Consider the following 46,092-nt stretch of genomic DNA (forward strand, 5'->3'; position numbering starts at 1 on the left):
TTAGGCACACAGCCAGCGTTCATCCTGAGCCAGGATCAAACTCTTAAAATTTGATTTTGGTTTTATTATATTTTTAAAAAATTAAAATTGACGTTATGGTATTCGTATCCAGTTTTCAAAGAACTACATATTAGGCACAAAAAAGTGCACTTTTATAAGTATACATTATTTTAAAGTTTTTATTATGAAAATTTTTTAATTTTTTACATTAAATAAGAACGTTTTTAAAATAAGTACCATATCATTATACATGATTAAGTTAAAAAAAATAAAATAAATTTAGCAAAATTTTTTTATATATTTTTGCTAAAAGCAAATATTACAAAAAGTTCAAGATTTAAAATAAAAAAACCTCCTTATATTTTTAAAAAATACGGAAGTTCTATAACTTATTATTATATCTTACAATATATATTTTAATTATCTACAATCTGGATATTTAGCTACATTATTGATTCAATTTTTACCTTATATTTAGGAGCGGCCTCAACCTCTACAATATCGCCGACCTTATGATTAAGAATTGCTTTGGCTAACGGAGAAGAATTAGATATTTTCCCACTAAATGGATCTGCATCTAGTGCGCCAACAATGATAATAGTTAAAACAGCATTATTTTTTAAATTTAAAGCCTTAACTGTTGAACCAATTTTAACAATATGAGAACCGGTTGTGTCTTCAACAATAATATGGGCGTTTTCTAAAATATGTTGAATTTCTAGAATTTCGTTTTCAATGGCGGCTTGCTTATCACGGGCCGAATCATATTCAGCATTCTCTGATAAATCACCTTGATTTCTAGCTTCCTTGATTTCTTCAATGACTAACGGTCTAGCTTCTTCTTGCAAATATGCTAATCTTTTTTCATATTGTTCAAGGCTCTCCTTTGTTAAATATATTTTTTTATCTTCCATCTTCTTTTTCTCCTCTTTCAACAATGTCTTTTATGTTATTTTTAGCTAAAAGTATAACACTTTTATTTTTGAATTTTAAAGTTTCATAACGCAAACCAAGATTTGCTGATATCTTCTTTAACAAATCTAAATTAATGTTTTTATTATTTTCAATAATCATTATTCCTTTTGGGTTTAAAAAGTTTATTTTAGAACTTATGGTTGATTCCAATAATTGATCTTTATTATTTAAAATTATTATTAATTCATTGTCATTTGGAAGCTTAGCAACACTTTGAATATTTTCAAATTTTAGATCCGGAAATTCATATAAAATTTTTTCATTAATACCTAAATCTATTGTTCCATTAAAAAATACTTTCTTATTAGCTAAATTTGATACTGATAAAGCAAGATAATTATCATCATCTTCTATATAAATATTATGGTAATCATTTAAATAAATGGTATTAACAACAAAACATACAAAAAAATCACTTAAATCATTATTATAAAACTTCTTAATACCGCTTAGAACCACACCATAATTAGGATTAATTTTAATAAGTTTTTCTTTTTCGCGTTCCTCATTAGGGGATAAATATTTTTTAATAGCCTTCTTCTTATAATAAAGACTAAGAACAAGAGCGACAATGGCAATTAATAAAGCTATAGCAATAGAAATAATTAATCCCGTTCTTACATTGGGAGGTATTTTGCTTGTCCCGTTAGAAATAGATGATATATATATTAATTTGCGCATAAATTATCTACCGTCTCAGCTTCAAACAAAATGTGTTCAATAGATTCGCCATTTTCATCTACTAATTCAAATTCATTAGCAAACTCTTCTAATAAATCACTTAAGATTGAAACAATCCCTTCATCTTCCACCTCTTCTAAAATATGAGATTTTGTTTGTCTAAATAGAAAAATACCTTTTTTATTAGTTAAAAATATGTATTTTTCACCATTTTCTTCAATCGAAAACAAAACTCACATTTTAACATTGTTTTCCAAAATGATTTCTCTTTCTTGTGAGAAGATAAATAATTTTTGTCGTATGTTTTTATTGTTATTTTTATTGATTTCTTCCATAAATCTAACCTTTTTTTAAATAATCCTCTAATATGATTTGGGCAGCTAATGAATCTTTTTTATTTTTTCTTTTTTTGCCGTTATATCCGGCATTATATAAAATATTTTCAGCAAATATTGTACTTTCTCTCTCGTCTTGTAAAATAACATTTATTTCAACATTGTCTTGAAGTCTTTGCTTAAATTTTTCCACCATGATTGTTCTTGGACTTCTTGAAAAATCCATTCTTGTTGGATAACCTAAGATAATTGTATCAATTTCATTCTTATATTGACTTTCATATAGTCAATATTTTACTCTCCTAATAACGTCGATAAAATGTCATTCCTCAAAATAGAGTGTTTCTAATCCAGAAGCAATTATATTATTAATATCGCTGATAGCAAAACCGCATGTTTTTGAGCCTAAATCCATAGCTAGTTTACGCATTTATTAATTCCTTAATTTCATCCATAATTATTTTAATCTGTTTAGTTGAATTAATTGATCCTTGCGATACTATTTGGTTACCGCCACCTTTACCATTAAAGTTAGAAATTATCCTTTTAAAAATCTTTGTTGAGTCATATTGTTTTGAAGCAACAATTAGAAAATAATTATCATCTTTAATTCTAGAAAGACCTATTATCAATGCATCAGCATTTGCTTCACGAATTTGCACAGCAATTTTTCTTAGTAAGCTTGCATCATTTTCATTAATTATGAATAACTTAACATTATTGCCAATTATTTCAGGATTATAAGCATTTAAATTTACTGATTCGTTATTCTTTTCTTTTAATAATTTCTTATAATCTTCTCTTAATTTACTTTCGACTTCATCATAATAATCCAACATTTTTTCTTTCTGCGATGAAAGGCTAGGAATATCTACCAAATAAGATAAATTATAATTAGATTCTAATGCTCTATTATTCTTTACCAAGGAAGACAATAATTTTTGCTTTTCTAAAATTTCATTATGTAAATGTTTATTAACATACTCTTCAGAGGTAATAACCTTCAAACGATAAATTCCAGTTCCCTTTGAATCAACAGAAACAATTTTAAAGTTCTCGATTATGCCAGAATTTTCAACGTGTGTCCCACCGCATAAATCCTTAGTAATATTTTCAAATTCAACAACTCTGACATTATTAGCATCATAATATTCAGATTCATCAATTGTCATATATGCCCCTATTTCTTGTGCTTTTTTGACTGAAGTAATAATATAATTTCTCTTAGCCTGCATTGCAATATATTCATGCATAATATGCTCAATTTTTTTAATTTCATCCTTAGTTGGCCGATGATCTAATCCGAAGTCAAATGTAAAATATTCAGGATGAATGTTTGAACCAAGTTGTTCAATAATATCATTTGTGTAAGTTCTTCTTAAAGCATGGAACATAATATGTGTTGAACTATGATTTCTAGCATAATTAATTCTTTTTTCTTTGTCCACATAACATTCAATAGGTAAATTCTTATCAATCTTTCCTTTAACATAATGAACATGATTTTGGTATTTATCTTTAAATACATCAATTATTTCAATTTTATTATTTCCTTGCATCATATAGCCAAAGTCATGATTTTGTCCACCACTAGTTGCATAAAAAGGAGTATTGTCAAGAATAACATATGAAAAATCATCATCGCTATCTACCTTATCAATTTCCTGCTCTTCATTTAGCAAATAGATAATTTTTGATCTAGACTCAAGAAATTCATAACCAATAAATTCAGAAATTTTTTTGTCAACCAGTGAAAGCGAATTAATAACCTTTTGCATCGCAGCCTTTAAGCTGCCTTTTGAACGTTCTTGATGTTCCTTTTGAAAATCATAAAATTCTTGCAAATTAATTTCGATATTCTTTTCTTTTAATATTTCAGCCGTTAATTCAATAGGGAAGCCATAAGTATCAAACATTTTAAAGGCAATTTTAGCATCAATAAAACCTTTTTTATTTAGTTCGTGTTCAAGAAGTTTTTCGCCATCTTTAATGGTTTTAGCAAATAAATTTTCCTCGTCAGAAATTACTCTTGAAACAGTTTTAACATCGATTTCATATATCAATGAGTCCTTAACAACTTGAACTAATTTATATAAAAAGGTTTTTTGTTGTATTCCTAATGATAAACCAGCGCGGTAAGCTCTTCTTATTAAACGTCTAATAATGTATCCTCTACCAACATTTGAAGGGCTAACGCCATCATTAATAGCATTCACACTTGCTCTAATATGATCCGCAATAATCTTAAATCAAGTATTAATTTTTAACTGTTCTGGCTCTTTTGTAAAATAGTTATTTATATCGTAGTGATATTTTGTTCATTCTTCTACTTTTCTAATAATAGGCAAAAATAGGTCAGTATCAAAATTAGTAGGCGCATCCTGAATAATAGAGGTTATTCTTTCTAACCCTGCACCAGTATCAATATTTTTAGTAGCTAATTCAGAGTAGTTATTTTCGCCATCATTATTGAATTGCGAAAATACAATATTTCATATTTCAATATATCTGTCATTCTCAATATCTTCTTTTAACAATTCAATGCCGCGCTTATCATATTTTTCGCCCCGGTCATAAAAAATTTCAGTATCAGGTCCACAAGGTCCTTGACCAACATCTCAAAAATTAGTATCTCTTGTTCCACTTATAAGATGGTCCTTGTTTATACCTAATTCAATTCATCTATTATATGTATCCAAATCTTCTTCATAGTATGTTATATATATTTTTTCTTTTTCGAGTTTCAATACATTAAAAATAAACTCATATCCAAATGCAATAGCTTCTTTTTTAAAATAATCACCAATAGAAAAATTTCCTAGCATTTCAAAAAAGGTGTGATGTCTTGCGGTTATACCAACATTTTCAATATCATTAGTACGAATTGATTTTTGCGAATTTGTTATTCTCTTTGCGGGCGGAACTTTTTTACCGCTAAAATAATCTTTTAATGTTGCCACACCCGAATTAATTCATAATAATGAAGGGTCATTTTGAGGTATTAAAGATTTAGATTCTACAACAAGATGTTGTTTTGAAGCAAAAAAATCAAGTCACATTTGTCTAATTTGTTTTGATGAAAGCATTTTTTTCTCCTTGTTTTATATCATTATTTGATTTATAAAAAATTCTTTTGTTTTTGTTTATAAAAAATTCTATCAATGATTGCTGCCCCTACAACTTTTTGACCATCATAAATTACAACTTGTTGTCCTGGGGTTATAGCTTCTGTTTCATTGTACATGACCGCAATTTCATTATTGTCTAAAAGTTGAATCTTACATTTGATATCTTCTTGACGATATCTAAATTTGGCCGACAGGTTTTCCTGATTATATGTTTTAGCAATTAAATTTCAATCTTTGGCAATAATCTTATCGGATAACAAATATTCTTTATGGTCCTCATTAGCAACATAAATAATTCTTTTTTTAATATTATGTCCAACAACAAAATAAGGTTTCTTAAATCCACCGAGATTTAAACCCTTGCGTTGACCAATTGTATAATACATTGCGCCGTTATGCTTCCCAACCTTATTGCTTGTGGCAATATCAATTATGTCACCTGGTTGAGCAGGAATATAATTTTCAAGAAATTTTGTGAATCTTCTTTCGCCAATAAAACAAATGCCTGTTGAATCTTTTTTAAAGGCAGTTTTTAAGTTTAGCTTCTTAGCGATTGTTCTTACTTCATTTTTTATTATATTAGCTAGAGGAAAAATAACCTTTTTTAGTTGTTCATTGTTTAATTGAGCCAAGAAATACGATTGATCCTTAGTCTGGTCAAAGGCCCGAAATAATTCCCCATCATTAGTGTATGCATAATGACCCATAGCAATATAATCGGCTTTTAATTCATTAAATGCATAATCCGAAAAAGCCTTAAACTTTATAAATTTATTACAAAAAATATCAGGATTTGGTGTACGGCCAATTTCATATTCATTAATTAGGTATTTAAAAACATTGTCTCAATATTCCTTAACAAAATCCACACGGTGTAGCTTAATATTTAGCTGATTTGCAACATCCTTTGCATCTTGATAATCTTGTTCTTGTGGACAAATATTTTGTGAAATGTCTTCATTACCTAAGAAATCATTGTTTAAAAATGAATCTCAATTTCGCATAAACAAACCTTCAACTTCATATCCTTGTTTTAAAAGTAGGTATGCGCACACACTAGAATCAACTCCGCCACTCATTCCTAAAATTACTTTTTTGCTCATTTTGCTCCAATAAAATATATTAAATTATAAAGTTTTTAACGAAATAAAAATTTATTTTATACGAAACTAGTATTATAAAAAATAAAAAGAGTCTCTATATAGACTCTTAATCAACAAACGATGTATCAAACACACCCGATATATTATGAATATTTGAAGTAGTTATTCACGCAGACTTATCTACTTTCTTAACTTGTTCCATAATAATATCTTTTTCTAAAAATAAAGCAACAGTTTCAATTTTGCCAAATTCCTCATGGCTAAATCCACCAACGCCATTGAAGATATTAAATGAGTGAGCATAACCAATCTTTTTAAATTGTTCAGCAACAATTTCCGGATATCTTGTATATATCTCAATTTTAACTTTCTTATATTTAGGATAAAACTTATTAACAAGTGTTGAAAATACTAATAAATATGAAATAGTACCTAAAATTCTTACTAAGAATAAGCCCGAATTTCAAACATGCCCTGTAATATTGCCGCTAAATTCTAATGAACCAATGATAATCGTTGATGAAGATGAAAAACAAATTGCTACCATTAAGAATACATTACCAACTGGTTTTTTATTTTTATATGCAATAAAGTTAGAAATAACTGATGTTCCTCCAATAGAACCTTTTTGTCTTCATGCAACTATAGAAGCAAATCCTTCTGAAGCACCACCCATAATGGCATAGACAAGAACCGGCCAATTTTGGCCATCATAAACACCATAAATTTTAGTATCTTTTAATAATAAAGGTATTGAACCTAAGAGTGATACTTTTCCTATTTTAAATTGTTCAACTAATGCAGAATCAGTAATATTTTTAACTATCAAATTCAAGTCTTTTGGAGCATATTGATTTTGAAAATAAGTAATAACTTCCTTAGCGCCTTTATCAAATTCAATTGTTAAATTTTCGCCTTGAAGAACTTTTAATATTTCTTTACTTTGTCCGTTGTTATATAGTTTTGAAACTACTCTCGTATCAATTCCGAAAGGAGCTCAATAGAAATTATTCTCGCCAACCGGATTATAGAATGAAATTTTTTGATTAATAAAGTTAACAATTGGATTTGATCCACGACCGTCATATTCTATATATATTAATTGAACAATAACCTGAAATAGCATTCAATAGTATGTTAAAACCATAAACATTCTCGGATTCATTCTTCAGAAAACAAACATTAATGGTAAATTAACTAATACATAAAATAAACCATAGAATTGTGCAGTAGCAGGAGCAGTAAAAGTAATAATTTGAGAAAGTGATGATGTGCCCGAAGCAATAGTTGCTGCCTTTCTAAGAAAAACAGTAATTGCTATATTGTATAAAAAAGCACTCAATAACATTCAAATAACTTTTTTAGGATATTTTTTTCATATATTAAAAATGGTTACTTGTTGTGGGTTTAAGATAGCCATTTTTTCATCATATAGAGCTTTTTTTTGCTCAACGGAGAGTTTCGTTTTTTGAATTTTTTTATCTAAGTTTTTTTGTTTTTTATCCATGATTTAATCCTCCTTTTCTTTGAAAATTTGATGTTTGTTGTTGCCGTGTTCCTTTAAGACATAGACAAATTTATTAAAGTCAGGATAAAACCCTAATTGAATAGTTTTAGTTGATCCGTGACGGTTTTTGGCAACAATAACGTTTGTTGTCGAAAACATTTCCTTTTGTTCGTTATTAGCATTTTGATCATTTTTTTTGTTTCGATAATAGTCATCGCGATGTAAAAAGATAACTCTATCGGCATCTTGCTCAATACCTCCAGATTCTCTTAAATCAGAAATTATAGGGGTTTTGTCTTCACGTTTTTCAACGCTACGGCTTAATTGACTTAAGGCAATAATAGGGCATGCTAGTTCGCGACCAAGTTGCTTTAATGAACGTGAAATCTTGGCCACTTCAAGTTGTCTATTTTCTTGCGACCTTTTTGAATTGTCTCCAATAAGTTGTAGGTAATCTATAATAACAAGATCAACCTTAGCATTTCGGGCGTATCTTTTTGATAAGGTAATAATATCCGAAATATTTAAAGTAGCAAGATCATTTAATACAATATTTCACTCGAACATGTTTTCGACAGTATGAGATAAATTTCTTTGATCATCAATACTTAATTCTTTGGTTTTAAGTTTGTAAATAGGGACAGTTGAATCTATAGAAATCATCCGCTGGACTAATTGTGGATTGGACATTTCAAGGCTAAAAAATAAAACGTTTTTCCCTTGTTTAGCTACATTATTAGCAATATTCAAAGCAAAGGCCGTTTTACCCATAGCCGGTCTAGCACCAATAATAGTTAAATCCCCACTATTTAAACCAAGCAAGCATTCATCTAATTCTGGAAAACCAAGTTGCAATCCTATTCCAATATCACTATCCTCTTTGCGCAAAATTTGTTGCATTATATTGTTTGCAACATCGCCAATTTTTTCAAATGAGGAATTAATTTCTGATATATCAATATTGATCAAGGATAATTGAATATGTGATAAAAGGTCCGACACATTAAAGGTTTTATTATCAATGGTATTTTTAATATCAACTATTAATTCATTAAGTTTATCGATTTTATATTGATCGATTATGTTTTTTACATATATTTCAATTTCACTCAAGAAACCAGCATTTTGAACCAAATAGCCAATATATTCAGGAGTATTCATATAAAATGAACCAACTAAATCAAACTGCTTTTTTTGCTCTAAGTAAACCAATAAATTAGAAAGGTCAAAATGCTCAGTAGAGTTATGCACTTCAACAATAGCAGAATATAATATTTGATGACTCTTAAAGTGAAACATTTCTGGCCTTATTAAAACAGCAATTTTCAAATATGTTTCAGGTTCAGATAAAATTAATCCCAATAAGGAGGCTTCATTATTAGCAATAGCAGTTTCTCTTGGGTTTAATGTTTGCATGCTCATTTTGCTCCCTTCATTTTATTGTTTTTTTATGTTATAAAATTATTTTTCTTCGAATATTTGAATTAATAAAATTGCATTAACTTCCGGGTGAAGCTTTACATTAATATAATGTTTTCCGAAAGTGTTATAAGAATCTTTATTTAAGGCATGAGCACTAATTTTAATATTATGTTTTATTAATTCTTTTTCAATAGCCTTGTTGGTTATTGAACCGTGGACAATATTTCCGTTCGATTTTAAAAAAAAGTTTAAAGTTATTTTTTCAATTTGCTCTTTTAAAACAATCGCTTTTTCAACTTCCCTTGCATGATCTTCGGCAATGTTTTGCTTAACTCTTTCTAAATTAGCTAGAGTTTGCTTATTCACTGGTTGAGCATAACCATTCTTTATTAAGAAATTTTTTGCAAACCCATCATTGATTTCAACAATTTCATTTGCTTTATATTTATCATATTGTTTAATTATTATTACTTTCATTTTTTACACTCACTATCGCTTGTATTAAGTTATCAACAAAAAGTTCGATATTTTCATCACTTTCAGCTGCTGCCGTGCCATAATGTCCTCCACCGTTAACTGCTTCTGCAATTAATTGAACATTAGTATCAATTCCTCTGGCTGACATCTTACATTTTTTAGTCCCAGCTAATTTGCCAATAACAAAGGCTGCTTTTCTTCCATTAACTCTTAGGATTTCATCGGCAGCAATTGAAATTACATCAGGGGAAACAAAAATGTTCTTATAAGCAATGAAATATCCAGGTTTAACCTCCTGCAAGTTTTCAAGAAGTTCTAAAACTTGTTTGAAGGTTTCTATATCTAATTTTAAAGTATTAACTGAAATTTGGATCTTAGCGCCTCATATCTCTAATAAGGCAGCTGCTGAAAAAGTCTTGGAACTTGTTTGTTTTTGAAAATTATTAGTGTCAAGATAAATGCCATTTAACAAATATTGTGCTGTGATCTCATCCATCTTGTCACCATTATTTGAAATAGCAATTATTTCACTAACAATTTCTGAGGCTGATGATGCTGATGAGTCAATATAAGTATTTTCTCTAAAAGCATATAATGGGTTTGCCCCGATTCGATGATGATCAATAATGATTATATTATCCTTTTCAATACCTTTAAATGCGTTGGGATTTTCAATTCTTGTTTCATCAGCAACATCACAAATTACTACAAGTGTTTTTTTATCATTTAATAATGTCGCTTCCTTTGGCGATATAAAGATTTGCTTGTCTAATGGACTCATATGATCATAAACGCGTTGCGTGGTTTCATCGAATGTCTTGTTTTGAATAAATGTTTCTTTTTCATAAGCTCTTGCTAATTTATGAATACCCCACGCAGAACCCAGCGCGTCAAGATCGGCGTTCTTATGACCATAAATTATAACTTTGTTAATATTCTTAGACTTTAATTTTGCAATCAAAACCTTAGAAATATAGCTAACATTAGTGCGAGACATATTGATGTTTATTTCTGAGCTAGTTCCATAATATCTTGGATGTTCATTTTTTGTTAAAACAGTTATTTGGTCTCCACCACGGGTTTTGGATTGTAATAATGCCTCTTTGGCTAATTTGTCAAGCGTTTCCAACTTGAATAAACCATATGAAAACCCACCAGACAATGTCAAGGATATACCTTTATGCAGACTCTTATTTTTAAGTTGATTAAATGCCTCAAAGTTGGTTTTTTCTAGTTGCTCAAGAGTTTCTTGATTAGTTAAAACAAAGAAACGCCCATTCTCATATTGCCGGTAAATAATATTATAACTTTTAGAAATATCATCAAACAAGGACCCAAAACTTGAATATATAGCATAAAGATCTTCTTGTGATAAGGATACTTGGTATAAATTCATATTGTCAATATGAAATTCGCCAAAAACAACACGTTGCATCTTATAATCATTTAATAAAGCTGTTTGAATAGTTATATCTTTAATCTGAACAATATTTTTTTCAAAAATAACCTGAACATCGTACTCATAGTCATCTTTTTTAAAAACAAAGTTATTATTATTCCCATCTCATTCTTCAATATTAAAAACAGTTTTTATATTTTTTCCGACTATTGATTTACCAAATTTGTTAATAACAAAGTTTGAAGCTCATATAATCCTTCCATTATTTAAAAAAATAATAGTGCCAATCCCTTGATCACTTATTTCGTTTTGAATGAACTGATTTAGGGTTTGATTTGCAATTGATGATTCTTTTAAATATCTTCTTATGATGAAAAATATAAAAACTCCAAGGCCCAATACCAAAAGCGAATAAATAACAATAATAGGGACTCTTCAATTATTAGGTAAATGGAATAATCCTACAAACAAAAGAATCATTGGTACTATAAATAAAGTAAATACTTGAATTATTAAAATGAGTAATCTTTTTTTGTCTTCTTTGTTTTTCATATGTAAAATTATACAAAAATTGATATAAAAATGGACCAATGCGCACTAAATTAAACCTAGATTATTTAATTTTTAGTAATTTCATTTTTTTGGAAAGCAACATATTTAAATACTAAAAATCAAAATGTTTGATAATATCTTGCAACCCTACTTTTTTTTCTGATGAGACTATAAAAATATTTACTTCTTTTTTAAATGTTAGCGCTTGGGTTTTTACTCTATGCCTTTGTGATTGATTAGCCTTATCAATTTTAGTAATAATAATATTAAATGGTATTTTTAAATTATTAATATACTCAATCATTTCCAAATCTATCGGCATAAACCCTATCTTGGCGTCAATTAAGAAACAAACTATCTTATCATTTGGGCTGTTGCGAAAATAATAATCTATTATTCCGCTAACTTTTTGCTGTTCTTTTTTAGACATGCTAGCATAACCATAACCAGGCAAATCAACCACAATCTTTTTATTATTAGTTTCAAAATAATTTATTAATCTTGTACGTCCTGGACTTGAAGAAGTTTTTGCTAATTTATTATTAGCTAGAGCATTAATTAACGAAGACTTTCCTACATTTGAGCGTCCTCAAAAAACAATCTCATAACTGGTAAAATCTAATCAATTTTCCTGTGAAGTTGAACTTTTTATAAATTTTCACATATTATTTTTTTACCTTTTCATAAGCTAGTCTAGCAATCATCATTGCATTATCGGTTGTATACTCCATTAATGGTAGATAAACATTGTTGTGAAGGGTTAACACCATTTCTCTAATTCCTTTATTAGCGCTTACTCCTCCTGCTAAAGTAATACATTTTGGTCCATACTTTTTAATTGCCTTTTCTAAATTAATTTTAAGGTAGGCAATTATCGTATTTTGGAATTCACAAGCAATCTTATTAATATTAATTTCTTCGTTTCTATTTATTAGACTATTAAAATGATTTATAACGGCTGTTTTGATTCCACTAAATGAAAAATCTAATTCATTTAATGTATGTGGAATTGAAAATTTATTTTTATATTTTTCTTTATTATTAATTCAAATATTATCAATAATCGGTCCACCCGGAAAACCTAATGATAGTTTTCTAGCAATCTTATCATAAACCTCACCAACGGCATCGTCCAAAGTTTCACCGACTATCTCAAAACTATTAGAATCAGTATATAACATCAATTGCGAATGTCCACCTGAAACCAATAAGCATAAGGCAGGAAATTCTAATTCTTTCGATATAAAAGCTGAATAAAAATGGCCTTCTAAGTGATTTAACCCAATTGCTGGTATTTGATATATTCTGGACATTGTTTGTGCAACAATAAAACCTATTTGCAGCGATCCTACCAATCCCGGTTCCTTAGTATAAGCAATATAATCAATATTCTTACAAATCTCCTTGTTATTAACAACGATATTTTTAAATTCCTCAATTAATAATGCAATATTTCTAACATGCAATCTCGAAGCAATTTCTGGAATGGTTCCACCGTATTTTTTATGAATTTCTGTTTGAGATATAGTTTTCATTCAAACAGGCTTATTATCTTCCAAAATAGCAAAAGAGGTATCATCATGAGAGCTCTCGATAGCAAAAATTTTCATTAAACACCTCCAATTTGAGGATCAGAAGCATAAATTAATTCTTCTTTTAAGATGTCATTTGATTCTCTAAATAAATCAACATATTTACTAAAATTTTTAAAGAAATTTTGGTAATTAAAATCTATTACTGAATTTATACTATCAACTAAATTTATAGTTATTCCTAAATTAGTTTTAATTACTTCATATGCCTTATACCTATTAGCTTTTATATAAATAACATCCAAATTTAGTTGTTTAAAAAACAAATCATATGTTGGCGCAATAAAAACTTTTATATCATTTTTTGCGATTACATTTTGAAGAAGTTTATTAGTAGATGCAAAAACAAAGGCTAAACGTGTCCCGGTAAAACTTCCAGGTCCATTTGTTATGTAAAGATTATCTAGATAATTCAACTTTGTATTATTTCTTCCTAATAACTCATCTATTGATTCAAAGAATTTATCAGTTTTTTTAATTAGTTTTTCAATTAATATATGGTCAATTACATTACCATTTTCAGTTAAAGCTATGCAAAAATCTGGCAAAGAAGTTTCAATGAATAAGCCTTGATAACAAGTTTGCTTAGTTATTTTAAATAAATGAAAAATTTGACCATCCCTTTCATGAAGACTGACCTCAATATTAAAATAATATTTAAAATTATGTATAATGTTTTTTGACCATTCAATAACAACAATTTTATCTTCAAAATATTCTTCATATGGGAATAAATCACCAACTAATTTATACGCATCAATATGTACCATTTTATCATAGCATATTATAGTATTAAATGTTGGGGAAACCACAGCCTTAGATTCACCTAATTTTTTGGCTATTTGCCCAGTTAATGTTGTCTTCCCTGCGCCTAATTCCCCGTCTAATAATATAGCTTCTATTTTTTTAAATGACAGAAGATAATTAACTAATTCATCTAGCTTTTCGCCTTCCTTAAACCAAAATTCCTTCATTTTTTTAAAATAATCTCCTTATATAAAAACAAAAAAGAAGATTCAAATATTTTATGATTCTTCTTTTTTAAAATAATTTAGCACTGGCTTTTTTGTCAACTTCAGCTTTTTTCGTTTTAATGTCATCAAGAATTTTATTTAGTTCTTGTATTAATTTGGCTTTAGCATTATCATTAAATAAAACTGAATTTATTTTCTTAATTTCTTCTTCTTTTGCGCTGTATTGTTTAACTAACTCAATTTTCAATTCATCATATTTTTTATCTGACAACTGTTCATGTGCATATTGCTTTAATGTATTTAAAAAAATAAATACATCTCTTTGGTTATTACTATATTTTTCAGCTGTTGTTTTATTATCATTAAGAATTTTATTTGTATTTTCAATAAAATCACTAAGTGCCTTCTGATAATCTATATTTTTATTGCTATTATTTTTTAATATATTTTCAGCATCAATAATTTCTTTTCTTAATTTGTCCTCATAATCATCAGCAAATTCAATATTAGATAATTGTTGCTTAGCAAGAGAAACTTCTCTTTCTAATTCTGCTTTATAGTTAGTACATGAAATGGCAATTAATGGGAGAGTCAAAGCAGAAATCGAACCAATACTAATTAACGTTTTTGTTATTTTATTCATAATTCTCCTCTAAAATAAATACCATAAATAACTAAGAGCAAATCTCAAGGTCATTATGTGAGAATTCCGTTGGCACTTTTCTTCCAAATTGTTCAATATTTACAAATGCTTTTTGTTCAATGTCATCATTTCTAATAATTTCGCCAACTTCGCCCTTGAATATACCGCTCTTAATTTTAACAATAATCCCCTCTTTGAATGCTGTTTCAATATCTCCCGCTTCAAATTTCTCAATGAGAATCCTTTCTTTTTCAACCATTTTTTCAAAGGTGTTTTCACTGATTGGCGTTGGTTTTGCACCTTTTCCAGAAGATCCAATCAAACCAGTAACGTATTGTGTATTACGAACTAAATACCAGGATTCATCAGTCATTATCATATTAAGAAAAATATAACCTTTATAAATATTTACATACTTAATGTTGTATTCCTCACCCCTGCTTTTCTTTTGCAATTCTTTGCTAGACAAATGGGGCATCTTAAAAATTCTGATATCCTTAAAGAAATCTTCCATTTTTTGAGAACTAATCTTATTTTTCAATGCTTCAACAACATTATCTTCCTTGCCTGAAACAGTTGATATCATATATCACTTACAATCTGAATACATTTTTTCTCCTTAAAAAATATTATGTTCTAATACCCACTACATTTCATAAACCGGTAAAAATTAAAGTTATAACAAAGCAAAATATAGCCATGATTAACACAAAGGCAATAGTAATTCCAAACCATTTTCAAGACTTGAAATTACTTGGCCACGCAACTCTCTTAATTTCCCTTACTAAATTTCTAAAAGTGTAAAGTTTCGTTGCCTTAGCTTCATCCTTTTTTCTTTCCTTTAAAAGAGCTTTCTCTCTTCTTACTCTATCTTTAATCTCTTTTTTTTCTTCAGGACTCATCTTTGTTTTTTCTGGCATACCTTATTTTTCCTCTTTATGAATTGTTTGAATATTGCAATATTTACAAAATTTCTTAATCTCTAGTCTTTTTTCATTACTTTTATTAACAGAATAATTTTTATGCAAGCATTCCTGACAAGATAGTGACACTTTCTTTTGCTTTCTCATATAAGGAAAATTATATTATTTTTTTACGTTTTTTTCAAATAAAACTAGACTTAGACATATTGTGGACAATAAATAAGATATATAAAATATAATTTTACTTACTATGGTACACAATTATTTGTATTTTTTGTTAAATGTAGTTTGGATAATACCTATTATTATCGCCTTCATTATTCGATCTTTAAAAAAGGAATTTAAAATCAAGAAACTTCAAAAAAAGATTGAATACATAAACCAAAATTTAAAAAAAATTAAAAAAATTAATAATCAATTTCATGAATTTACAGATAAAAACAATAAATGCACATACCAAGAGAAAATAACTGCTAATGTAATAAATATTATTGAATTTTCACTATCAAAGATAACTTTTTTTCTTAATGAATTGCATATGATTAATAGCATAAGAAACATACAAGAAAAAAAATCGAAAAGCCCTGAATTTAAAAAAATTTTTAATAAAGCAATTGTCGAATGAAAAACAATAAAAGAAACAATAAAAGAAAATAAAGATTTTATTTTTCTTGAAAGTCAAAATATCTCAAAATTTCTCATCTTTTCAAATAATTTAAAATCCGTCTTCTTAAATATAAATAAATGTATTGATAACAATAAAAACAACCTTTTCTTTCAAGATTTTTCAATTGAATTTAATAAAAAATACAATGAAATAAAAAATATTGTCGAATATAGTAGTAAGCTTCAACTATATAAAGGTTGGAATAATCATTTTTTAACTAATTCAAAAAATATCAAAAAAATATTAAATGATTTTTTATTCTTTATAAAAAATGGTTTAACACTATACTCATATATTGAAAATAATATTGAAATTCCATTTAAATTTATTGAGGACCTTGTCATCAAATATTCATCTTTTCACCAATTTTTTTTTAATTGGCAAATGCTAAATTCTTTCATTGATGAAACTAGAAGTGTGATTGAAAAAATTAAAATTAAAATTCATAAAACTAATTTTTTTGATTGAATTGTAACATTCAAAACAAAACTTGAAAGCCTTTCAAAAAAAATAATTTACAAATATATTGAAATCAAAAAAGAAATAGATAGTTTTGAAATATTAAAATCAAATTCTGAGCTTATAAGCAAAATAATTGATCTTTTTGATATACAAAATTGAAAAAATCTTAAATCAGACCGTCAAAACGCAAAATATAAATTATTGATAAATAATTTTTATAAATTTTATTACCAAAATCTGGCGTATTTTAAATCAAAAAATAAAAAAAATTCAAGCAATATTTCATATTTTGAAAGATTAAATAATCTAAATAATATTCTAAAAAAAATGTGTAAAATCCCGTTTTTTCAAAGACAATTTAAAAATAATTGAAACAAAAAAGATAAGACCGCTTTCAAGGATAAAATAACCAATATGTTAATTGAGACATTTGGACTACATGACTTTAAAATACCATTAAATGAGGAAATAATTTATTATAAAAATAAATTTGAATCACTGCTAGAAAAACAAAATATAAATGACGAATATGAACTAAACTTAATAAATCAAGTCATTCAAAAAAAAATTATTGTGATTAACATAAAATATTTGGTTGCAAGGCATCTAATCGATAATTTTAACTTGCTAACAAAAAATAAATTTCAAGAAAAAAATATTGAATTAATTAACTTAATATATCAGAATAAATATGATGAAATAATTAATAAATCGCTAAAATTAATTAATAAGTCAAAGGAGAAATAAAATGTGTGCTAATCAAGAAACGGAAATATTAATTAGATACGGAGAATTAACACTAAAAGGTGAAAATAAAAAGGATTTCATTAATCAATTAAGAAAAAATATTGAACTATATATACCTAAAAATGAGTTAAGAATGGAATACGACAGAGCTTTTTGTAAGTATTCAGAGCAAAATTTAAAATCCCTAAAATTTATTTTTGGAATTTCATCTTATTCAATAGTTCATAAGACATCAACCAATATTGAAGATATTGAAAAAAAAGTATTTGAACTAGCCTCGAAAAAATCATTCAACTCTTTTGCTATAAATGCCAGAAGACATAATAAAAATTATCATTTAACTTCATCGGAAATCAATATGCACTTTGGCGGTTTTATATTAAATAATTTTAAAAATAAAGTTGTAAACCTTAGCAATCCTGATTTATCCATATATATTGAAATAAGAGACAAATTTACATATATTTTTAGCGACTACATTTATGCCCTTGGCGGAATGCCAGTGTGTTCATCAGGACGTGTTTTACATTTAATAAGTGGTGGAATCGATTCTCCCGTTGCTGCACATTTATTGCAAAAAAGGGGATTAAAGATTGAATTTTTAAACTTCATTACACCCCCTCATACCGATGAAAAAACGACTATGAAAATCGAACAAATTATCAAAACATTAACCAAATTTCAAGGATCTTCTACTCTTTTTCAAATTAATTACACAAAATTAATGAATTATATAGGTCTTGTATCAAATCAAAAATATAAAATAACACTAATGCGCCGCAGTTTCTATCGTATTGCACAAAAAATAGCCAAAAAATATAATATAAAAGCAATTTCGAATGGTGAAAATTTAGCACAAGTTGCTTCGCAAACATTAGAATCAATCCACGCAATATCAGAGGTTTGTGATTTGCCTATTTTTAGACCATTATTAAGCTTCGATAAAAATGAAACAATAACAATTGCCAAAGCCATTAACACAATGGAAATATCGATCCAAAAAGCTTGCGAAACATGCGAACTTTTTGCCCCAAGATTCCCGGTCACAAAACCCACAAGAGAGGAAGCAAAAAGATTAGAAGAAGAACTTGAAAATCTTGAGAAACTTGAGAATGAAATAATTAACGAAGTTGAAATAAAAACATTTAATTTAAGAAATGACAAATAAAAATAATTTTTTTTGTAAACTAAAAAAATATCCAAAACTTAAAAGAAATTACATTTTCTTTCTTGCTTTATGCATTTGTGTAATTATTATTCCTATCATTCTCATTACAGCATGAATTGTTTATCTTATTTTAAATAATGGAACACATTTTCTAATACAATCAAATAATTTTATAGTTTTAATTAGCATCACTAGCATACTATTTATTAGCTGACTTACCTGTTTTTTCTTAATTAGATATATCATTAAAATCACATTTGCAAAAATATATAAAATAACTAAAAATAAAATAATTAACAAAATTGCTATTATCTTTTTGGGTGAAAAAATTATGAATGCAGATATTCATATGATTAACCAAGAACTGGAAGAAAACAATAAAAACCAACGTCTATAAAACACTCATTTGTGTCTTTATATTTTTTAATTTTTATTTAAATATTCAAAAAATATATAATTAATTATCATGAGTACAACTAATTACGAAGCAAAAGATTTAAAAGTTTTAAAGGGTTTAGAGGCAGTTATTAAAAGACCTGGAATGTATGTTGGTTCTACTGATTCAAACGGATTACATCATCTAATTTGGGAAATTTTTGATAATGCTATTGATGAAGCATTAGCCGGATATGCTAATAATATTAAGGTAATATTAAAAAGTGATGGGTCTGTTATTGTTGAAGACAACGGAAGAGGTGTTCCAATCAATAAACATGAGACAGGAAAAAGTGGTGTTGAACTAGTATTTACCGAATTACATGCTGGCGGTAAATTCGGCGATGGGGCATACAAAACTAGTGGAGGACTTCACGGCGTTGGGTCCTCAGTAGTAAATGCCCTTAGTTCTAAGGTTGAAGTTAGCGTTTATCGTGACAAAAAAGAATACTTCACATCTTTTGAACAAGAAAAAATTACAAGTAAAACAACAATTATAGGACCAACTACAAAACGTGGAACTAAGGTTCAATTTTGACCTAATTATTCAATATTTAAAAAAGCGAAATTTTCATCTGAAACAGTTAAAGAAAAATTAAGAGAGGCCAGTTTCTTAATATCAAATTTGAAAATCAACTATATCAATGAAAATACTAACGAAAATGTTGTTTTTCAAACCAATGAAGGAATTAAAGAATATATTAACTTTGTTGGCGAGGGCCGAAAATTTATCAGTAGAATTTTCTTTGCGTCAGGAAAATCAAAAAACAATATTGAGGTTGAAATATCGTTAGCGTATACTGAAAACTATAGTGAATCAATATATTCCTTTGTCAATAATGTTAAAACTAGGGATGGAGGAACTCATGAAACAGCATTTAAATCTGCATTAACCAAAACAATTAATGAATGGTATGCAAAAAATTCAAGTTCTAAAACAAAAATTAATTTTGATGGATTAGATGTTAGAGAGGGAATAATTGCTGTAGTATCACTAAAAATTCCTGAAAGTATTCTTGAATTTGTTGGACAAACTAAGGATAAATTAGGAACGCCTGAAGCAAGGGAATCTGTTGAAGATTTCTTTAGTGAAAAATTTACATTTTTTTTAAATGAAAACAAGCAAGAAGCTGACAAAATCATCGAGAAAATTAAGCGAACATATGACGGAAGAATTGCGGCAAGAAATGCTAGAAATGAAGCTAGAAAGGTAAAAAATAAACTCGATTCAAAAAAAATTCTTTCAAACAAATTAACTCCTGCACAAACAAAGAACAAAACAATCAAAGAGCTTTTTTTAGTCGAAGGTGATTCAGCCGGAGGGTCGGCTAAAATGGGCAGAAATCGAATGACTCAAGCCATTCTTCCCTTACGTGGGGTTGTAATGAATACTGATAAGGCCAAATTAGTTGATGTCCTTGCAAATGAAGAACTTGCAACAATTATTAACACGATTGGAGCTGGAATTGGTAGCGAATTCGATGCCAAGAATTCACAATATGGAAAAATTATTATTATGACTGATGCGGATGTTGATGGAGCCCATATCCAAATGCTTTTATTAACATTTTTCTGAAGATATATGAAAAAACTAATTGAATTAGGAATGGTATATATCGCTTTGCCCCCATTATATAAAATAACAATTAAAAACTCAAATAACAAATATTTCTATGCCTGAGACGAAGAACAACTAAGAGAAATAACGTCGCAATATACAAACTACGAAATCCAAAGATATAAAGGACTTGGAGAAATGAATGCTGACCAACTTTGAGAAACAACGATGAATCCTGCAACTCGTTCAATCATTAAGGTAGGCATCGATCAGCAAGCATTAGTAGAAAGGTATATAACTACCTTTATGAGCGATGATTCGGAGGCGAGAAAAAATTGAATCAATAATAACATCGACTTTTCAAGTATTGATGAATTTGAAATTAATAAAAAATAAATGAGGCACGACTTATGGACAAGAAAAATAAAAATAATTATGACCAAGTAATTGAAAATATTATTGATAAGAATATGGTCGACATTATGAGCGATAGTTTTGCCCGTTTTTCAAAATATGTTATTCAACAGCGTGCAATACCCGATGCCAGAGATGGCTTAAAACCAGTACAACGTCGTATCCTTTATTCAATGTGAAATCTAAAACTTAGAAACAAGGAGGCATTCAAAAAATCGGCACGGATTGTTGGGGATGTTTTAGGTAAATACCACCCACACGGCGATAGTTCTGTTTATGGAGCAATGGTAAGAATGGCGCAGGAATGAAAAAGCAATTATCCGCTTGTGCAAATGCATGGAAATAAGGGTTCCATTGATGATGACCCTGCTGCTGCTATGCGTTACACAGAATCAAGATTAGAAAAAATAACAGAACTAATGCTAAAAGATTTGGAGCGCAAAGTAGTACCAATGATTCCAAACTTTGATGATTCAGAATATGAACCTGTTGTCTTACCGACCCTTTTTCCTAATTTGCTAGTAAATGGAGCAATGGGGATTGCATCAGGCTTTGCAACACAAATTCCTCCTCATAATTTAGGGGAACTAATTGATGCCTTAATTGCTATGATTAAAAACCCAAATATCACCACTAGCGAATTAATGAATTATGTTAAAGGCCCTGACTTTCCGACCGGAGGCATAATTAACGGGACCAAAGGAATCCACGATGCTTTTATGACCGGAAGAGGAAAAATTGCACTATCCTCAAAATATAATTATGTTTATGACAAAAAAGAAAACATTATTGGCATAGAAATTACTGAAATTCCCTTTGGTGTAGTTAAGTCGAAAATGGTTTTTGAAATTGATACAATCATTTCTTCAAAAGTAATTTCTGGAATTAAAGAAATTAGAGATCAATCTGATCGCAATGGATTGTCAATATACATTGAACTTGAAGAAAATGCAAATGCCGAGGCAATCATGATCTATCTAATGAACAAAACTAAACTAAGAGTTAATTATGATTACAATATGCTTGCTATATATAAAAATGCACCTAGCCTATTATCGCTTTACAAAGCATTATATGCATTTCTTGAGCATTCAAAACAAATAAATACCAATGGAATAAAATACGATCTTCAAAGATATAAATTACGCCATGAAATCATTGAAGGTTTTATTAGAGTAGCAGAAATTTCTGATGAAGTTATCAAATTAATCAAGGAAAGTGATAATTCCAAAAAAGGTGTAATTCTTTCACTAATAAAGGCATTTAATTTTAGTGAAATTCAGGCAACCGCCATAGCTGAGCTAAGACTATATAAACTCTCAAGAATGGATCAAATTGAATTTCAGCAAGAAAAAACTAACCTTGAAGCTTTAATTACACAATGTAAAACCTTACTTAGTGATAACTACGAATTTAATATTTTTTTAATAAAACAACTAACTGAAATAAAAATTGAATATGCACAGGATAGAAAAACCATAATTAAAGAAGAAGGCATAAATAAAGATATTGATCATAAACTTCTTGCTAAAAATGAAAATTTTTATTTCTTCATTTCTCAAGAAGGCTATATCAAAAAAATTAGTACAAAAATTTATAATGCTAACGACTTTGCTACATATAAACTAAAAGAAGGAGATGCAATTAAATATTATGATGAAATTAATTCTCTTTCAAAATTGATTTTCTTTACTAACAAGGGGAATTTTTTCATCATTGAAGCACATATTTTAAAAGATAATTCATGAAAAGAATTGGGTGTGCATATATCTTCATTAGTGAATCTTGATAGCAATGAAAAAATTATTCGAGTAATGGAAATAACATCATATGAATCATATGCTAACATTATACTAATAACAAAATATGGTTTTGCTAAAAAAGTAAAGATATCTAGCTTTAATTCAAAAGTATTAAACAAGAAGAGAATTTGTATAAATTTTAAAAATAATGATGATGAATTAATCGATGCAAAAATTGGCAATGATGAAAAGGATATTTTTATACTGCTTAATAATGGTTCATATTTCTTATTAAATGAAAATGTTTTTTCAACTGATCTAGCCCTCAAAGCGCAAGGCATAAAACTATTGCCTAAATTACAAACAAATGAAGAAATTTTTGTGTCTACTTTTACAACTTGTTTACCTTTAAATGTAGTAACAATGATAACTGAAGGCGGAATGTATAAACAATGAAATATGAGGGACATAAAATATACAGGGCGCACAAACCGTGGGACCAAATTATTCAACTGTTTAAAAAATATCAATTGCATTCCAAAATGTCTAGAAGTAAATACTAAAAACCTTGAATTACTAATAACAAATGAAAATAATGAAACACAAAAACTTGATTTTAAGTGCAGTCAAAGTGATAAAATTAAGATCGAAAAATTAAATAAATTTAGCAATGAATTAAATAATTCAGGTTACTTAATTCAGCATATAAAAATAAACAAACTTATTGAAGATGATAGTAAACAAAAAGAAATTCTAAAACTGAAATTTCAAGATAATTTAACAAAAAATAGCAGCATCGAAGAAACAACTGAAACAACACTATTTAAAAAAAATTATTACACTAATTCATTAAAGATTAATAACCAAATCTTTGATGAAGAAGATCAAATTAACCTTTTTGATGCGGCCAATGACTTCAAAGAACTTAATCATAAAATATCAAATAAGGAACATTTAAAGAAATCATTATCGCTTGAAGAAAAAATAAAAGCAATGGATGATATTGATTTTGATTTGATCGAGCAAAAAGTTGAGCAAATTAAGAAAAAATAGTTATAATATTAACTATCCTTCTAAAGTAATAAAATTAGCAAATATTGAAAGGAAATGCGATGAGAAAAGACGTTAGATTAGCAAATAAGGTTAAAGCTGAAAAAAGAGCTCACAAATTAGCTAAAGAAAGAGCCCGCGACCTAAGAAGAGAAGCAAGAAAAGCTGAAGCAAAATCACAATAATAATATATTTTGTAACCTTTTAAGCACACTGTGGTGTGTTTTTTTAATTTTAAGAACATTGCTATTAATATAAAATAACACAACTTCTATGTCGTGAGTATTAACCTTCTTTTAAGGCATATTAGAGTATTATAAAAACGCTAAAAATTAAATAGTATTATAATTAAAATGTTAACCAATTTATTCTAAGGAAATTATTAATATGAAAAAAACTTATTCAAAAAACATAATGATTTATTTAACAACGCTAACGTTACCAACAACATTTTTGATTTTGTCCTCATGTTCAACGCAAACACAAACTTCTGAAAATGAAAAAAAATATCTAAATAAAAAAGAAGAACTTCTAAAAAACATCCTTAAAATAAAAGATAATGAAAAATTAAATAAACTATGAAACAAGCTAGAGATTATAGAAAGCAAGGAAAACTCTAAAAACTTTGATTCATTAATTAAGGAAATTGAAATATTAAATAATGAAACTCTAAGGGAAATAAGTCCTTCAGCAAATCCAAATGATAAAAAATCAGAAACAGGAAGCGAGAATAATCCTATTACTCCCGATAAGAAAGAGAAAGATAATAGACAACAAGAACAAGATAATAACACCTTGGCAAGAAATGGTGCTGCCCCAACCACAAATAATGGATTTCACATCCAATATGATAACTCGAATAAATTTTATGAATCACTAAATGGATTAAGTGGACAAGAATTAAGAGACAAACTTTTTATGATTCAACTACAAAACCGAGACAAAACGGGTGTCGGTAGAGCTGCTTATGCAAAGTTGCACAATACTTATGTTGATGCATTTGTTGATAAGTATTATGAAAAAGATGGCACAGTTTTAGATCTATATACGGAAATAATTGGAGGAAAAGACAAATACAACTTTGAATTTGGCAAATATCGTGACATCGGAAATAAAGAGGGGCAAGGTATGAATCGTGAACATATCATTGCACAATCCTGATTTGCAAAACAAGGGCCAATGAGAAATGATGCCCACCATGTTTGACCGTCAGATAAAAAAGTCAATGCTATCCATGGTAATTTACCATATGGAGAAACTCAAAATGGAAAAATAGTTTCAAGCAATGGTTCAAAGTTAGGAATTGGAAAAGAAGATGGAGAGCAGGTTTTTGAAGTAATAGATGAATTTAAAGGTGATATAGCAAGAGTTTTCTTCTATTTTGTGTTAACCTATAGAGACAAAAATATTACAAACAACCACTCCGCACAAAGAGTATTTTTTGAAGAAAATGGCATAAATCAAATAAAACAAAAATATTTAGAAACTTATTTAAAATGAAATAAATTAGATGGAATTTCACAATTTGATATCGATAGAAACAATGGTGTTTATAAACATCAAAGAAATCGTAACCCATTTACTGACTATCCTGAATTAATAAAGGTCTATTTTGAACATGACGATAATTACGTCTTTCAAAACAAAGGAATTGCTATAAAATTAGTTAAAAATTAATCTTATTTTAAGGATTTAAAATGAAAAAATATATTCAATTTAAGCAAGAAAAAGAAGCGTTTGATAAAATGATCAAAAACATTGCAAGCTTATGCGAAATCCCTTCCATCAGTATAGAGCAAGAAGGAAAATACCCATTTGGTATAAACGCTGATAATGCCTTAAACTATGCCTTAAAATTAGCTGATTCTTTTGGCTTTGAAACATATAAAGATCCACACAATCGATATGGATATGCACAAATTGGTAATGGGGCAAAAATTCTAGGTATTTTAGCTCACTTGGATGTTGTTCCTGCTGGCGATGAAAAGCAATGAAAAACTAGCGCCTTTGTTCCAGTAATCACTGATAATGAAATAATTTGTAGAGGTAGTCTTGATGATAAGGGTCCTGCAATCATTAACATGTATGCAATGAAATATCTCAAAGACAATGGTCTAGTCAATGATGAATGGTCTATTCGAATTATCTTTGGGATTTCCGAAGAGACAACTATGAAATCAATGAAATTTTATCTTGCAGACTTTGGCCATCCATATGTTTCATATACTCCTGACGGAGAATGGCCACTTATTTTTGCCGAAAAACTTATATATCAAGTTAGTTTTATTTTTAATAAAATTGATAATCTTGAAATAAATGCTGGAAATGTTGTAAATCAAATACCAGACAAAACTGAATATATATACAACGGAGAACTACACAGTGTACTAGGGAAGGGTGGTCATGGTTCAACGCCAGAAAAAGGTGATAATGCTATTATCAAGTCAATCCTAGAACTAAAAGAAAAACATCCCCAATTGTTAAGATATAATCTAATAAAATTTATTAGTGAAAATTTAGAAACTCGTGATTTTAGATTAAAAAATATTTTTCCAGACTATGATGATTTCTCGGGTAGCCTTAGTGCTAATCTTGGTATTATCAAAACAACCTCTGACAAACATATCATAACTTTTGATTTGCGAGTCCCGGCAACCCATTCTGTTGAAGAGGTTACAAATTCTATAAAAAAATACCTTTCATGCAATTTTTCAGATGTACATTTTGAAGTAGTTGGAACTAAAAATTCTATGTTTATGTCACCAGAAAGCAAATTAATAAAATTACTAATGCAAACATATAATGAAGCAATGAATACCAAAGAGCTACCATTAGCAATTGGTGGAGGGACCTACGCACGTATAGTTAATAATTGTGTAGCTTTTGGTTCAACAAAATATATGCATTTAATGCATGGACCAAACGAATGCTTCACATTCAAAGAAATAAAAAAATCGCTCGAAATTTACATTAATGCTCTAAATAGAATACAAGATGAAATATAATGAAAATAAGAATAGAAAAAATCATTTCTTGATATCTTAACATTTCAAGAAATGAATGCAAAAAAATAATAAAAGCTAAAAGGGTTCTAATAAATAATAAATCAATCCTTAAGCCAATTTGTGTTGATATTAATAATGATACAATTATGATTGATGGTAAGCTAGTTGAATATAAAGAAAAACAATATTTTGTTTTCAACAAACCATCAGGATACATAACGGCAAATTTTGATAAAAAAAGTAAAACAATTTTCGAAATTATTGACCTTGATCCCAATAAATTTTTTTCATATGGTAGACTTGACAAAGACACAGAGGGATTATTAATAATAAGTAATGATGGTTTTTTAGGCCACCAAATTATGAACTCAAAATTCGAAATACCTAAAACATATTATTTCCAGACTAATAAACCTTTTGATGACAAAATAAAAAATCACTATCCCAAACCAATTATCATTGCAAATAATTATCATGTAGAAAGATATGAGTTTATCTTTATAGACTCTAAATCTGCCTATATAACTATTTATGAAGGTAAATTTCATCAAGTTAAGGAAATGCTAAATTTTTTTGGTTATAAAATAACCTACCTAAAAAGAGTATCAATAGGCACACTAAAATTAGATAATAATTTGAATTTGGGCGAAATCAGAGAAATACGTCAAGATGAAATTAGCAAAATTTTAGAGAATTGTAAAACTTTTAAAAAATAAAATTAGGTTTTTTCAAAAGATATAACAAAGATTATTGCTTTAACAAAAAAATCTGGATTTAAACCAGATTTTTTAATTTAGCTCCATGAAAAATGGCTTTATTAGTTAGCAAACAAATAGGTGCTAGTCTTCCCTAAATGATGAATTATACATTTTTTCATATAAACCTTTTTTAGCTAATAATTCCTTATGAGTACCCGATTCAACAATTTCGCCATTATTAACAACCAAAATTTTATCTGCGCTCAAAATAGTCGAAAGTCTATGAGCAATAATAAACGAGGTTTTACCCTTCATTAATTTCATCATTGCTTTTTGAATTATTTTTTCGGTTCTCGTATCAATATTAGAAGTTGCCTCATCAAGAATTAAAATATTTCGATTAGCAATGATTGCTCGTGTTATAGCAATTAATTGTCTTTCACCTTGCGATAAATTAGCACCACCTTCTTCAATAATTTCTTCATATCCATTTCCTAATCGCATTATAAACTCATCTGCGTGCGAAATTTTTGCAGCTTCCTTTATTTCATCATCAGTAGCATTTGGATTAGCATAACGAAGATTTTGCATAATTGTGGTTTTAAATAAAAATGTATCTTGCAAAACAATCGATATTTGTTGTCTTCAACTTTGTTCTTTAATATCGCGCGAATTATTTCCATCAATTTCAATGTTACCAGATAGCGGTAAATAAAACTTACTTAAAAGATTTATAATCGTAGTTTTACCAGCGCCAGTAGGGCCGACAATAGCAAATACTTGTCCTTTTTTTGCCATAAATGAAGCATTTTTTAATTGAAGATTATTAACATCATTTGTATAGGAAAAATCAACATTCATAAATGAAACATTTCCTTTTGTATAATTAATTGACCTCAATTTGGTTTCATCAACAAGTGGTTTGAATGTAGCCAAATTCATTACTCTAACTGCTGAAACTAGCGCCATTTGAATAGACGAAAGATTCTCAAAAACACGAACAATACTATTAGCCATAACTCTTATGTATAAAACAAATGTAATAATAACCCCAGGCGTAAAATTAGAATTAGAGCCTGTGCCAATATTTGCAACCGTAAATGCAGAAGCAATTACAACGATAATTAATTGCAATATATTAATAACGGCATTGCCAAGAGGTCACATTAAACCAATATATAGATTAGCCTTAAGAGATGAACTATATAATTTATTATTTTTAATAATAAATTCGTCTTCAATTTGTTTAGTAAAATCAAGTGATCTAATTAAATGATGTGCAGCAAGATTTTCTTCAATGAACCCATTTAATGAAGCAACACGTGATTGTTGCTTTCTAAATTGTGGATTAGCCTTCTTTAAAACAATAAAAACAAAGCAAAGCATTAAAGGCATTAAAAATAGAGTAATTAGAGTTAAATAAGCAGAATAGTAAAACATAAATCCGAAGGATGAAATGATTGTTGTAAAAGTTATAATAATAGTATTAAGGCTTCCAGTCATACCATTATTTATATTATCAATATCACTAGTTAGTATAGACATTAATTCGCCAGTCTTAACTGAGTCAAAAAATGAAACAGGCATTTTCATAATTGCCTTATAAGCATCTTCTCGCATAATTAAACATGACAAAATTGAGGCTCTAACTGATAAAACATTTGAAATTAACGAAAAAATTTGCTGAAAAACAAATATTAATATAAGTAAAACAAAATGTCACACAAAGCTTGAAATATTAAAATTATCAACATATTCTGGTACTAAAGATTTTATTTCGCCAACAAGAAATGAAGAAGATAAAAAATTATCAATAAAATATCCTAAAAAGAAAGTACCGGTAGTTAAACATAAGGCCGAAAAAACTGAAAAGACAATTATCCAAAAAAGATTTCCTTTTCTATAATTCAAATACCAAATTAATCTTTTGAAGGCGTCTCTTTTTATTTTTCTTCTTTGCTTTTGAATATTCTTTTTTTGGGTTTTTGTTAAACTTTGTTGCTTATCATCCACCTTAAGAGGATCCAAATTATACATCTAAACCTCCTAACTGTGTTTTTGCTATTTCTAGGTATAGCTTCGAAGTTTTTAATAACTCTTTATGCGTCCCGATATCGCTTATCAAACCATTTTCCATTACCAGTATTCGGTCAGCATCAATAATTGATGATATTTTTTGTGTAATAATAATAGTTACAATTTTTCTTGAAGAAAAATGCATATCAATATTATCCTTAACCATTTTCTCAGTTTTAGTATCAAGAGCAGATGTTGCATCATCTAATATCAAAATCTTTGGTTGCTTTAAAAGGCCTTGAGCTATTGAAATTCTCTGTTTTTGTCCTCCTGACAAATTTGATCCATTTTTAAGAACCTCATGCTCAAATCCATCATTGTATGCATTTATAAAATCATAAGCAAATGCTAATTTTGCAAAATATTCTAAATCTTCTTGTGTAGCTTTGTTATTTGCCATTAATAAATTAGACTTAATAGTTCCAGAAAGCAAAATTGGTTTTTGATAAACAAATGAAATATTTTTTCGCAAAGAAGTTGTATCAATTTCATTAATATCATTGCCATCAATGCTAATGCTTCCGTGGATAGTTTTAAATTCATGGCTAAGTAATCTAGCAAGCGTTGTCTTGCCTGATCCGGTCGGCCCTATTATTCCGATTTTTTCACCTGGATTTATTTTTAAATTAATATCTTTTATAACAAAATTTTCGGATTCTTCATGATACTTAAATGAAACATTTTTTAATTCAATTTCACCTTTAGTAATAACTTTATTAGATTTTATAAAATCTATATCTGCTTCTTTTTTTAAGATTTCAATAACTCTTTTTGATGAAACATTTCCACGAGAAATTAAAAATACCGCAAATGAAGACATAACTACCCCAATAGTAATAAACATTACATAATTTATAAATGTTGTAGCATTAGATATCTTTGTTTTATATAAGGATAATACATCGCTAAAATCCTTAAAAACTTTCAGATCAGTTATCACACCATAAGAACCTTGGTTAATTCTTGATCTAATAATAAAGCCAGTGGCTAATAATATACATGAAGTCACAATATTTGCAAACAAATTAATAAATGAAAAAGTAATATGATAAATAATTCAAGATTTTTTAGCTACGTTCGACCAGTTTTTATTACTATTTTGAAACTTATCTAATTGAACATTTTCAAGATTATATGATTTAATAACTCTTACACCTAAAATACTTTCTCTTGCTTCATTATTAATTTCATCATATGCTTTTTGTTCCTTTGGAAATAATCTCATAGAAGACATTCCTGCTATTGCCATAATAACAAATAATGCAGGAACAAAAGCACCTAATGTAATCGAAAGATTCAGATCAGTTAGCAAAGCAAAAACTAACCCAAAAATTAAATTGCAAGGGCCGATAATGCTTAATCTTAAACCAGAGGAAATTCCAATTTGTATCCTAGATATATCGATAGTAAACCTTGTTAAAATTTTTGAATGACTAAAAAACTCAATATCTTTTTCCGAAAGAATTGTTAAATGCTGTCATAATGACTTTCGAATATGTTTTGCAGCACCTGTCGAAATATATGAAGCAAGCATAGACCCTAATAAGGTTACTATTGTTCCAATTAATAACACAAGAGCAAAATATGAGGTAAACCACTTTATAGAATAAGAGAGTGTTCCTTCAATTGTAAACAACCTAAGAATATTGATTTTAGAATAATCTAATATACTTGTTTGGTCCTTATGCAATTGTAAAAATGAATTTTGTGCGATTAAATTGGATAAATTTCCAATGAAAATCGGCACAAATAAAAAACAGATAACTTGAAGTAATGTTAGCAAAATGGTTATAATTGATAAAATTTTATACTTATGGTCCATGTATCTAAATAATCGAAGCAACATTAACTCCTTTAATTAAAATTTAATATCTTTATTAATTATATATTAATTAATCATGATTGCTTATTGTTTCAAAATCATTGCAATACCTAGAAAAAAAGTAGCTTTATAAGGCTACTTTAAAACTATAAATTTATTGCTTCATTTGCAATGAATTGTTCTTCCTCGGCACGAATTACATAAATAGGAATAGCGCTTGATGCATCAGAAATAATCTTATAATCACTAAATTCTCGGCATTGATTCTTCTTATTATCTAGTGAAAGATTAACAATATTTATTTTTTTTATAACTTCACTTCTTATATAATCGTCATTTTCGCCAACGCCTGCAGTAAATACTATAGCATCAACTTTTTCTGTAATTCTATTTAAATAGGTAATTAAATAATCGGCAATTCTTTGAGTATATAAATCGAGAGCAAATTGCGCATCTGAATTAGTTATCTTGGCCTTTTGAATATCCCTTAGATCAGATGAAATACCAGAAACGCCCAACATACCAGACTGCTCATTGAATAATTTAAATAGTTCTTCAACACTAATATCCTTGTGCTTTAGAATGAATGGGATAATTGATGGATCAAAATCTCCTGATCTAGTCCCCATCATAATACCAGCAAGCGGTGTAAAACCCATACTCGTATCAATTGACTGACTATTTTGCACAGCGCATAAACTTGCACCATTTCCGATATGCAAACTAACTATGTTAACGTCTTTTTTATTTAAAATTTCTTGGCACTTTAAAGTAATATAATTGTGATTTAATCCATGAAATCCATACTTTCTAATATTTAATTCCTTTGCTAAATCCTTATTTATAGGATATGAATACGAGATCCTAGGCATGGTTTGATGAAATGTAGTATCAAAATGCATTGACATTTTTGCAGAAGGTAATAAAGTTTTGAATGCTTCAATTGCTTCAATTGCGCCAGGGTTGTGAACTGGTGCCAAATCTATTGATTGCTTTAAAATTTCGATTTTCTCTTCATCGATAAGGGTTGTTTTTTGCAATTTTGGACCACCATTCACAATACGAAATGCAACTTTTTCAATATCATTAAAATCCTTTATGATATTGAATTCTTTTCACTGTTTTACCAATTGTTTGACAGCCTCTAAAAACGTAGGAAGAGGTATTTCAAAATCTTTATTAATTTCCTTATATTTCAATGTAAGAATACCTTGTTTCAACTTAATGCGTTGAGCAATTCCCTTAGCCTCAACAACCAATTTCTCATTAAACAATGTTCATTTAATAGAACTAGATCCTGCATTTATAACTAATATTTTTTTCATAAAATATACTCCTAAATATGTTTTTTAAATTATATTATAAAGACTAGATATAAAACTATATTATTTATAATTATTTAGCTCTAATTATTTTTTTAAAGATTTTAAGTATAGATTTCAGAAGCTTAAAAAAGTTTAACTAACTGAAAAGCTAGTTAAACTTTTTTTAATAACAATTTGTAAAATATATGATTATTTAATAATTTCTAACAATCGATGAATTTAAGAATTTATACCCAAAATTATTAAACGATAGCAGATAAAAATCATTAAAGGTTTGATAATTTTTGACTTGTTTTAAAATATAAAATTCATATATAGTTGTCGAAATAGCTAGCGAAAAAACATTAGAAATAATTATAATTAGCATTCTTGATATTGCTGATAATGGGATGTTTTTTTCTTCATGATGTCTATTATAAAAGATAATAACGGAAGCAATCAAAATACTCATTATAGCCAATGGAATCAAAATATCAAACATAAGTATTCTCAAAATTGCAATCTTTTTTTGCTTTATAAAGTCAGGAGTCATAAATGAATGCATAGCAAAGTCTGTTTCTATTTCTTTTTCCAAGTTCTTAAAATGAGGCGATTCATGTGAATATCCCAATATTTCAGCGGTAATCAAAATAATATCATTTTTAGTCAATTCTTGTTCTTTCTTGGAATACAAGGCAAAGGGAATTCTAGGGTCCTTTAAAAAAACAAATTTTGATTTATTAGCCATTGACTTTAGATAACAGTAATATGAATAATAATCCTTTATCTTAGCTCTTTTAATTAAATCAAGAAAAATAAAAGCTAGCAATATTGATAATATTCCCGAAATTAAACCAGCAATAATGCTAACAGTAATATCGTTAAATATTTTAAAAGTGCTATCACTTGAATATTTATTTTCAAATATGGTAACCATATAAATAATTAAGGCTCATACAATGATAATGACAGCAATGGTTAATATCGAATATCAACTTGAATGTAAATCAAGCCGTTTTAACTTTCTTAATTCTTGTTTTCTGTTATTCATTAAACCACCTTTGGTATTTTATTATTTATTAAGATAAATTATAATAAAAAAATACTTATATTTGTATTATAAGTATTCTGTATCTACATTTGTGAAAGGTAAATTATTTATATGGTGCTCCAGACTGGACTTGAACCAGCACGGCTCTTAACCGGTTGATTTTGAGTCAACTGCGTCTGCCATTCCGCCACTGGAGCATAAAAGCATTAATAATTATAAATTATATTTTTAAAATAATGTTAAAAATAAAAAATCATAATTATTTCTTTTTAATTTTAAAATGTAAAATTAACTAATTGATAAATAAAAAGTTTTTATTTTTATGATTGGGAATATAATAATTATTGCTATGGATTTAAAAGAAATTTTTATGTTGCAAATTGACCTGGATAAGGCTTTTTCTGAAACCATTTCAAAAAAGGATTTTCGTTTTTTTGATACAAAAATTGTTATTGCTCTATTAGTTGAATTGGGAGAATTTGCCAACGAAGTTAAGGCCTTCAAATATTGAAAAAAAAATAAAGTTATAGATCGCGAAAAGATGCTAGAGGAGTTTGCTGATGGAATTCATTTTATAACTAGTATTGCATATCCAAAAGGTATAAGTCCAATTATCAAACCCTACATTAAGCACAAAAATTTTACACTTCAATTGGCATATACATACAAACTTTTTACCGAACTTTTAAATACCAAAGACAAAAATAAGGTCTTAAAGGCATATGAGGCTTATTTAGGTTTAGGCTTATTGGTTGATATTCAAGAAGAGGATATTGTTAATTCATATCTTGCTAAAAATAAAAAGAATTATCAAAGAATCAAAAATAGATATTAATAAAGGAAAGTGACAATTAAAAAATATAGTTAGTTTTACATAACTAGCCATATTTTTTTTACAAAAAATACTCAAATTACATCACATTGTTAACCTAAATATAAATTTATAAAATGATTCTAACTTAATTAATTCATTTATTTTTGAATCACAAAAACAATATTTAAATATTCCTAAAATTTAGGCTAAATTATATTAAGCTAACTTAGACATGCAACAAAAAAGTTCTTTAACTTCTGTATTTAATTAATTAGTTCTCAAGCGTAATGCTAAAGATAAAAAATAAGGTGTTAAAGTCCTCCAAAATGCGTTTATCTAAAAATAATAAACCTAAGTTTATAAAAGAACTCAAAGAATTGATCATAGATTGTCTTTCTAGTTTTAAATTAGCATAAAAAAACTACCACATAATTTGGTAGTTAATCTTAATTATTATTTAGCCATTTGTTCGGCAACTTCTGCGGCAAAGTCAACTGTTTTCTTTTCTATTCCTTCCCCAACCTCATATCTCTTAGCACTAACTAAAGTCAAGTGAGAATCATTTAGATATTGTCCAACAGTTTTAGTATCTTCCATTACGAAGGGTTGATATAATAAAACACCTTTTTCGTTTAATTGTTTTCTTAGTAAACCTTCCTTAATAGATTGTTGAATCTTTTCAGGCTTATTTGCTAGAGCAGGTGATGCATCCAACATATCATGAATACCCTTTAACTCAACTGGACACAAACATTGTTCTGTTAAATAAGATGGGTTAAGGGCAGCGATATGCATCGATACATTTCTTAATGCTTCAGCATTCATACCCTTACCCATAATAATCGTTGCCACTCTATTATTAGCATGAGTATAGCCGGCCACAATTTCGCCTTCCTTAGCAACATATTTTAGCGCTCTTCTTAATGTTATTTTTTCACCAATTTTTGCTGTTAATAAACTGGTTTGATCCTCGATTGAAACACCATCAATTTTAATTGCCTGTAATTCTTCATCACTGGTAAAATCATTTACCAACAATGATTCACCGATTTTATTTGCTAATTCAATAAATAATTCATTTTTAGAAACAAAATCTGTTTCAGAATTAAGTTCAAATATAACTGCAACGTTATCTTTAACAACAGCTCTAACGATACCTTCGGCTGCGATTCTTCCAGCTTTTTTAGCAGCCTTTAAAATTCCCCTTTCTTGTAATCAGTCGATTGATTTTTCAACATCATTGTCATTAGCCTCAAGCGCTTTTTTAACATCTAAAAATCCTAAATTCGTTCTTTCTCTTAATTCTTTAATTTTATTTAAATCGATTGACATATATACCCTTTCTTATACTTTGAGATAATTTATTTTTCCTCAGGTGTTTTCGAAGATTCTACTGGTTTATTAAATCTTCTTTCTCTCATTTCTCTCATTTCGCTTGTTCTAGGATCTTCTGGTAAAACAATTTCCTCATTAGTTTTATAAGCAAATAATTGAGAACCACCTCTAGCAGAAGCGATAGCATCAGCTAAAATTGTAATAATTAAAGTTAATGATTTTGCCGAGTCATCGTTTGCTGGAATAACAAAATCTACTAAATCTGGATTTGAATTTGTATCATGAATTGCAAAAACTTTTAAACCTTTTCTCTTTGCTTCTCTAATAGCAATTTCATCTTCAACAGGTGAAGCAACAATCATAACTTGTGGCATCTGCGCTTTGTTAGCTAGTTTTCTAATACCACCAAGGTTCTTTTGCAACTTAGCAATCTTCTTATCATTTAGAAGACCTTCTTTTTTAGTATATCCTTGATATCCATTTTTTTGCAAAGCTTCTAATCTGTCAAGTTCCTTAACGCTCTTAAAAATTGTTTGCGAATTTGTTAAAGTTCCGCCCAATCAACGTTCAGTAACATAAACTGAATTAGTTCTTGCTGCTGCTGCTTCAATAGCAGATTTAGCTTGTTTTTTAGTACCAACTCAAATAAATGAGATTGGTTTTTGAGCCATTTTATTTAATAGTTTGTATGCATATTCTAAAGTTTTTTGAGTTTTAGCAATATCGATAATATGTATACCCGATCTTTTTCCATATATGTATTGTTTCATCTTTGGATTTCAACGGCTTACTCTATGACCAAAATATGTTCCTGCTTCTAATAATTTTTCTCTTGAAACAATAACGGGTTCGCTAGATACTGCAGTTTTTTGTTCAACTGGCTTTTGCTCAACTTGTTTTTGTTCTGTTGTCATTTTTTTAATCTCCTTTTTAAGATATAAATAAAAATAAGTTTGTTTTTTCTCCCTATTGTTTCTAACAATCAACACCAAAAAAGGCACATGCGATTGAATTCACAATAGTGTTTGATAAATTAATTTTGTTTTTTCATAATCTATCGATACTTTTATAAAAAGTACTTTCAAATTTTAACACAATTTTAGTAAAAAAATAATAAGTTAGAAGACTGAAATTTATATGGTGGACTAATTATGTGAATGATTCAGTACATACCAAAGGATTGACAAATATAAAAAAATAGAAATTTAAATTTGAATTTGATCAACAATAAGGCGTTTTGTTATGATAATTCAAAATTTTTTTGTATAAAAATACATTTCTTTTTTAGCTTAATAGAAGTAAAAATTAGGTATAATAAAAACACTTTTACATAAGATAAAAATTTAATATTGAGGTTTTTTATGCAAAAAAGCAAAAAGAAGAAGATTTTAATAGCAAGTATTTCCACTGTTTCAATGCTAGGTATTATAGGGACTGCTGTGGGAATAGGATATGCTACTTTTTTAAAAAACAACAAACAGCAGCAAGAAACACAAGACTTAATCACGGCTGCTAAAAATTTAGTTGCAAACATAGTGAATGAGGATAGCAAAAGAGATTTTTTAAAACAAATTAATGATCCTAAATTTAGACAATATTCGCCTAAAAATTATGCTACTCTACAAATTATTTTAAAAAACATAAAAAAGCAGATAGAAGAAGATAGAGCATTTGTTTTATCAAAAATTAATCAATTAAAAAACAACGAAATAAAAAACAATCTTCTCAATCGTTTTCAAAATAACAATAATGCTGCAAACCTAAAAAATATTTTAGAAGAAACTAACAGACAATTAATATTGCAAGAAAAAGCAAAAAGTTTGGAATTAGCTAAAATAGAACTAAATGCCTTGATAAAAGATTTAAGTAAGGATAAAAAAGAAAAATTTATCATCCAAATAAGTGAAGCTAAAACACTAGAAGAAATAAATCTAATTAAAAAAAATATTATTGATTTCCTATCAAAAATAAGTACTGAAGATCAACTATTAGAAAATAAAATAAATGCCCTAATCGAAAAAATTAATGCATCTGATATTTCAAACAATGATAAAGAAGAACTAGCAAATAAAGCTAAATTAGCTACGAACAATAATATCGAAGAAATTTCAAAATTGCTAGATTTAGAAATAAACAAAGCAACTCTAAAACAAGAAGTGTTAATTTTGCTTAATAAACTTTCTAAAACAAAGCAAAAATACAAAGAATTAAAACAAAAATTTAGTAATAAAGACGCAAACGTCGACGATTTTAATAATATTAAAAATCAAGTTAATAGTTACTTAAATAAGCTAAAATCTGATGTAAAAATATTGCTTGATTCCTTTCAAGATGATAATTTAAAAAAGCAATTAAAAACCGAATTAAGTAGTGCTGATAATGAAGAAAAAATATTAGATATTAAAGCAAAAATTCTTGCTCATCAAATGAAACCAGATGTGCAAAAATTATTAGAATTAATTTCAAGACTTTCTAGTAAAAATCCATTAAAAAAAGAGTTGTCAGACCAACTAAACCAACAAAATATTAATGCAAAAGAAATTGACAACATCATTAAAAAGTTAGATAATGAAATTCAAAAAATTTTAGACAAAACTGCTAAAAACATAGAAAAGCTTGATGGATCACCTAAATATAATGAATACCAAAATGAAATTAAAAAAGGTAATATAACTGAAGATGAGCTAGAACAAATTAGTAATGATGCCAATAGTATCTTTGATGAATATAACCAAGAAGCAATTGCGTATGTAAATGCTCTTAACATTGAAATAATAATCAAAAACAAATTATCAACCTTAATTAAAACTTCTAAAAATATAAAAAATACTGATTTTTATAAATCAAAAGCAAAACTATATAATGATATATCTTCAATTCATGACATTAATAAACAAGAAAAACTAAAAAATGAACTAGAAAAAATTTCTTTCACAAATAATGATTATCGTGATCTTTTTGGCGAGTTATCACAAAAAATTGATAATGAAATAAACAAGCAAAATAATAATTCAAATGAAGCACCACAAATACCATCTCCAAACGTGCCAGATATAACTCCATCACCAGGCATAGATGTACCTGCTCCTAACTATGAAAAAATAAATGATAGTCAAGCATTACTTGCCGAAGCTCAAAAACAAATATCAACAGTAAATGAATTCTTTGAAAAAACAGATAATGATCCTGAATTGGTCGATGAACGCCATAAGCTTGCAATAGCATATACAAACTTAATAAAATATCGCGACCGCCAAAGAGATTACAATAATAACATCGATGAATTAAATGATGCCCTAAAAGAATTTAAAACACAATTATATAATCTAAGCCAAAAATTTAAGAAGGTTATTAGAAACCATGAGCTTCAAAAACTTAATACCGATATAAACTCAACAACTAATAATTCTAAAACCGATTCACCAAAGCACAGTCTAGGATTTGATTTAATATTCAATAAATCTACACAAAAATTCAATGATGCCAATGCTATTGTCACCCAAACACCTTATTACAAAAAGAAACTTCAAGAATTTAAAAACTATCTAAAAACAGCGAATAACAACACCGGTTTAGATTTATCAAATAATCGCCTAGATCTTGGTTTTTTAAACTATCTTAAGGAAGTTGGTATATATGGAGAATATGGTGATAATGATGAACAAAAATGACGTCAATTCTTTAATGGGTACAATAAAGAACATATGATGAAAGCTTTGTTCCTTGACACTTTTGATACCATACCCAACAATTCTGTCGAAATTAAGCAAGATGAGAATATTGCTAATAAAATTAAGGGAATTATAAGAAACAACCCTTTTGGCTATCTTCCATCTAATCTAAGTCAGTTTCTTTATTATATCGACTTAGATACAATCAAAAAAATGATAGACTTTAATCAAGAAATTGAAGAAATAAAAGCTAAACATAATGATTTAACTGGCGAAATAACATTATTATTTAAAACTAAATCTACACAATTTAGACATCTGACACTTAACACAAGCAATTCATTACTAAGAAAAAATGATGATTTTTATCAATACATCTATGATAGGTCATTCTCACTAAATTATAAAGGTATTTATACAGTACGACCACCCTTTGGTGGAAGTCCTTCGCAACGCTATACAAGTACTTCTGGGACAGCATGAATTGTAGACAGAATTGATAATAAAATAACAACCAATAAAAATGGTGGCGAAGAATACGAATTTTTAGTTGCAACCAATGCCCACGTCGCATCATTAACTCATATCTTTGACAAAAGTATTGTGTACAACAAAAATACAGATAAAAAAAATATTAATAACTTTGTTGGAAAACTAGACCCTAATTTTAATTTCAATAAGCATAACTATGAAACCACAACCAATGGTGAAATTATTAATGATTATCAAAAATACTTTAAAAAATCGCTAAACACACATCAGGGTACTGATACAAAAAGTCAGTATTTAGATTGGATATACTACACTCCAAGATTTAGCTCGAAAGGATTAAGAGCAAATCGGGCTGTCACAAATTTCTTTGATGAACTCACAGATGTCAATAACCGCCTTGGGACAGTTAAAAATGGCGGAGCTGATTTTGCAATTCTTAAACTAAGATTCACTAAAAATAATATAAGGGATCTATTTCCTACCCTATACGAAATTTTAGACACACCAGCCGAAAAAGATTGATATATTGGTTTTGGTAATGAAACAAATAAACAAAAGAATCACGAGAGCCCTATCCAAACTCATTTTGTGCTCGGTTTTCCAGATGTCAATGGAACAATTAAATTAAATGCTGCCAGATCACAAGGTGGCTATATTGAAACAAAAAACCGTGTTGTTGATAATGATAAAAATAACAAAGATAACTTTAATAGCTTATGGGTAAGATATAACGAAAAAGAAAACAAAGATTGAAATAGTATAGACAATAAATGAATGAACTATGAAAAACCATTTGGAAAAGCATCTGAACACGGAATGCCTAAAAATATTCTCCAACAGATGACAACACTATATCTTAACAATGAAAAGAACGAATCACTTGATAGCGGTTCAAGCGGTTCGATGGTAATAGATTCAAGATTTAATTTAATTGGAATTAATTTTATTCATATTGTCGAAAGTGACAATTCTGAAAACAGGGGTAACCAAATTATCCTGTTTAGAGGCGAAAGTGAATATGATCCAAAAGAATTTTCAGGTGATATAAAGCATGATTTCATAACAAAACTTGAAGTAGATAAGCTTAAAACTATTAAGCTAAACCCTAAAATTTAAATCAAAAAAATATCCCCAGCTTATTGCTGAGGATTTTTAATATATAAAATTCAATAATTTTAGATAGTTACTATCACATAACATCTTTACGTGATAAAGGCATTGACATGCAACGTGCATTACCCATACCTAATGATAATTGGTTACCATGGAATGGAAGAACCTTGATTCCAGCAGCTTCTAAGGCAGCGTTTGTCTTTTCGTTACGTGAATAACCAATAACAACACCTGGTCTAATTGCTAGATAGTTTGTACCATCAAAGTGAGTTTCTCTTTCAATTTCCATTTGTGAAGCACCTTCACCAGCAATTGGAATTAAGATAGGTTTTTTGTTAATAATTGATTCTAATAATTGTTCTAGTGGTAAACCATTTTCCATTGGTTGTGGTTCTTCTCCACCATTTACTAAATCATAGTCTCAGAATTTAAATACATCATTAGCAATAGGCGAGTATAGGAATTTATCCTTGTCCAACATTGTTAGTCATGTGTCTAAGTGCATCAAGTTTGTTCATTTAGGAACATTGATTGCAACAATACGTTTGAATTCACATTCTTTATTAGCAACAATATTCTTAGCTAACAAGGTTATTGTTTGTAAATCGGTTCTTTCTGAAACACCAACTACTAAGGTTTCGTTGTTGTAGATAAATACGTCTCCACCTTCGATTGATAATTTTAGAGATGGGTCGTAGTATCATGGTGTGTTTACAAGTTTAGGGTGATTTGAAAATACAAACCTTGAGAATAATGTTTCACGTTGTCTAACTTTGTAACGCATGTAGTGAATTGTTACACCATTACCAACTGATGCAAATGGGTCACGGGTAAAGTATAGGTTTGGCATTGGGTCAACGATTAATTCATGATCTGCTTCAATACCTAAATCATACTTGGTGATTCCAGCCATCATAATTTCAACTAATTCTCTTGATGACATTTTTGATTTTAAGAAGTTTCTTACAACCATTTTGTGTTCTTCTGAAAGAACAGGTTCTGAGTCTTCTAAAAATTCTTCAATTAATTTGTCTTTAGCTTCTTGTGATGCTAAATCATATGTTTCTGCAACTAGGTCAGTTAGTTCAACAACATTGATGTCGTTAGCTTTTAATTCTGATACAAATTGTTTGTGTTCTTTTCTTGCATCATGACTTTCTAAGATAGCTGAGAATAATAATTCATCTAGTCTAGCTGGTGTAATGTAGTCAATTTCACGCCCTGGTTCGTGAACTAAAACCGATTCTAATTCTCCGATTTCTGAATAAACGTGAATTCCTTTAAATTTACTGTCAAATACAGACATTTGTTTCCCTTTCAAATAAGTGATGTTATTTAGCGTATAAAAAAGTGCAAATAAATGCTCTATTTATACAATATTAATTATACTACACTTTTATTTTTTGGGTTTTTATACTAATTTAAACTAAAAAATAAAAAATAATAAAATAAAATAAGAGATTTGAGACTTGACAATGCCGGAATTTTTAAGTTTTTAGACCTTATTATTAGTTGAAAAAATAGAGTTTTTTTAACATTTCATATTTTTAAAATTCCTAATAAATTTAAATAATAAGTATTTATAATTATAATATATTTAATACAAGGTAAAATATATACTTATTGTAAATAAAGAGGTTATATGACAGAAGAAAAAGAATATAAAACATTACTTGATATTACTGAAGAAATTCTAAATGAAAAACAAAATTTAGATTTCTATAATTTATTTAATTCAATACAAAAAATTCTATTAGAAAGATGAAGAAGTGAAAGTATTGATACTAGTACTGATGAAGAAATTTTACTAAAAAAACGCGGGGAATTATACCGTTTACTAACTGTAGATGGAAGATTCTTTCACAATGCCGATGGAACATGAACAACAATTAGACCTGACTATAAAAACTAAACTTATTTTGTTTGGTTTTTTATTTTGTTTATGATAGTTAATGCAAAAGAATTATTAAAAAAAGCATATAAAAACAAAAATGTTGTGTTCCATATTAATATTAACAATTTAGAATGAACTAAGCAAGTTTTACTTGCTGCTAACAATGCAAATAAACCGATTATTTTGGGAGTGAGTTCATCTGCTGCTGAATATTTTGGCGGTTACAATGTTTGCTATAGTGTCGTGAATTCTTTAATACAGGATTTAAAAATAACAATTCCCGTTTGTCTTCATTTAGATCACGGAACATATAACGATTGTATTAAAGCAATCGATGCAAATTTTTCATCTATAATGTTTGACGGAAGTAAATTACCATTTCTTGAAAATCTCAATATAACAAAAAAACTTTATAAAATATGCCAGAAAAAAAATATTTCACTTGAGTGTGAAATTGGAAGAATAGGAGGAACGGAGGATGGCATCGTCAGTGACATTGTATATACAAAAATTGAAGAAGCGATTGAGTTTAAAAATGTGGGTATTGATATGCTTGCTATTGGTATTGGCAATATTCATGGTGAATATCCAAAAAATTGAAAAGGTATAAACTTCGAATTACTAAATCAACTAAATCAAGCTCTTCAAATGCCGCTTGTCTTACATGGCGGTTCGGGAATTAGTGATGCAGATATCAAAAAATGCATTCAAAATGGTATTGCAAAAATTAATATAAATACCGAATTACAAATAGAGAATGCAAAGGCACTTGAACACTTTCTTAAAAACAATAATATAATGGAAAACAAAAACTATAATCCGAGAAAACTTTATAAAAATAGTAATATGGCTATTTACAATAAAGCATTGGAGATATTAACCAAATACTAATGAAAAAAAATATAAAAAGATTTTTATTATCAAGTCTAATAGCTCCTAGCCTTCCGATAGTTAGCTATATGCTAGTTCAATGCACAATAGAAAAAAATAACGATACACAGAAACTATTAAGAAAAATAACCGAATATAAAAATACAATTAGTAAAAATGTCATAGATTTAAAGTTATGTAATGAGATTGCAGACATTACAAACGAGGATTCAAAAAGCTATTCAAGAAAAAAAGACCAAACCTTTTTAAAGCAACTAATAATTATTCTAGAAGACATAAAAAAATTTCCCATAAATAATCAAGCATTACCAATAAATATTGATAAATTAGCGAATAAATTAAAAGTAATAAATGAAATTTGAATTTCTATCTTCAATAAGCATAGCCTATTAAATAAGAAAGAACACAGCCAAATAACTACAACGTTTTTAAAAATTAGATCTTTGCTTTCCTTTAAGAAGGTTATTGATACAGAAATCTTTGACTCAATAATTAAAAAATTCATTATTTTAGCTAAAAAAATAAGAAAAACTTATACAAAAAAACTTTCACAATGAAGCGAACAAGAAATATCGTTATTAAAATTCTTATTTAAAGATTTCCAAATTAATGATAATAAAATAAATAATGGTGACCTTGATGAAATTTTTAATAACGATTCCAAAATAGATAGCAACGAGAATAGCCAAGATAAAAAAGATATAAGTGCAGAAGATAGCAAAGACAAAGAAATATACCTAACTAGTAAATCTATTTATGTTAATAACAAAGAATACCTTCTATCTAATGATTTTAGAGAAAACAATGCCACCGAAGTATCTGCTTTTAAGATAAATGATGGTGATACTGCTGAATTAAAAAACATAAAAAATAATAAAACTTTTAGATTTAGGTTTTCTGGTATCGATACACCAGAAACATGAAAAAAAGTAGGGCAAAAATTTGAACCAACAGTTGGATTACAATTTAAATATGGTAAGATTGCAAAAAACTTTACAACAAGAAATCTTCTTGAAGCAAGAAAAATTTGAGTAATTCCCCAAACAACAATTAGTGACCAAAATAAGGATGAAAATAAGAAATTCTTTGATGCTTATGGTCGAATTGTCGCAATAATTTTAGTTTATAAAAACGACGGTTCAATAATTTGCATCAATAAAGAACTCATAAAAAACGGCTTTAGCAAAGTTTCTTATATATCTCTTGATAAAAGAAGCAAATATTACACAAAAAATGAAAACTTTTATTTTTGATTAAAGAATAATGAAAAGGAAGCAAGATACCAAAAATTGGGAATATGGTCAGATAATATTAAGGAAATTTAGTTCTTGTAAATTTAAAGGTGCATATTAGCGTCAGCTATAATTATTTTACTATATTTTCAATTAGTTTTTAAAAAATTAAAATTTTGACATTAACATTTTTTTCTTTTGCGTATGAAATTAAATGTGTGTGAATCGCGAGCGCACACACATACTTTAAAGTACAGGGGGAGAGGCGCACAAAAAACCTTAAACAGGTGTGCTTTTTCTCCCCCTTGCATTAATAGATATATTAATGCACTGTTCTTTTTTATAAAAAAAAATTGTTTAAAAAAATATATTTTTTATTAATTTTTGTTAAAAATTATTTACAAACAACTATTTTTTAAGTAATTATTATATATATTTGTATATATATAATTTTCGAACACTATAAATTGGATAACAAAAAGGACTAAAAAATAAATATTAAATTATGGTGCATTTATAACCAATTTTAAAGTTATTTAAATTATTCAAAATTTTTAGTAAACATACATCAAAACTATATATTGTTCATACGTTTTTAATTGGCTTTTTTATTAAATGTGATATAAAAGCTTCTGCATTGTTATTAATAAAAAAGTCAATATTTTTATCATCAATTTCTGTTAGCCCATAAAAATTATTATTTATATATTTGCACAAAGAAAATAACAAGTTGGAACGAT

The 46,092-nt window shown here is 27.9% G+C and carries 39 protein-coding genes and 1 tRNA gene; 14 read left to right on the forward strand and 26 right to left on the reverse strand.

The genetic code is table 4. The annotated features are described in order from the left end of the window. Positions 1–443 precede the first annotated feature (443 nt). The 17 genes from greA to rpmG form a co-directional block, all read right to left on the reverse strand. Positions 444–914 carry a transcription elongation factor GreA gene (gene greA / locus ACWXVO_RS01425; RefSeq protein WP_438340667.1) on the reverse strand — a complete coding sequence of 157 codons (471 nt, stop codon included), beginning with the start codon at positions 912–914 and terminating at the stop codon, positions 444–446. Beyond that, positions 904–1,656 carry a BC85_0335 family putative methyltransferase gene (locus ACWXVO_RS01430; protein ID WP_456002108.1) on the reverse strand — a complete coding sequence of 251 codons (753 nt, stop codon included), beginning with the start codon at positions 1,654–1,656 and terminating at the stop codon, positions 904–906. The genes greA and ACWXVO_RS01430 overlap by 11 nt, the downstream gene beginning before the upstream one ends. Further along, the gene (locus ACWXVO_RS01435) at positions 1,644–1,991 is read right to left on the reverse strand and encodes a hypothetical protein (RefSeq protein ID WP_438340665.1); all 348 of its coding nucleotides are present in this window, start codon (positions 1,989–1,991) and stop codon (positions 1,644–1,646) included. Before ACWXVO_RS01435 ends, ACWXVO_RS01430 begins: the two co-directional genes overlap by 13 nt. Positions 1,992–1,995: 4 nt before the next feature. Then, a complete protein-coding gene (gene ruvX, locus ACWXVO_RS01440) occupies positions 1,996–2,421 on the reverse strand; it encodes a Holliday junction resolvase RuvX (protein WP_438340664.1) in 426 nt (141 codons plus the stop codon). Further along, positions 2,414–5,077 carry an alanine--tRNA ligase gene (gene alaS, locus ACWXVO_RS01445; protein WP_456002111.1) on the reverse strand — a complete coding sequence of 888 codons (2,664 nt, stop codon included), beginning with the start codon at positions 5,075–5,077 and terminating at the stop codon, positions 2,414–2,416. Before alaS ends, ruvX begins: the two co-directional genes overlap by 8 nt. A gap of 32 nt (positions 5,078–5,109) precedes the next feature. Beyond that, positions 5,110–6,222 carry a tRNA 2-thiouridine(34) synthase MnmA gene (gene mnmA, locus ACWXVO_RS01450; RefSeq protein WP_456002113.1) on the reverse strand — a complete coding sequence of 371 codons (1,113 nt, stop codon included), beginning with the start codon at positions 6,220–6,222 and terminating at the stop codon, positions 5,110–5,112. Positions 6,223–6,328: 106 nt separating this feature from the next. After that, on the reverse strand, positions 6,329–7,729 hold the full coding sequence (locus ACWXVO_RS01455; protein WP_455993945.1) for a YitT family protein: 1,401 nt from the start codon (positions 7,727–7,729) through the stop codon (positions 6,329–6,331). A 3-nt stretch (positions 7,730–7,732) separates the two neighbouring features. Next, on the reverse strand, positions 7,733–9,145 hold the full coding sequence (gene dnaB / locus ACWXVO_RS01460) for a replicative DNA helicase (protein WP_438340660.1): 1,413 nt from the start codon (positions 9,143–9,145) through the stop codon (positions 7,733–7,735). A gap of 45 nt (positions 9,146–9,190) precedes the next feature. After that, complete coding sequence (rplI, locus tag ACWXVO_RS01465) at positions 9,191–9,628, reverse strand: 50S ribosomal protein L9 (RefSeq protein ID WP_438340659.1); 438 nt, start codon at positions 9,626–9,628, stop codon at positions 9,191–9,193. Further along, a complete protein-coding gene (locus ACWXVO_RS01470) occupies positions 9,609–11,579 on the reverse strand; it encodes a GGDEF domain-containing protein (RefSeq protein WP_444705021.1) in 1,971 nt (656 codons plus the stop codon). The genes rplI and ACWXVO_RS01470 overlap by 20 nt, the downstream gene beginning before the upstream one ends. A 112-nt stretch (positions 11,580–11,691) precedes the next feature. Further along, positions 11,692–12,243: a ribosome biogenesis GTP-binding protein YihA/YsxC gene (gene yihA / locus ACWXVO_RS01475; protein ID WP_438340657.1), complete on the reverse strand. Its 552-nt coding sequence runs from the start codon at positions 12,241–12,243 to the stop codon at positions 11,692–11,694. Position 12,244: 1 nt separating this feature from the next. Continuing rightward, the gene (gene tsaD / locus ACWXVO_RS01480; protein WP_438340656.1) at positions 12,245–13,189 is read right to left on the reverse strand and encodes a tRNA (adenosine(37)-N6)-threonylcarbamoyltransferase complex transferase subunit TsaD; all 945 of its coding nucleotides are present in this window, start codon (positions 13,187–13,189) and stop codon (positions 12,245–12,247) included. Continuing rightward, entirely contained in the window at positions 13,189–14,145 is a 957-nt protein-coding gene (gene tsaE / locus ACWXVO_RS01485; RefSeq protein WP_438340655.1) for a tRNA (adenosine(37)-N6)-threonylcarbamoyltransferase complex ATPase subunit type 1 TsaE, read from the reverse strand. Before tsaE ends, tsaD begins: the two co-directional genes overlap by 1 nt. 67 nt (positions 14,146–14,212) lie before the next feature. Then, a complete protein-coding gene (locus tag ACWXVO_RS01490; protein ID WP_456002116.1) occupies positions 14,213–14,788 on the reverse strand; it encodes a variable surface lipoprotein in 576 nt (191 codons plus the stop codon). 31 nt (positions 14,789–14,819) lie between these two features. Next, complete coding sequence (gene nusG, locus ACWXVO_RS01495; RefSeq protein ID WP_438340653.1) at positions 14,820–15,398, reverse strand: transcription termination/antitermination protein NusG; 579 nt, start codon at positions 15,396–15,398, stop codon at positions 14,820–14,822. A 19-nt stretch (positions 15,399–15,417) separates the two neighbouring features. Further along, positions 15,418–15,708: a preprotein translocase subunit SecE gene (gene secE / locus ACWXVO_RS01500; protein WP_456002119.1), complete on the reverse strand. Its 291-nt coding sequence runs from the start codon at positions 15,706–15,708 to the stop codon at positions 15,418–15,420. 3 nt (positions 15,709–15,711) lie between these two features. Then, positions 15,712–15,858 carry a 50S ribosomal protein L33 gene (gene rpmG, locus ACWXVO_RS01505; RefSeq protein WP_438340651.1) on the reverse strand — a complete coding sequence of 49 codons (147 nt, stop codon included), beginning with the start codon at positions 15,856–15,858 and terminating at the stop codon, positions 15,712–15,714. Between the two features lie 127 nt (positions 15,859–15,985). Between rpmG and ACWXVO_RS01510 the strand changes: the two genes are divergently transcribed. The 9 genes from ACWXVO_RS01510 (at position 15,986) to ACWXVO_RS01550 (ending at position 27,675) form a co-directional block, all read left to right on the forward strand. Beyond that, positions 15,986–17,587, forward strand: a complete 1,602-nt coding sequence (locus ACWXVO_RS01510; RefSeq protein WP_456002122.1) for a hypothetical protein — start codon at positions 15,986–15,988, stop codon at positions 17,585–17,587. Between the two features lies 1 nt (position 17,588). After that, entirely contained in the window at positions 17,589–18,755 is a 1,167-nt protein-coding gene (thiI, locus tag ACWXVO_RS01515; protein ID WP_456002125.1) for a tRNA uracil 4-sulfurtransferase ThiI, read from the forward strand. Then, positions 18,745–19,152, forward strand: coding sequence for a hypothetical protein (locus ACWXVO_RS01520; protein ID WP_456002128.1), 408 nt, complete (start codon positions 18,745–18,747; stop codon positions 19,150–19,152). The genes thiI and ACWXVO_RS01520 overlap by 11 nt, the downstream gene beginning before the upstream one ends. A gap of 69 nt (positions 19,153–19,221) precedes the next feature. After that, entirely contained in the window at positions 19,222–21,144 is a 1,923-nt protein-coding gene (locus ACWXVO_RS01525) for a DNA gyrase/topoisomerase IV subunit B (RefSeq protein WP_456002131.1), read from the forward strand. A gap of 14 nt (positions 21,145–21,158) precedes the next feature. Further along, positions 21,159–23,957 (forward strand): DNA topoisomerase (ATP-hydrolyzing), encoded by a 2,799-nt coding sequence (locus ACWXVO_RS01530; protein ID WP_456002134.1) that lies wholly within the window; start codon positions 21,159–21,161, stop codon positions 23,955–23,957. A gap of 59 nt (positions 23,958–24,016) precedes the next feature. After that, positions 24,017–24,139 (forward strand): hypothetical protein, encoded by a 123-nt coding sequence (locus ACWXVO_RS01535; RefSeq protein WP_438340645.1) that lies wholly within the window; start codon positions 24,017–24,019, stop codon positions 24,137–24,139. A 202-nt stretch (positions 24,140–24,341) separates the two neighbouring features. Further along, positions 24,342–25,631 carry an endonuclease gene (locus ACWXVO_RS01540; RefSeq protein ID WP_456002137.1) on the forward strand — a complete coding sequence of 430 codons (1,290 nt, stop codon included), beginning with the start codon at positions 24,342–24,344 and terminating at the stop codon, positions 25,629–25,631. Positions 25,632–25,651: 20 nt separating this feature from the next. Further along, on the forward strand, positions 25,652–26,959 hold the full coding sequence (locus ACWXVO_RS01545) for a M20/M25/M40 family metallo-hydrolase (RefSeq protein ID WP_456002140.1): 1,308 nt from the start codon (positions 25,652–25,654) through the stop codon (positions 26,957–26,959). Beyond that, entirely contained in the window at positions 26,959–27,675 is a 717-nt protein-coding gene (locus tag ACWXVO_RS01550; protein ID WP_456002143.1) for a pseudouridine synthase, read from the forward strand. Before ACWXVO_RS01545 ends, ACWXVO_RS01550 begins: the two co-directional genes overlap by 1 nt. Positions 27,676–27,798: 123 nt before the next feature. On the opposite strand, the gene ACWXVO_RS01555 is transcribed toward ACWXVO_RS01550, so the two are convergent. The 5 genes from ACWXVO_RS01555 to ACWXVO_RS01575 form a co-directional block, all read right to left on the reverse strand. Further along, positions 27,799–29,694 carry an ABC transporter ATP-binding protein gene (locus ACWXVO_RS01555; protein WP_456002145.1) on the reverse strand — a complete coding sequence of 632 codons (1,896 nt, stop codon included), beginning with the start codon at positions 29,692–29,694 and terminating at the stop codon, positions 27,799–27,801. Continuing rightward, positions 29,687–31,555: an ABC transporter ATP-binding protein gene (locus ACWXVO_RS01560; protein ID WP_455993917.1), complete on the reverse strand. Its 1,869-nt coding sequence runs from the start codon at positions 31,553–31,555 to the stop codon at positions 29,687–29,689. Before ACWXVO_RS01560 ends, ACWXVO_RS01555 begins: the two co-directional genes overlap by 8 nt. 146 nt (positions 31,556–31,701) lie before the next feature. Then, positions 31,702–32,880 carry an acetate/propionate family kinase gene (locus ACWXVO_RS01565; RefSeq protein WP_456002148.1) on the reverse strand — a complete coding sequence of 393 codons (1,179 nt, stop codon included), beginning with the start codon at positions 32,878–32,880 and terminating at the stop codon, positions 31,702–31,704. Positions 32,881–33,073: 193 nt separating this feature from the next. Beyond that, the gene (locus ACWXVO_RS01570) at positions 33,074–33,910 is read right to left on the reverse strand and encodes a hypothetical protein (protein ID WP_438340638.1); all 837 of its coding nucleotides are present in this window, start codon (positions 33,908–33,910) and stop codon (positions 33,074–33,076) included. A gap of 112 nt (positions 33,911–34,022) precedes the next feature. After that, a tRNA-Leu gene (locus ACWXVO_RS01575) sits at positions 34,023–34,107 on the reverse strand. 152 nt (positions 34,108–34,259) lie between these two features. Here ACWXVO_RS01575 and ACWXVO_RS01580 point away from each other — a divergent pair. Further along, positions 34,260–34,745 (forward strand): dUTP diphosphatase, encoded by a 486-nt coding sequence (locus tag ACWXVO_RS01580; protein WP_455966455.1) that lies wholly within the window; start codon positions 34,260–34,262, stop codon positions 34,743–34,745. Positions 34,746–35,177: 432 nt separating this feature from the next. On the opposite strand, the gene tsf is transcribed toward ACWXVO_RS01580, so the two are convergent. After that, the gene (gene tsf, locus ACWXVO_RS01585) at positions 35,178–36,056 is read right to left on the reverse strand and encodes a translation elongation factor Ts (RefSeq protein WP_444705000.1); all 879 of its coding nucleotides are present in this window, start codon (positions 36,054–36,056) and stop codon (positions 35,178–35,180) included. Positions 36,057–36,085: 29 nt separating this feature from the next. Next, entirely contained in the window at positions 36,086–36,973 is an 888-nt protein-coding gene (gene rpsB / locus ACWXVO_RS01590; RefSeq protein ID WP_438340630.1) for a 30S ribosomal protein S2, read from the reverse strand. Positions 36,974–37,420: 447 nt separating this feature from the next. On the opposite strand from rpsB, the gene ACWXVO_RS01595 reads away from it, so the two are divergent. Next, the gene (locus ACWXVO_RS01595; RefSeq protein ID WP_456002151.1) at positions 37,421–41,338 is read left to right on the forward strand and encodes an MAG2960 family serine endopeptidase lipoprotein; all 3,918 of its coding nucleotides are present in this window, start codon (positions 37,421–37,423) and stop codon (positions 41,336–41,338) included. Between the two features lie 70 nt (positions 41,339–41,408). Here the strand turns inward: ACWXVO_RS01595 and arcA are convergent, their stop codons facing one another. After that, positions 41,409–42,641 (reverse strand): arginine deiminase, encoded by a 1,233-nt coding sequence (arcA, locus tag ACWXVO_RS01600; RefSeq protein WP_438340628.1) that lies wholly within the window; start codon positions 42,639–42,641, stop codon positions 41,409–41,411. Positions 42,642–42,977: 336 nt separating this feature from the next. Here arcA and rpoE point away from each other — a divergent pair, with 336 nt between their 5' ends. The 3 genes from rpoE to ACWXVO_RS01615 are packed head-to-tail and all read left to right on the forward strand — an operon-like array spanning position 42,978 to position 45,445. Continuing rightward, positions 42,978–43,247, forward strand: coding sequence for a DNA-directed RNA polymerase subunit delta (rpoE, locus tag ACWXVO_RS01605; protein ID WP_438340627.1), 270 nt, complete (start codon positions 42,978–42,980; stop codon positions 43,245–43,247). A 30-nt stretch (positions 43,248–43,277) separates the two neighbouring features. After that, positions 43,278–44,120 carry a class II fructose-bisphosphate aldolase gene (locus tag ACWXVO_RS01610; RefSeq protein WP_456002154.1) on the forward strand — a complete coding sequence of 281 codons (843 nt, stop codon included), beginning with the start codon at positions 43,278–43,280 and terminating at the stop codon, positions 44,118–44,120. Next, positions 44,120–45,445, forward strand: coding sequence for a thermonuclease family protein (locus tag ACWXVO_RS01615; RefSeq protein WP_456002157.1), 1,326 nt, complete (start codon positions 44,120–44,122; stop codon positions 45,443–45,445). The genes ACWXVO_RS01610 and ACWXVO_RS01615 overlap by 1 nt, the downstream gene beginning before the upstream one ends. 405 nt (positions 45,446–45,850) lie before the next feature. Here the strand turns inward: ACWXVO_RS01615 and ACWXVO_RS01620 are convergent. Then, the coding region (locus tag ACWXVO_RS01620; protein ID WP_456002160.1) for a hypothetical protein at positions 45,851–46,092 on the reverse strand (242 nt) is incomplete at its 5' end.

This window comes from Mycoplasma sp. 1890 (assembly GCF_053851615.1).